Source organism: Klebsiella sp. BIGb0138 (assembly GCF_004342285.1).
In the GTDB taxonomy this organism is placed as follows: domain Bacteria; phylum Pseudomonadota; class Gammaproteobacteria; order Enterobacterales; family Enterobacteriaceae; genus Klebsiella.
On sequence record NZ_SMCV01000016.1, the window covers coordinates 1 to 54237 of the forward strand.

Consider the following 54237-nt stretch of genomic DNA (forward strand, 5'->3'; position numbering starts at 1 on the left):
CCCAGCGCAGCGGCTACGCCCTCAATCTGCCACGGAGCCAGACCGCCTTTGCGGTGATATTTCTCGACGACAGCTGCCCGGCGAACCAGAAAATCCTCACTCGGGATATTGCACTCCGGGAGCCCCAGATAGGTTTCCCATTCAGGCAACAACTGGATGGTCGTCTCCGGGCGCATCTCCTGCAGCAGCAAATCGGCGTTCACTTCAAGCCGGTTTAAACGTGGGCTGATGGCCTTTATAAGCGCTGTTAAATCCGCGTTTTCATCACGTGGCCATGCGCGGCCACGCGGCATATTTTGCTGCAGGGCATCCTGCCATTCCGTTACGCTGTGAGCCATGTGATATCCCCGATAGTGATGAGTTCGTTATTTTCACTGGTGATATCGGCGCTGATGTCCAGCGTGTAGTCGGTGACGCCTGTCGCTGTACCAATCGCCGTGCGCAGGCTTGACAGCAATAAGGTCGAGTTCGGTGACAGCGTCTGCTGTAACGCTATCAGGTTGGCTTCAGCAGCTTTCCGCGTTTCTGCAGTGTCAGGAACGAGATGGATCGAGGGGTTAACAGGCTTAAGCGTCAGCGTGATGATCCAGACCTCAATCCCGCCCGGTTTTCCGACAAAGTTACCTGTGGCTGGGTCCTGATGGCGGAACAGATATTCATTCATCTGTTCCCGGTCGCTCGCGGTTGGCGTGATATCGGGGCGGCTGTCATAGACCCATGCCAGCCCTACCGTGCTACCGCCGTGCCATGCGTCCCACGCCCATGCGCGTGAAACGCCTGGCATTTCTCGCGCCCAGATAACGTAATCATGAACTGCACCACCCACAGGCGGGTTACGCTTACGAAACAGCAAACGGTCAAGTAGCTCGTGAATAGGCTCGATATCCGTCCCGCCGGTTATGCCGCTGGCCGCTACCATTCCGACGCTTTCAACGCCCGGAATCGGTGACACAAGTGTCAGCTCACTCCCTGCATCGAGGTTGCCCGATGCGCCGACATCGTCAGCTTGTACAGTGACGGTCTGGATACTATTCACTGGCGCACCGGCTTTAATTACGTGATAACCCGCATCGTTACTGAACTGCATTTCCGTGTTCAGTGGGATTGGTCGGGAACCTTTAAAGGTCACAAGCCCGGTTGCATAGGTTGCCGCCTTACGAATAACACCTTCAGTATTAGCGGTATCAATGATGGTCTGATCGTCAGATTTCACTGAAGGGACAATCTGATCGGCAATCCATGACTGGTAATCGTAAACATCACGCACAGCGCTACTGAACGACGTATTTAATGCACGTTCAATCCCCATTGGTGGGAGCTTTTCATCAAGACCGATTTCAATATCTTGCTCACCGGTTTTAATTAACTGGCGCAACGTAGGTACATTAAATGGCATTCTCGACCGCCTCCCAGCGTTTTTTAATTTCTACGGTGAGTTGGGTTTTATCTGGCCGGGTCAGAATGATATTTAAAGCCAGCCAGCTCATTCGCGGAATAGTGGCAGTTACCTTTGCATTTCTGGCGTATCCATAACGCAATAAAGGCTGCATCGCCAACTGGGCGTAGTTCTCTGCCTTCATGCGGATTTCTTCGGTCAGTTTTTCACGGTCAATGAGCCAGAGTTTCGAACCCCACTCAAAATCGCTGAAGGAATTTCCGGGCCAGCCGCGACGGTCATCAGTACCATCGGGTATTTCATCACTGATATCGGCCCGCGCATCAGTGAAAAGGCAGATGTACACCAAAGAAACAAGGCCCTCGTCAAACGAAAGGCCATTGTGGTTAATCTCTATATCGCCGCCAGCGGGCAGGTGCCATTTTATTCTGATGGTCATAAGGGTTTAGTCGTATCTTCACCGTCGCCATCCTTATGAATATGGTCAAGGAAACTTTTTCCCTTAACCTGAATATCTTCACTAAAAGAAGTGGGGCCGGTGATATTTATCTGTTTACCGATAATGCCGACTTCTTCCGTACCAACGAGATTTACCTTTTTCCCTGTTATTTCAATCTCGCCATTCTTCTTAAGGCGAATAAAATGACCTTCCTGATGATATATACAAACATCCCCGGATTCACCATTTCGTGGGCGTGATGATTTATCCTCGACGGCAATGGCCACCAGTCCACCGCGCCGCCCACCTACGGCCACGACAATGGCCTCCGAACCGACTGGCGGGACGCTGGAAAAGCCGTAGTTCTGGAACCGCTCGACATCGTCATCGGTCTCGTCAGCGAGTGACTGTACCTGCAGATTTTGTCGCCCGAGGCTGTCCGTGACGATACGCACGACCGCGCGATCCACCATCAGGCGCAGACGACGCCCGAGAGAAGCGATAGAACGTGAAATATTCGCGTCTTTCAGTCCCATGTTGCCCCCACAGTGGTTTTCGATTTCGCTTTTTTGCTTTTCCCTTTCGCCTTCTGTGCGGGCATATCCAGTGATTCAGGCGGTACCAGTGAGAGTACCGTGATACGACCGCTGTCACCTTCCATGAACGAGACCGCTTTAATCAGCCAGGTAACATTCAGTTGCTGGATAGGGTCCACAATCGGGACCAGTAAATTTGGTTGCCATAGCGGACCAGTGGTGCCGTTCTCACGCCATCCCGCAACAGTGATTTCAGTGGTGGTGGCTTCGCCCATCATCCGGGTCTTGTACCATTCGCCACGGGCGCTGGCACCGCCGACCGTCAGGCTTTCTTCATTCACCAGAATCTTTGGACGATATCGGGTTATCTCCGGGTCGCTGACAACCGCCTGACGCCCGCCGACCATCTTCACCGGCTGGTCATCCCATGTTGACCCGCCTGCGCTGGCGGAACCCTTGATGATGTACTGGCTCGCACGTTCGCGCCAGCTGAAGCGACCACGGGCGGCCAGAATGTTATCGCCGAGGATGAGGGATACACTGGCTCGCTTACTTGAGGCGCGAGTGATAATTAGCCGTCCGAACGCATCGGACGTCACAAGAACGCCGCGCTGCTTGGCCAGACGGTCAAGGAGTTCAAAACCTGTTTCACCCTGTTCCAGAGTGATGCTGCCGAAAGCCTCACCGGTATCGGTCTCGTTGATAACCTCGATGCCGTAGGGCTTGCAGATAGTGGCGGCGAGCTGCTCCAGCTTCTGACCCTTCCACTGGCCAGACTTATCGACCACAGAGCTGTCCACCAGATCGCCGGTCTTGTCACGCCCCATCACACGCAGGGATACATTCTCCGCGTCATAACTGGGAATAAAGTCATCGATATAGCCGGTCATGACCCGATCCTTACTGATGGAAACTGTGCAGGACTGACCCGGTTTGATTGCCCGTGGCGCAGCTGCTGACCAGCGAGCGGTAATGGTCAGATCAAATTCACCGGCAACGGACTCCAGTGACCGGTTGATGGTCATGTCTGTCCATCCGGCCCAGACCTGACCCGATACGTTCAGGGATACTTCTTCAGTCATTGCCGATGATCTCAATTGTCTGTGAAGGGGTAATAAACGACGGGTAACGCAGGCGGTTACGTTTCACCAGTTCATCACGGTTTTCTGCATTGTCTGTCTCCCGGTAGGCCAGAAGCATCACAGGCACCGTCTGTATCGACGTGACACGGCGCATTTCAGGGAGTTGTACGCTACGGATGCGCACATCATTGACCACGGCAAAACGCAGCTCACGCAGGGAGCGCCACAGGTCACGCTGACCACTTTCGACGGCATCAACGGCCATTTCACCAAGTTGTTCCGCCAGTTGATCGCCTGTCGTTTGTGCATCCTGACTGGTTTCAAAGGTCGCAGTAGCCACAGTCTCAGCCTGCGCAACCAGCGTGGAGACGATCACCAGCCGCCTGAAGTCCTCGATATTAGTCTGCATGGCTTCGGTCGCTTCCGGCGTCGAGACGGGCATCACGCTGCTGGCAAAGCCGGTGGAAGCATTCACGCTGACGTTATCAGCCAGCGATTTCGTTGCGGCCTGTGCGGCGCGGTCACCTTCCCACTGGTCACGCAACTGTTCGTAAACACGCAGGGCAAACGGTGGCTCCGATACCAGGTCCTTCATATCGCTAATGAGGTCAACAACATCACGGATGATTTCCCCCGGCGCAGCTGCAGCAATACCGGTCAGGTCCTTAAACCGGTTGAGCCGGTCCATCCAGTCATTCAACGCATCGGGGAGTGTCGGCAGGTTGCTGATGAGGTTCTGCATATCATCGAGCAGGGTGTCAACCATGCTGCCTACGCCATCCAGTGCCTCGAAGTAATCGCCATTCTCCAGCGCGTCTTTCACCGTATCAGCGGCACTTAATGCGGTGGCGCTGGTATCTTCAGTGGCTGACGGGAACAGTTGTTCGCCTGCCTCGAATACCTCAAAAGAGATGTACGCCACGCCGCCTTCCTCAGTTGAAAGGCGATGAGTAACCCGGCCAGCCTGCACTTTCTGAACGCCGAACCACGGATGGACCAGCTCACCGGGTCCGGGAGTATTCAGCGCGGCCAGAAGACGGTTCATCTGTTCGATGTAGTCATCCCCCAGCAACACAGCGTTAATCTGCTCCTGCGTTAACACTGCGCCGTGGTCCTCAGTCCAGCCAACCTCTTTTTTGGGGTAAGCATGGGGAATGGCGCGACGTCCGCCAGTGCCTTCGACGTCACGGAAAAAGAACGGAACGCCCCGGAACGAAGCATCACGCAGGTCTTCCCATTTAGTGGTGGCCATCATTCCTGCTCCATGTTGCTGACGCCTGACTGGGCGCTCATCGTGATGCCCGGCGTGTTGACTTTGACGCTGGTCACTTGTACCCGGTCATCTTTAACAGAGACCTCGATACGACCTTTTAGCTCGGCGGCCTGCTGGAACGGATAGCCCGGCTGGTTTTGCGGCTGCAGCGAGGCCCACGGTGACGGATCCTGATATCCCGCTGGGGAGGTGGTCGGAGAAGTCAGCCAGTCTTTTACCTTTGTCCAAACAGATGGGGCTTTAGCGCGGTCTTGTGCCCATTTGACCATGCTAGCCTTGTCATCATCAGTCAAAGGGGGAGGCTCTGACAGAAAAGGGATTGTGGCGGCTAATGGACCAACCATCCATGATGACCCTAGAGCTGAGTAGGCGCGTCCAGAACCGCCGCGTCCGGGCTTTCTCCCACCTCCGGGACCACCAATATCTGGCCCCCCCATGCCTCCATTACCCATATTAACGACGTAGACGGGCATCACTCCTGAGCCAAACACGTCAGAAACACCTTTAGGGATACCTTTGGATTTGCCACCGCCGAACAGCTCCCACGCGCCTTTACCAATTTGAAACGCCTTGCGGGCGGCGATAACGCCCCCGACTGCGATGGCAATATTCTTGCCGGTCTCCAGCCAGTTCTGGACGGTTTTCTGGTCTACCGAGTTGATGGCGTCGGCCAGCTCCTGCACGGGCTCCGCAAGATTGCTGTTCGCAAATTTTTTCCAGGTGTTAGTCAGAGATGACATGGCCGAGGTGAAGTCTTTAGCAGCATAAGCGGCATCGTTCATAATGCCCTGGCCGTCAGCTACAACGCCGTTATAACGTTTAAGGTTCTCCGCGCCTTTACCGGACGTCACGCTACTCAGCAACAGGATACTGTCCTGATTGAAACCGGCACCCAGTAAGCGGGCGTTCTGTGTCTCTGCACCTTTGTTACCGGATTTTTTGGCAATCTCCTGCATCAGCGTAGGAAGGGATCGCATCGTCCCGTCTTTATCAAAAACATTGATACCGTTCTGGCGCAGCGTTTTGACAACTTTTGGGATTTGCAAATCTCGAATAAGGTTTTCAACTGCAGTTGAGGCTGTCGTCGTATCGCCGGTAGCATCGACGGCGCTCTCCAGCGCAACGCCGACGTCTTTCACGCCTCTGACGCCCGTTCCTCCGGCTGCGGCATACATTGAGAATGCTTTTACGCCGCGTTCGGCGATATCCTTCAGCTCAAATGCGCCTTCTTTACCGAGCTGATTCAGGGTATCCATTGCCTGCAGCGTCTGCTTTTCGTCGGTCAGGTTGAACTTTGTAAACTGAGAAAAGAGGCCACCAATGCTTTCACCTTCGGACCCCGAAGCCGCCAGCGAAGCGGCCATGATGTTACGGTTCTTAAAGCCGAAATCGATATCACCGGTGACGGTCCCGACTTTCTCAATGGCACTGACCACTTCGCTGTCGTCCACACGGAATTTGATCGCGGCATCCTGCATACCGCTGAACATCTCAGACATCTCTTTTTTGGTCTTCTCCGCAGCCAGCCCCATTCGGGTGATGCGGCGGTCTGTCGCGGCAAAGTCTCTCAACATAGCGCTGCCGGCAAAGCCGGCAATCAGGGTTGTGTAGCGGTTACCCAATGCATCAAGACCACGACCTGCCGCCGCCGTGGTGGCTTTAACCACGTTCATTGCCCGCTCATTACGGCGGGCAAATTCAGACATGTTGGCTCCATACTGGCGGGCCTTTGCGGTCAGGTTACCTGCCAGATTGATGAGTATTTCAGTGGTGAGGCGGTTTGACATTTTGCTTCCTCAACTGCTCTGTCAGGCGCAGCAGCTGCCGTATAGGCAACTGCTGCAGGTAGGGCAAATCAAAACGTTGGGACAAATTGACGAGAAGGTTACTGAACGCCGTCGCCAGCGGCGTCAGTTCGCCCCCGGTTTGCTGTCTCCGCGAGTAAGTCGTCCATCGCGCTGGCTTTGCTGGACAAGAGTTCAAGGTCTTCCGGGTGAAAGCTGTAAAGCTGTTTAAGCGACAACGGGCCGGGGATATCACCAACGCTTAAGATCTGTTTACGCAACAGCGCCAATCCCATCAGCACTTCGGAGCAATAGGCAACCGCCTTACCGTTGTCACCAATCACCACACGTTCTGCTTCAAGTTGCGCGTCGATAACGTCTTTCGAATTCAGCTCCCGGAAGGTGACGACGGAATGATGTGCTTCATCTTCGGTGCCTTTGCCGGTGATAAAGCCATGTTTCAGGGTTACGGTTAACTCAGCCATGATTTACACCTTCACCAGTTTGACGCCGATAAAGTTGGCACTGATGGTGCCTGCGTCTTCATCCAGCGTCGCCGGATTGTCGGTGGCCGCGCCAGTCATCATGTAGGTCAGGCCGTTGTCACCCTCAAACATCACCGTCACGTTTTCCCAGTTACTGATTTCGATGACGTCCATATCCTGTGCTGCCGCGATGGTCATCTGGATCGAGGGACCGGCCATCTTGCGGGAGTTACCCCAGACCTTGCCACCGCCCATATGCTGGGTTCGGGCATAGCCTCCCGGATTGAGGGTGGACTTACCCTCAGTTTTGATTTCGCGACCGTTGATACGAATGGCCGCCATACCCAGAATGCTCATAAACGCTCCTTAAAGTTTGAACTGGATGAGACCGGCCATCACACGCAGCTGATTGACCAGATTGGGATGACAGATAAAGTTCAGGCGATTTTTGTCAGCACCATCGAGATACACATCAAGCGTGTCCTTGTAGTCTTCAAAATCTTCCACAAGGCCTGCCGGTATCAGCTCGCTCAGGGCAATATCCAGCAGTTCGCCGCGTGCAATTTTCGGTGTCATTACCGGTTGACCCGGATCAAGCAGGTCAAGCACATCGTCCCCTGCCAGCTTGTGGCGTGGATAGCGGTTGCTGAAGCGGTTTTTAATGACGTAGCGGATACGTCCCAGCGTCGCCGGTGACTGCACATCGAGGTAAGACGTGTCTGGGTCGCCGAACTGGTTAACGCGGTACATGGTGATTTCACGCTCGATGCAGACATTTCCGCCAGCATCAACGTAATGGGTAGCGATACCATCCTTCAGCAGCAGGTTACGCTCGGGCATATCCCAGCGAATATCTTTGGCCGGGGCCAGAATCCCGGTCAGCACCAGCGTCTGCAGCGGACGTGCCGGATCATTCGCCAGATAATAGGACGCAATACCGCCATAGGATGCCGCCCACAGCCAGTACGGTTGCGGCGCAAGATTGGTCCCGATACAGGAGATGAGCCAGTCATTACGGGTTTCGCCAAAGGTGCCCGATTCAGCATGGGTTCCACGGAACGCGGTCCACAGCTGCGCCTCAATCATCTTGAGTGGCCCCCAGCGCTCCAGCAGTTCATCACGAATGGTGTTGAGGCTCTGCGTATCGTTGTACGGGAACACAATATCGGTGTACCAGTCATCGCCCAGCGCCGCCACGACAGCGGAAATATCCGGAGTGCCGGTGCCACCCGTAAAGCCGGTAATGGTGACCTTTACACCTGCCGGTGACTGCTCTCCGGGGTAGTAGTTGAGGCGGGCGTCCATCCCGTTACCCGTGGTTCCTGGCCAGTTCGCGGTCAGTGTGACCACACTGGTTGATGCTGCTTTCGGCGCGGCGGTCACCTGCGTCGCCGGTAGTTTATTCACGGCGGCAATAATGGCCGTGGCGATGGTGTCGGCAGTATCGTCGGCGGCAACGCCGACCTGTACTGAAACACCATTGACCAGCAGGGCCAGTGTCCCCGCATCGGTAGCAGGTCCGGTGATGGCCAGCTCAGCTTTTGCGGCGTTACCTGCAGCAATATCTGCCATTCCCATCGCCCACAGCTCGGTGTAGCTGTTGCCTTTGCGGAGGGTTTTCACCATCTCCGCCAGCATGGAACCTTTGCCATACAATTGTTCAGCTGTACCGTCACTGGTGATGCGGTTCGACGTCAGCGCTGCCGCTGTACCGGTCGCGTTTTGCTGACCGATCACAATGATTTTGCGAGACTGGGCCGGGGCGCTGTCCAGCGCCTGAGAGTTATCGATATCAATGATGACCAGCGGGACACGGAAATCATCAGGAATATTGCCTAGTGACATATCACTTCTCCTTTACGGCTGGGGTCTTTGCGGTTTCAACCGGGATGGTGGAAATGACCACGTCACCTTCAGCTTCCCTACGGTGCCACCACGAACTCATAGGGAGGTTCTCCCCGGCAGGTGAGAGGTGCTCCCCCGACGCTTTACGTACCTTCAGCCCCTCGCGGGCTGGCTTAATATGTTTTTTCATTGGTTTGCATCTCTTACGTTAATCGTGCCTTCAATGGACGTTTCACCGTCATTTACCTGCAGTGTTGCCCCCAGTCGCAGGAAGTCAGGGAGCGAAGCAAGGTCCACCTCATCATCCAGCCGGAATTCCTGTTCCCACGTTACCGCCCACATGGTCAGACCCAGCTCGTTAAGCCCACCGGAATAGATATTGTCAGCGCTGACGGAAGTGGCCAGACGCTCGGCTTTCATACCGTTGGGCGCACCGCGCTGAACAATGCGGCGAACCAGCTTCCCGACCAGCACCTCACAGCGGGTATCACGTGAGTACCCCCATGCATCGGTGGCCATGATGTAAGCCGCCCATGTGACATCGCCAGTCGTTCCGCCTGCCTGATAGCGAATGTTACGAACGCGAAGCGCCGCCAGACGGATACAACCATCGCGATCTGACAGATAGGTTTTTACCTCGGCAGGGGTACTGAACTGGCCAATATGGCGTTCGATCACACTGACGCTGTCGGGCTTATCGCCCAGTAAATCCGGCTTCAGCCATGCCACAATGTTCTCAGCAGCGGTGACCGTTGAGCCAATGGTCTGCAGCGGCGGACGTTCCTGATTACTCACGGGAGTACCTCTTTCCAGAAATCACCGATGACGTGCATCAGCTCTTCACTGTTTGCGTTGGACAGCCCGAGATACTCGCGCTGCGGGATATTCATCTGGCGCGTATGAGCGCCGACGGTTTGCCATACAGGATGCTTCAGCGCCCGGCCAAACGCCTGATGAATGAGACGCTGATGGGTACTGACTGACACGCTGCCGTCAAAGCCGTCCTGGTGAACGGCGCTGTAACTGAGCGGCGACCCCACACGAACGTGGCCGCGCTCGACGATGTACTGGATGCTGTCGAGCAGATCGCCGTTCCCCTGCAGCAGGCTCTGATTCCCGTGTCGGGTCTGGCGATAAGACTCTGACCATTCCTGCCAGCGCTCGCCCGCTGGAGAGGTTTTCTCATCGCTGATGCGGCGGCGGGTCTGCGACTCAACGATGGCCCCGATGCTTTCCAGCAGTTCCTGCTGCAGCGAACTGTCAAAGAGTTTCTCGATGGCCAGACGCATCTGCTGCAGTTTCTGCACGCCAGACACCTCGACTGAAATACCCATCACAGGACCCCTTTCAGGTTGTTGCGGGTAAACAGTCGTTTGTTGTCAGAGACGACAATCATCCTGCCGTTATCGGTCTCCGGGGCGGGGGTATCAGTCGGGAGGCCGAGGTCGCGGGTACCGTTCGCTATCTCTTTCAATGTCAGGATGGCGCTGTCATAGCGTTTCTGAATCAGGTCGGTGATCTGATTGTCACGCTCTGACAGCCAGTAAAGGGCAATAGATGTCGCTACCCGGTGAAGTGGACGTGGGACGGTCGTGATATTCAGTGGGAGCTGGTAGCGTTTCGCCAGAAACGAGTTAATCTCCGCGTCGGCATCCTCGATAGCCGTGAGGATTTTTGACTCATCCAACTGGTTAGTCGCTTTATCAATGGCCATATTCCAGACCAGTGACCCGTCAGTTGCCAGCAGGTCATCACGGGTAACGTAAAGGCCCATTTACTCTTCCTCCACCACCGGCTGCAGTACCGTGACTTTCAGGTTAGGCTCGGCTTTTAGGCGCGCGGCGGTTTCGTGGCTGACGAAACACTCCACGACCACATCACCGTCCAGCGCGTTCGCCTCGTTATCGCCTTCCGGATCATCGCTGACAAAAACATGGACCGGCTGGCGTGGCCAGAATCGACCACAGCGCCAGAAACCACGCTCAGCAATGGCGCGAACCTCCAGCACCTGAACATCATCAGTATTGGGCAACGCCTTAACGCTTATATTGAGCCCCGATGATTCCGCATCTGAAGACAGACCTTCTGGCATCAGCGAAGCATCAACTATGCCGGGTTTTACACTGACGGGGGACGTACCCACCGCAACGTAATGCCCTGGCAATGTGACTGACAGTTCAGGTCCCGGCGCGTGAGGTGCATCAACCGGTGCCACTTCCGGCGCTGGAACCTTGCCAGCGCGACCTTTAGTGCTTTGCTTACCCGTTGTTTTTTCTTTCGTTCCACTCACTGTTCCATCCTCGTTGAAGGTGGGTTACAGCAGGCTTAAAGCCCGCTGTAACGGTTTAAACGCAGACCGGTGATTACGGTGCCGGAGCGGCAGGTGTGGTGATGAATGGGCTGTTAAGGATTTCCACATCCTTGTAATAAATGTTGGAATCCCCACCATCGACCAACATCGCATCGATAATACGTTTTGCCGCAGCGCGGTTTTTACGTCCAACAACCAGCGTGGTTGGATTGATACCCAGCGGTTCGCCAGAATCACGCTTCATGCCCTGAAGAACCTCCACAGCCTTCTCGTAGTTGGCCACTGTGAGAGGTGCTCGGGAACCGCAGGCAGTCTGCCAGAAGCCAAATCCGACGGCGCAGCGACCATCAACACCAAACAGGAACTCGTTGTTTTTGAAAGTGTGCTCACTATCAAGATCGTCCAGTGCATGAAAATCGAACGGTCGGCGGTTTTGATAGAGGATCGGCTTAAGTACCTGTGACTCATCAATCAGGAACCACGGTTCGCCGGTCTCAGTACCATCACCCACGATGTTGCTGTAAGTGCCGCCCGCCATTGGGTGGTCGGTATCAAAGAAGTTCTGACCATCAAAGCACAGGGTGGTGAACCCGGCGACCAGCAACGGGAAGCTCAGTTTGTCCGGGAACTCAGAGACCTGTCGTCCGAAAGCTTTTGCCGTAATGCTGTACTGGCCAAGTTGATCGTCTTCGATATTTTCCCGTTTAACCCGGATGGAGTTTTCCCACGTCTTGTTCGGAATGGTGTAACCCTGCTGGGAAAGCAGCGCCAGTTGGCGGTCGCCAATCCACTCCTTTATCTCGGGCAGATCGGACAACCAGCCATACGTATTGGATGCGGCACTGCTCGGGACTTCAGTTGCAATGCGCAGGTATTGCGGGGTAATGCCCGCGAGCCCCTGAGTAAATGCAGCGCTCAGCGACGTGGAGAGCGCGTGCAGGATTTCTGCTGACGGTTGCGGCATTCTTATTGCTCCTGTTTCGGTTTAGCGGCCAGAAACTCTTCTTTGGTGACGCCCATGCTGCGGCACATCGCCAGTTCGGTTTCGGTCAGTTCGGTCTGGCCCTTGTTCTCTTTCCCTTTGGTCGGGTCTGCGTTGACCAGTACCGGGGCGGTTTTCATGAAGTCGGTAAACTGCTGACGGCCTTCTTCAGTACGGCACAGGGCCAGATACATATCGCGGTTCGCCGGGGCAACCTTTCCGGCAGTCACGGCACCATCAACCAGCTCGGTGGCGTTTTTGTCATCCAGTGCCTTAAGGCGGCTTTCTGCCGTCTCCGCCCGGTTCAGCGCCAGCTGATGAGTCTCCACCGGAATAAACTTCGTCAGGTCCGGGTTTTGTGCGCGGTTCAGCGCGACCGATTCGCTGTTCTTGATGGTCTGGATAGCTGACACGGCATCATCAATTGACGCAGTCGCAGTCAGTCCCAGCACCGTGGCAATCTGCACAGGTACAGTCATGGTGTTCTCCGAGTTAAGCGCGGGTAAATACAGGTTGGGTTTGTTGGTCAGGCCGACGCTGGACAGCAGCGTCACCTGACCTGTTGCGAGATAACGGAAAGCCGGGCTGTAATAGAGGTACTTCTTACCCCTGACCAGAGCCTCGCCGTCTGGTGTCCACTCCACATGTGCATCAATGCTGCCGTCAGCATTAACGCGCATGGAATCTATCCATGCGTAGGCCGGGGCTTCTTCGCCTTTCGGGCCAAGCAGCTCGGTAGAGTGTTCGATATCAATCGGTAATTTGGGATGACTGAATGAAGCGGCACTAACTGCTGCTGGGTTGTCGTTAATCCATGTCCGGCCATCCCGGCCAGTAAATGTGCCCGCCGGTATCATCGGCAACCATTCCGGCAACGGTGTGCTGGCATCCGTCAGGTCAGGAAGCTCAAAGCACAGGGCCAGAAATTCGAGTTGTGTTACAGGCTTTGGCATGGTGCTGTCCGTCGTAAAGGTAACTGACGGACAGTATGAGGAAGGCATAAAAAAAGCCGGATTTACCGGCTTCACTGTAAACGCAGCGGGAAACCCCGTTCAAACAGCGTTTAAAACCGCTGTGACGCGTTTAAGAAATTTTCAGAGAATCATCGTATCACAAATGTCGTTATTGTCCTCCTGAGCGTTTCAGACGGTTCTTTGGTTGGTTCACTGGCTACTGTCAAACAAGTCCTGCTTCACCTTCAGTTGACGTTCCAGTTCGGCCTGACGCCCGGTTCCCGGATTGTAATCCCAGCCGGGGTCAATCCCCTCAGGCACCATCTCTTCTTCACCGGTACGCTTATTGACCCACTTACGCCGTTTGATCGCCGGAGCCTCGGTGCGCACCGGTACGGTCTGGCGAACCACATGGCCGGTCGGTTGGCCACTGGCGTCGAGCTGCTGCACGTTACGGTTGACGCCATTCACTTTCAGCTGTTCATACTCATATTTGCTGACCTGGCGGAGTAGACATTTGCAGCCCCATCCGTTAGGGCAGAAATGAGTCAACCAGAACGGATCATCAACCGGCAAACAGAGGTCCGCCCACTTGAGGTGCTCGGCGCGATGCTCACGGGAAGGACCCAGTGTATAGAGAAGATAAGGCATTGCTCTTTTCGTTCGCTGAATACGTTCCCACTGACCCGCGCTGCGGGCCGTTCTCATGTTGGTATCGTAGATAGTACGCAGACGCCTGTCGCTGCCGAGCTGCACCAGTCTGGTTTCACTGGTGAGTGGGTCATCCATTAACTGCTGTCCCCACCATCCGCGCTTCACCAGTAAGGGCCTGATGACCTCGCGGAACTCAGCGAAAGACTGACCGCTGGCCATCGCGTCTTCGACCAGCGCCTTGACGTCGGAAAGCAGATCGAGCTGCGTCATTTTCGCCACGGTGAAACCGATGCTGTGCTCCTGCTTCCAGACATCCCGATAGTCAAAGCCCGGCGTCAGCTTTTTAGACTTCAGCCAGGACAGCGCCTCTTTTGGAATAATCGTTGTTTCAGCCATCGTGACTATCTCCCAGTACCCGCGCTTTAAAACTCAGCATCGCCAACTGCTGCACAAATTCGGCAGGCTCCAGCGTTTTCTGCAGGTCAGGCAGCCGCGCCAGAAACTCTTCATAGCTTGTCACTTCCTGCGCCAGCTGCAGCACCGGACTGGTGAACGCATCGCCGGTTTGTTCCCAGTCCTTCAGGGCATCATTGACCATCAGGTCAATCTCATCCTCCTGCGAACGGTTGAGCGCGATACGCTCGCGGTTCAGTGCCGGTGCCGGAGTGAACGCAGAAAAGCTGTTCGACGGCGCGAGAATGTTGGCGTCTTTTTCTGGTTCAGCCAGACCGAACTTGTCCCGGATTTCAGACTCCTGCACACGCAGCCCCCGGTCAATTAACGGAATCAGCGCATCAACAAACGATTTAAGGTCTTCCGGCTCGCTGATGGGTAGCTTAACCAGTGGATACCGTTCCTGCGGTCCGTAGTTGAACTGGATATAGGGACGGACCAGAAACTCATTGAGGGTGTTCTCCAGCTGTCGCGCATCCCATTTGGCGATATCCATACGGACCTTGTCATGCACATCAGCCTGCGCACGTGAGCTGCCATCATCCGTGGTCATCGTCTGGCCCAATACGGCCTTGCTGGTCTGGGCGTCACACCATTCCGCCATCTCCTTAAACAGTGCGCCACCGCCGTTGCGGCTGGCGGTTTCCTGCATTTCCAGTTGCATACTTTGCGGAATGGCGCAGCCTGCATCCGATGCAATGGAGGCGATAGCATCGACAAGCGTCTGGATCTGCTCAGTGGTGGCATTATTGCCGTACTTGCCAACGACGATCGGAATGCCGAACTTTTCCGCGAACGCCCACCAGTCACGCACGGTGAATGACTTCAACATGTACATCACGGCCACCAGACGAGCCAGACCATTACGCAGCGGTAAACCTGACTTCAGCCGGGGATAGTGCATCACATATTTCCCCGGCGTCAGGGGAATACCGTCTACCGGTTGCTCGTCGGTCAGCAGACGAAACTCTCGCAGCGTGTCGCTGTCGGGTTTCAGGAACCGCGGATCAACCCACTCATAATCGCGGGGTATCCAGCCATCACGGGTACTCCACAGGATTTCGCAGACCCCCACGCCTTTACCAAGGCCATCGAGCAGGTCAAATAACAGCTCAGGGATTTGCGGTTGTTCCATCAGGTTACGCACAGCATCAGCCAGCAATACATCATGCTCATCGTCACTTGCTGCCTCGACGCTGGGGAGGATACCTGCCACGGTGAGCTTGCGGGTACGCAGTACGCTGGCATAGTGCAGGTCCCGCTCTTCCATCTCTTCAGCAAGGATGAAGTAGTCCCGCGCGTTCCCTTCGGTCACATTACGCAGGACCCCGGCCAGTCTCGCCGGGGATAAGGTACTCGCCACGCTGATACCGGCAGAAGGGGATCTGACGCTGGCACGTTTTGCCCGTGCTTCGGCCTGAGCCATCTCGGATTCATTAACGGTGACGGTTTCATCGGTTGCCGGGTTAAGCAGGCTTCTGATCGCGCCGGTGAGTTTCTTCAGCATCAAAGCAGTCCTCGTTGATTCTTAAGGCCACGGGTGATGCGCAACTGCCGTTTACCGTCGCGGTTGCGCTGCTGTTGTGGGGTGTTGAGGCGATGCAACTCATAACGCTGACAGTCCTCTTTACTGGCCAGAAACGCCAGGAAGATGGCATAAGCGCTGTCGCCGTGTCGCTTGTGGCCATCGCTGCCGGTGTTTTCCCGGTCATCAATTCCCGGCACCCCTCGGAGGATCACAATCTGGCCAAGGTCGCTGATCACATCTTCATGCTGCGGTAGGACCAGCTCATCGTCTTCGAACGCTGACTTAAAGCGGGGCATGTTCTCGCGATAGTGCGCAACGGATGGCATTACCACCTCAACTTCATCGCCATACTTTTCCGCCGCCTGTTCCGCCAGATAGTTACCGTTGCCCCGGCCATCCAGTTTGATACCGTCGCGACGCGGGAGCTGGTCGCAGATAAAGAACAATGCCTGTTCCTGCTGTTTGTAAGGCACGTTCGCCAGTTCGACCAGAAACGGTACTGTACGGCTGGTGTCATCATTGACTGTCATCGGAGCGAACACGGTCAGGTGACCAGATCGCGCGAAGTCCTCACCGAGGCAGTGGCGGAGATTTTGCGGGAGCGTATTCAGCTCAGGCTGGACAATCTTCTCCAGCCACTCCTGCATTTCCCGTGCGCGTATTCCTTCGGGGGTGGCGTTGAATTCGGTCGTGCCGGTGAAGCGCAGAACGGGACCGGAACCACGCGCTGCCCGTTCGCGAATGGAACGGGCCAGATAGGTCCCGCCGCCGTTCTTCGGCTCGCAATAGTATTCCTCACGGGCGTCTTCTTCGGTCGCCGTATCACTGAGCAGGTTCGCCAGCCATTCATCCTCAGCATCAGGTGTCCACGGTTTTTTCGTGACCTGACAGATTCGACGATACAACCCCTCATTGATAGCCAGCTCGATATCAATGCGGTGAACGGAATAGCGTTTTTTTCCTGCCCGGCTGTCGGTAATGATGGTGTTGAACAGGTTCTCAATACCGTTATGCGTGGAGATCAAACGAACCTTTGAACCCCACATGGTCAGCGCCAGTGCGGCTTTTAGTACGGCTGCGAGGTCTTTCTGGAAAGCAGCCTCATCGATGATGACATTCCCCTGCATCCCGCGCAGGTTCGAGGGGTTAGAAGAGAGTGCTTTGATTTTGAAACCGCTGGCGAAGTTGATGACGTAAACCAGAATGTCCTTGTCTTCGTCTTCCAGTACCTCTTCGCCTATATCGGACGCGGCCCAGTCGTAAGCCTTCGCCCACATGGCGCAGGCGTCGATAAATTCACGCGCCATATCTTTGGTGGTGCCGACATAGAAAGTGTCACATCCACCGGCGCTGACTGACATTGAGCCGTTAAGTGCCGCCTCTGCCGCCTCTGCCCATGTCAGCCCTGTACGACGTGATTTTTCGGCAATCTTGAGCTGGGCCGGGTCGGCTATCCAGCGACGTTGGTAAGGAAGCAACACCTGATCCGCGTCGAACTCACCGGCAAGGATGGCGGACGCCGACTGGCTGCGCAGTAACTCCTGTTCCCGCGAGACCGTGACCATTACGCAATCCCCAGAATCTGGCGGCGAATATCAGCAGCCGTATCAGCAGACAGCCCGGCCTGTTTGGTAATTTTCTCCGCCTGCGCGGCGGCTTCTTCGGCGAATGCCTGGCGGATCTCTTTCTCACGATTGTGGCTGGCCATCGCGGCAGCTTCCAGACGCTGCGCGACCAGCGCCAGTTGGCCAAGGGCTTTCGGTTCGACAGTCTTCTCGCTTTCAGCCATCGACATGGAGGTTTCAAAGGCCAGCGTCTTCACGAACTCCATCAACAGTTTGCCGACGTCAGAGGTCGGGGCGGAGCCCAGCTTCGCCGCCCAAATCTCGGCCATCTCGCGGGAGGCGCGAATTTTTGCGCCGACCGTCTCCATGCGGCTGGCGTAACGGTTCAGACCGGTTCGGCTGAGTTTCATCTCTTCCGGCAGGTTGTGACCGTCGATGAGTTCGTTGATGGCTTCGCGGATCTCTTCCTGTGTATGGCGTTTTTCACGCAGCATCTGGTGCAACTGCTCGCGTACGCTATCCGGTAAGAGGTCGATTTTTGACGCACGGCCACGGGTCGGACGTTGTTCAGCTGTCACGCTCGCTCCTTAGCTATCCGGTCAGCAAAATTTTTACGGGTGGCCACAATGTCTTTCTGCAGCAGCTGCCAGACACGGCGGATCTCAGGCTCAGAATTCAGAAACATATTGAGGTAGCTGTCGGGCGCATCCCGGTTATAGGGCTTGCCGGTCTTCTCTTCGACAAACTTTGCCATAAGGTTCGCCTCGATATCAGCGCAGACGAACGCAGCGGCCAGTTGCCTGATGGTGCGCCGCGCGGCGGCGGGTAACGTTTTTTGTTTTGCCATCGTCATCCCCTCGCGCGGGGTTTTTTCACGCCCGGAACGGTGGCCAGACCGTTGGCCGCATCGTCACCACGCCCGGTGATACTGGCCACATAGCACCCGGAGACGTCGGTCAGATTAACCAGCCCTTGTTCCTTCAGCCATGCCAGATGGGTCCGAACGGCATCACGTGAAACCCGGTGACCATAGGTCTGCAGGCACGTCTGCAGAATCGACTCGTTGGCGCTGTCGCCACACTCGATAAGAGATCGCAGAATGACCAGGCGCTGGTCCTGGTCGAGAATGTCACGCATACTCACCCCTTATTTTTCCTTCAGTTCGTTTTCCAGAAGTAGATCGCTGATACGGGAAACCTGTCGAATTGATGGTGCCAGCTCCCGCAGTTCACCCCGTAAGTCACGCATTTCAAGCTGCAGCTGATGCAGGTCTTTCTGATTCGGCAAACCCGCGATGGTGTTCTCCAGTCCCTGCAGACGGGTACGCAGGAGATCAAGCTCCTCGCGTTTAACGTATGTCTTCGCCAGCAGGAGCTGGATAACGTTCACCCCGGACATAAACAACGCCCAGATAATGGCCCAGTTACCCTTAATGACTTCCCAGTCCATGCTTCCTCCTGTGTTCTCTGATTGACTGACAGGTGACACAGGTCGCCACTGAAGGCAGCGCCCGGAGTCGTTTAGCCGGAATCGCTCCACCGCAGTCGTTACAAAAACCGTAATTGTCCGGCAGTTCTTTAACGCGGTTTAAATGACTGTTTAAGACCCGTTCCCGCTCTTCGATTTCCAGATCGCTGGCGCGATCAAACGCTTTAGTCATTTACCCACCACGGCCTTGTGTTTGCTGGATTTGCTGTACCGGGCGAAGCCGTCCAGCGTCCTGAATCCCAGATAGCCCAACGCTGGAGTCGCGAGCATCAGCGCGATATCCCAGTCAGGCTCAGGCATAGAAAAGGCGTGGCCAAAGGCACTGGCGACCGCGCCAGCCTGCTGACCGAGAGACATGATCATCACGTAAGCAATGCTGCTGTAGAGCGAAAGGCGAGCCATCAGAGGGCGGGTCTGGCGGACATATTCATCCGTTGCGTTATCACCGTTGCGGATGGTTTCCTGTTGTTCATGTTGCGCCGCCTGCTGGTCAGCCATTTGCGCTTTGTCCCGTTCCATCTGGAGCTGCTGCAGCTGGACTCTGAGAGTTTCAATCTGGACAAACTGCTCAGGTGGCAACTGTGCCAGCTTCTGTTCCAGCACACGCTGCTGGTCTGCCGGGTTGATGGCACCATTGACGGTTTCGACAATGCTGGCGACGGATTCCGCCGCTTTAGCGGTATCGCTGCTGAACCATCCCCCTACAGTACGGACCAGTGAGGGACCAGCTTTGAGCAGCACTGAGGCGACAGTGGATAGCGTTATCGGATCCATTTAAACGGCTCCTTACGCGAGACCCAGAGGGAGAAAAGGAATCCTGTCAGAACCCCAACCGCGCCAAGAAGAATGATTAACGGCGACTTTGCCAGTACGGGAGCAATGACCAGAAGTAAGACACCCACCCCCCAGACAATCCAGGACAACACCGTGGCCCATTTGCTGATAGCTCGGGTGGGATGCAGTAAGCGATATGGCAAGTTCCCCATACCGATACTGGCACAGACAAGAGCGATGCCGGCAATAGATAACCACCAGACCACAAACGCCTGACGACCATTGAAGCTGCAGAAAAGCAGGGATAGCCCCACCAGAATGATCACCGTCCAGCCGGACTGAAATACCCGGAGTAAGGCCAGTTTCAGCCAGTCGGTATTCAACGATTTAAACATTATGTTTTTCCTTGTATCTCTGGCACTGCCAGACGATGTCTCTTATATCGACGGAGTCCCAGCCTTTGCGGTAATAGCTGGCATGAGTACCGTCGCAGCCTGTGTAGTCACGGGGAACGGGCGGAGGGCCACCGGCAACCCGATGAAGCACCTCCTGACGGAGACGATCACGCCGTCCCACACGTAAGGTCTCCTCCCAGCCTTTACCCATCTCAGTTGCGTGGCTCGGAAACCTGACCGCCGATGACCTCCTGACAGGCGTTCGCCAGTTCGTCGAGGCGGTTAAACCAGCCATTGAGGTATTTACCCTGTGCTGGATTGGCTTTGATGATGTCGGCGTAATAACGGGAACGGCGTAGGAAGCAGCGAGTAAGGAGCCATTCACCATCAGCCCCAATCACTGCTTTGGTGGTTTTCGGGCCGACGATGCCATCAGCGGTGACGCCGACAGCATCCTGCAGTAACTGGATTGCTTTTTTAGCACCATGCTGAACGGAAGAATCGAAGACAAAAAGTGAGATACCATCCGGCCAGTCGGTGCAGTAAGCCGGATACCAGTAATCACGGAAATAAATTTGCCCGGCCTGTTCTTCGGTGAGGTCTTTAATTCGGGTATCGGGTTTACCGTCGCCATCGACGTCGGTTTTACCATCGGCTATTCCGTCGCGTTTGTCGGAAATACCGTATTTTGTTTCGCCACCGTTATCGGTGGGGTCATTAACGTGACCACCTTCACGGGCGAGAACGAAAGAGAATGCGTGTAAAAACGCAGGGGAAAATGATGATGTTGTCATGCCTGTACCTTTCAGGGGAAAGTGAATCTGACTTTTCCCATTTTGTTGCAGGCATAAAAAAAGCCGGATTTACCGGCTTCATTGAAGAATAGAAATCAATCCCAAGTTACAAGTTTTGAAACCTTACAAGCTAGAGCGGGATATTTATCTATTGAAATAAAAGATGCTTCGACCCAGAAGTCTTTAATGGCTTCCCCTGTAGTTCTTTCAGCCGATTTTGCAGCACCATAAACAATGTCTGACACAGCATTATCAATGTCTTTACTCTTTTCACCCACAACCCCAAAGACTAAATTTTTGCATATGCCTTCCGAATGTAAAAACTCGTCTTTATTCTTTTTCCCACTATTGATGGATATAGAGGAAGCAAACTCTGGGTTAAGTGAGTAAATATCACCATCGACACGATAGCTCAGAAGCTTAACACCATCTGGAGATTCACCATTTTTCCATTTTCCCTTATCTGCAATCCCAAGCTTATCAAAATTTTTTAGCAATTCCTTTGATGAAGGCATCGCAGTGTCAGCCAGAGAGGTATTAGATACCAATGCAAAGATAATCAATCCCCATATATTTTTCATAGTCTCCCTCAAAATAGTGGTGGTTGGTGCTTTTGATGCTCTAACCGTCGCATTCGCTTGATAGCTTTATACACCGTTTTGTAGGTCACCTGGTAGCGCTCAACCAGTTCAGGGATGTTATTACCCTTAAAATCACGCCAGATGCGCATATCTCTGACAAGCTGCTCCAGAACCTGACCGCGAGGAAAGTAAACCTGCATCCCGCCAATTTTACTACTGATGGCGGCTACCAGTTCGATGGAATGACGCGGGTCATAACCCAGACGTTCCAGCTCGCGGCGTAATAGTGCATTTAGCTCAGACAGCAATGAGGGAAAGCGGGAGCTTTCCATCTCATCATCGATGTGCTCCAGAATGCTGTCGTCCTGTACATCACCAAAGAGATCATCACTCATTTTTTCCACCTTTTGGCCGCTTCAGCGTAGCCGCTGCAGATTGTGTCATAGTCCCGACTTTCATCACCGGTGACAGGGTTTTCCGGGAGACGTGCGTGATTGGCCAGCATGGCCTTTTTCATTTCCCTGATGTGCCATTGCTTAAGACTCTCAAGCAGGTTGTCTTCAGCTTCTGGTCGTAGCCATTCAAGACTGGAGACACCCGCACCACCATTGCGGATACGAGTCTGGCGTTGCACAAAACGATCAAGTGCAATATCGCTGTCGTCCTGGATGAAACCATCTTTGAACATCGTTTTCCATATTGCCCTGACCTTAAGGCTTGTCGCTGATGGTGCTGACATGCGGCGCTTCGAGCGTACAGTTGGCTTACTTTTAAATCCTTTGGTTTCCAGCGCCTTTATAACAGACTGAAGCTCGGCAATGGTCATATCACGACAACTGGCTTTACCGGGAACCACTGCCCCCAACAGGGAGCGATAGGTTTCATCATCAAGCGCGAGCTGATTTTTTGCGATATGGATAATCTGAATCGCATTTGCACGGTTCATACGCCATCTCCTGTTTGCTGGCGGTCGGCAAATTGCTGTTCGCGGATCATTTTTTGTGCCGCCTGCATTAACAGACTAACTGCCATTCGTACCCGTGCAGCTGCGTAACGATTGCTGGTCTTTGTGTCGCGATAGAGCGTGTCGGCCAGTTCCAATTGCTCGGAAACCTCTTCAAGCAGTCCCTGAACTGACGGACCGAACGGGCTAACCAGCTGTGATTCAACACCGATACCGACAACCTGAGCCAGTCGGGTCATTTTGCGATTTTTTTCATGGTCAATCATGGGACCCATTCCGTTATGACGCAGCTGTTCAATCATAATTTCGACGTCCGCGGCTTCTTCAGCCACTTTGGTGCTGTCGGTTTTCTTGTTCAGAAAACGCGAACAGGAAGCGGCGAGTTCACTGGCTTCTTCAGAAAGCACCAGCACCTGAGATTCAAATCCCCATTTAGATAAGGCCGCATCATAAATAGCAGTATTTTTGGTGTTCATAATATTTCCTTACTAAATTTCGGCGTGAGCAACCCCACGGCGCTGACGCCGAAAATTAAACAAAGTTAATTAATGAATATTCAGAGCTTGGCTAAATCCAGCGATATTTGCTTATATACACCATCTAACTGGCGTTCATATAAGCGTAAATATTGACTTGTCCCGGTCACCTGAATTGCATCCGCTACCGCATCCATAGCCTCATTCCATTTCGGGTCATCGATATTCAATTGACGCAACCCCAGTACCTGGTTGATATCAATCTTGCCCTGTTTATTCACGCGGAAGGCATGATCGACCAGCGCCATGATTTTTTCATCAGCACCACCAGACCATTCACTGATACAGGTATCTATCAGCTTTTTGGCGGCCTGAATGCGCTCGTCAAAGACGCGGTGCTCACCCACAGCGCGGACTAGTTTATAGCGGCCATCGAAGCTAACCAGCGTGACATTCCCCTTAGCCCCGCCGTATTCAACGCCATACTCAGCGGCAGACAGGTCAATAAAGTCGCCAATTTTTGACATTGATTCAATCTTAAACTCAGCCAGTGCCTGACGTTGCTGGCGGGCAGCAGAGACGATGCTCAGTACAACTTCATCACGTAACATATCCAGCGGTTTAATCTGTGACTCAGGGACATAATGACCCTGTGCATTTACACGATATCCCTCAGGGATGCTGTTTGCAGTATTCATAAAACCTCACTCAATTAATTAGCACCTGAAAACACGATATTTGAAACGGTCCGACTACTTAATTCCATTTTCTCAGCGATAACCGGAATGGTTAGCCCCTCTTTATAAAGCTCACGGCAAAGCCATGCGTCATGGTCACTGGCGGTCTGAACCTGAACTGATATCCCCCAGCGGTTCGCCTGCGCGCAAATGGCTGAACGGGTCCGGTTAATATGATTACCCATTTCCTGCGCAGTCATTTTCCCTGCATTTTCGCGGACAAACTGAATTTCTTTTCTTGTCCACATACGGCGACTTTCCATTATTACCTCCAGATAATCCGACAACCATTGAACGAAGCGACCCAGATTGATCGCGTCCCCGATTTATCACGCTCGACAATGCGAACCGCTTTTTCCAGAAGCTCAACCGGAGGACAGGACACTTCCAGTACAGGACGAGCCGGGGACTGCCGGAAATCGGTAACCAGACAGCCTTTTTTGTGTAAGAGCGCCTGTGTGGCCATCGCCTGCTGCACATGTGACGAAATCAGTTCAGGAAACATAGTTAGCCCCTCAGTAAGGTTGAAACATCGACGTCTAAATCCAGATCCCGGAATGCCTTCAGAATGTATGCCTCGTTCACCGTGTCACCGGCACCGTGTGCGGTCATTGCCGCCAGCCGCAGGGAGTGGCTGAGAATACGCAGCGCCCCCGGTTTCTGCGCTATCTGCTGCAGCAGTTCGCGCTCTTTCTCTCCGTGAATTTGCCAGGCATCAGCAATGGCGACCACATCCGCTTTTTTGGTCTTATTGATGGCCACGCGCTTGGCGATACGGGAGAACAGCCGGGCAAACTCGACGGTACGATTTCCCCCGGTCATGTTGGAATAGACACGATGGTTACCCATCAGCACCATACCAACGCGGGTGGCTTCCTGAAGCAGTCGCAGTTCTTCCAGCGTCTCAGCGCCCAGATGGTCAGCCTCATCGATAATGATGAGTCCCTGAGTACCATCAAGGCGACGGCGCAGCGAACGGGCCAGGGGACCTTTGCGGCGAGGTGCATCGTTCATCCCCAGTTCATAAGCCAGCTCGGTCAGACACTCCAGAACGCTGGCACAGGCAGGAGTGACCGTAATCATCCAGACGTTGTCATTACTACGGCGGTATTCACGCGCCGCTTCAGATTTACCCACTCCGGGGTTACCGCAGACCACGCCGATACACTCTGTGAGGTGCGCATAGCGGAACGCTGTCCAGATTTGTTTAACGGTCGGCGTCTCAATAAAGCGCGGGGGCGCCGGCAGCTCGGCGGCAGAGTGTTGTTTATCAATCCAGCGCTGCAGGGCTTTTTCCACACGGTTGTTATCACCAGTGTATTTGTTATTCATGAAGCCGCTGATCACGCTTGGCGAAAGTCCGGTTTCACGGCCAACCTGAGCAAAAGTAAAACGAGTACCATCTACGAGGTTGCGCAGAACCTCGCGAATATCAGTAATATTCACGTGAGACATAATTCTCTCCATTATTTGAATGTCATTTAATCGCTATTAAATAGCGTTTTTACGTTTATTTGATTCCAGAATATCCAGCGAGTTATTCAGAAACTCATCCTCGCTGTATTCAGCCTCTTCGACTTCCGCCAGCATCACCGGAGATGCGCTTCTGGTGGGGCGGTACACGTTACCGTGCAACCATTCCTGAGTCTCAGGCGCTGGTAGGGTATGAACGTTCTCAGCCTCAGCCAGGCGGACTTTTTCCTCTCCGCGCTGACGCATCCCTTTGATACGCTGCTGGCGCTGGTGATATTCGGCAGTAACCGGGAATGCCTGCTGCTTATTGCCATCCCAGATGGCCTCACAGATAAATGAACCATCGAGGCGACGAATAACGACTTTTGTTGCGTCATGAATATCGTAATTAACCAGCACTTTATTACCGTGCTCGTTATTCAGCTCAGCCGAGTAATACAGGTTGTTAAACAGACGAACCTCGCAACGATTCACGGTACGTTCAATCTGTGGCATGAACATTTCACGCAGTTCCAGATCTGACAGCCATTCTATTTCAGTGGCTTCTTTTTCTAGTTTGTAACGGCGGAATTGTGCTGGGGTGAAATGCTCACCATCGCCGCGCTGCGGCAATGAATCATGAGGGCGGTTGTTGTACCATTCCACACCCGCTTCAATATGTTCTATCAGTGATTCCCACGATGGGAGATCGCGCAGCGTCTGCTGCTGTCTTGCACTCAGTTCTTTGCCCTTATTGGCCGCGTTCGTCGCAGACTGTAACGCTTTAGTCATGCGGCGTACCGTGCTACGGTCTGCGCCGGTGCCGTAATAGGTCGCGAACTGGCGCGAAATACGCATGGCCAGCGAGCGGTTAAGGCGTTCAATGATGCCGCGCCCCTGTGGGTTCTCGGGGATACCCAGCCGGTGATCGATACCGAGGCGGGGTAAAATACCCGTCAACTCGGCATCGAATGTATTGTTGGTCTCACCGCCACCGTTATCGGAGTAATACAGGAACGGTTTTCCGTGATTTTTAATGCCGTGACGTAGCGCGTCAGCAACGGCAATCACGCTTTCAGACAACGCTAGACTCCATCCGACAATGAAGCGGCAGCTCCCGTCCATGATGAATGTGACTTCAGGTGAGAACGGGTTTCCGTGGTCGGGATGAGCCACTTTCATTTTCATGCCGTGACCGTCACCAATCCACACGTAATTAACCGGAAGTGATTCCCAGTCACGGCGGACAAAGCCCTCATACTGACGGAATTCGCTGCCGGTGATGCGGCCTTTCTGCTTAACAACAACAGGTAATTTATTCATGGCATAGCACACCTGATCGTAAGAAGGGATCGCCGCAGCCATCATGGTGTCATCCTGATAACGCTGGGCCCATTCAATTGCAAAGTCGTCATAAGCTTCCTGAATACCCCTGCCATCCGGGCGACGGTAAAAACTCAAAAATTCAGGCAACCATTTAATTTCTTCAGGCTTAACAATCTGACGCTTACCGGGAGCCAGCATAAGCAGGCGTTCTGCCGGTGAGCGGGTCTTATTAAAATCAGCGACCCAGCGTTTCAGCGATATCTCACTCAGCGAGCGAGAGGCCCCTTTTTTGGCGTTCGCGGTCGAAACTGCTTCCGCGAGACGCACAGGCAGCTCTCCAGTCTGGGCCTGACGCACGATTTCACGGATGGCTTTAGCCCGACTGTATCCCGGAAGTTCCCCGAGACGCATGACCTCCACGACCAGCGCCATACGCGCATCTGCGGTCTGACGTTGTGCAGCTGTGAGAGCATTCATTTTTTGCTCCATCAAAGCCGGGCACTTTCGATAAACCGCGATTTTGCTTTCCTCGGCACCTTTGGAGCTTGGTGTTACTGGTGTGGTTGCAGTAGCGACAGGCATCTCTTTTGGTGAACCGTTCATCAGTTCTTTAATCTGGCGAGCACGTAGCTCTTTCTGAGCAGTGTCAGGAAGGCAGTCAATGTGATATTCGAAAGCCTTTGTACCCTGACGCTTGCGCACAAGTGCTGGCGCATCAGCCGTCCGCTTGTTCATCATCCCGCGAATACCCTGTTGAGTGCCGGGCAAGCCGGGAAGGCCGACTAATTCATTCACAGTGACAAACATGATCACAAATCCTTGTTGTATCGGCTTGGCCAGATTGAAGAGGGTTCCAGATTGAGAGCACCCGCAATGATGCGCTCACCTTTAGGATATGAACGAGCCAGCGCATTTTTCAGCGTGTCGGGGCTTAACCCAGCGCTGGTGGAAAGGCTGCGCATTGTCACGCCGCGCTTGTGAAGCTCGGCGACAATGTCAATGCGATGCCAGTCACGCACTTCATTTCTTTCCATAGTTCGTTTACTCTTAAAAGTTATCCGCTGGAGTTATCCGGCGGGGTTATCCGTAGGAATAGTATTGATCCAAATAAGCATCACGTAAAGCAAATGTGAGTCTTTCTTTTGTCTTATTGTGATCACCAAAGCCGTATTTGAATCATTACCTTTATAATCAATACGTTAACTGGGAAAGAAAATGGCCACTGGAAAAGCAAATGAAATTGCTTTTGATGAAGACAGAAAAGAAAGCTTTATCAAGAGACTAAAATCGCTTGTAGGAAGCCGCAGCGTTCGGGCTGCTGCTAAGGATTGGGGGCTATCTTTCTCTACGCTAAACAATTACCTATCAAGAGGGACTGAACCCTCCTTTTCAGCTATGCAAGCAATCGCATCAAAAGAGCATGTGACACTGGATTGGCTAGCTTTTGGGGTTGATTCTAATTTGAATCACTCAGGGGGCGCTAACTCGTCTAATGCTGTTCATGCCGACCCCATCAAGAGTACATGGAACATGATTTTTGATACCCTCGGGCCAGAAGAACAGAAAGAAGTGCTAGATTATTGTTTGAAGGAAGGAGCTCGTAGCATGGTGGGTCTTATCGCCTCAATAGCAGAGGCAGACAGGACACTGATGGGCCTGAGTCTCGATGAGAAAGAACGCTTACTGAGACTAAATGAACAACTGAAAAAAGGGTCATCTGAGAGCGATCAGGGCATAGCCAAAACAGACCTTACTGAAACAACCAAGAAGGCCGGTTAAAGTTTGCTGTCGGTAAATGCTAAGGCTAGAATCATTAACCGGCTTGTTGTTTTTGAAGTGTGATAGAATTGGTTTTGAACACCGCCTTTTAACCATTGAAGGCTTACAAGTAACAGTATCAAAAGTTTTGCCGATCGGCTCAATTTCTATTTGACTGGTATCAAATGCCTAAACAAGGCGAAGCCAGTAATCCCGCGGATTCCCGTTTAATTCCTTCTCTTCCCGGTAATATCAAATGATTTCCCTCGTAACAAGGACGCGTTAATTAGCCGGGCGAAATCTGCCCGCGAACAGCAAAGATATAATCCCGATCTGGTCATCCTGGCTGACGTGTCGGCGCAGCCATCTTATATCAGCAAGCCGCTGATGGACCGCATTGATTATTTTCATGGGTTGAACAGGCCGAAAGCCTATTCACGATACCTGCGCGAAACGGTCAGGCCATGTCTGGAGCGCCTGATTCATGTTCGTGACAGCCAGATATCCGCGTCGTTTCGATTCATGGCGAGCCACAACGGGCTGGAGGGATTGCTGGTATTGCCGGAAATGAGCCAGGACCAGACGAAACGCCTTTCCACGCTGATTGCAGCGCATATGGATATTTGCCTGGACACCGCCTGCAGCGATCTGTTTGTTACCGATGACGTGAAACCGGAAGAAGTCCGCCTGGCATGGGAACGTGTCGCGGCGGAGGCCATGCGGCTGGATGTGATACCGCCAGCATTCGAACGGCTCCGCCGCAAGAAACACCGTCGCAAGCCGGTGCCTTACGATCTCATACCTGGTTCGCTGGCGCGTATGCGTTGCGCGGACTGGTGGTATCGGAAGATGTGGCAGATGCGCTGCGAGTGGCGGGAGGAACAACTGCGGGCAGTGTGCCTGGTCAACAAGAAAGCTTCGCCGTATGTCAGTTATGAGGCTGTGATCCATAAGCGCGAGCAGCGCCGCAAATCGCTGGAGTATTTCCGTTCGCATGAGTTGGTTAATGAACAGGGTGACGCGCTGGATATGGAGGACGTGGTAAACGCCAGCAGCAGCAACCCCGCGCACCGTCGTAACGAAATGATGGCCTGCATTAAAGGGCTGGAGCTTATCGCCGAAATGCGCGGCGACTGTGCCGTGTTTTACACCATCACTTGCCCGTCACGCTTCCACGCGACCCTGAACAATGGCAGGCCTAACCCGAAGTGGACGAACGCGACGGTCAGGCAGAGCAGCGATTACCTGGTTGATACGTTCGCCGCATTCCGTAAGGCCATGCATAAGAGCGGTATGCGCTGGTATGGCGTGCGCGTGGCGGAGCCACATCATGATGGCACGGTGCACTGGCACCTGCTGTGCTTCATGCGCAAGAAAGAACGTCGCGCTATCACTGCGTTGCTGCGTAAATTTGCTATCCGGGAGGACCGCGAGGAACTGGGAAACAATACCGGCCCGCGCTTTAAGTCTGAGCTGATCAACCCGCGCAAGGGGACGCCGACCAGCTACATCGCAAAATATATCAGTAAGAACATCGACGGCCGCGGGCTGGCTAACGAAATCAGCAAGGAAACCGGTAGATCACTGCGGGATAACGCTGAACACGTCAACGCCTGGGCGTCGCTTCACCGCGTCCAGCAATTCCGCTTTTTCGGTATACCGGGCCGCCAGGCTTATCGTGAGCTGCGATTGCTGGCAGGTCAGGCCGCGCGGCAGCAGGCCGATAAAAAAGCCAGTGCGCCGGTACTGGATAACCCGCGTCTGGATGCGGTCCTGGCTGCTGCTGACGCCGGGTGCTTTGCCACCTACATCATGAAACAGGGTGGCGTGCTGGTTCCCCGCAAACATCACCTGGTCCGCACGGCCTACGAGCTTAACGACGAGCCATCTACCTATGGCGATCACGGCATCCGTATTTATGGCATCTGGTCCCCGATTGTTGAGGGCCGGATTTGCACGCACGCGATGAAGTGGAAAATGGTTCGTAAAGCCGTTGACGTTCAGGAGGCGACAGCCGACCAGGGCGCTGCGCCCCTTGGACTCGTGGCAATAACTGTCCCCCCTGTGGAAAAAATGAACTATTTTGAACCAGATTCGACTGGTGAAGATGCGGCGGAACCCCTGCCGGACTTCCAGAACATGAGCAGGAAAGAGCGGCGCGAACTGACGGCGAGGCTACGGCAGGTAAAACCGAAGCGGCGGAAGGGTTACAAACAAGAAATTAACGATCAGCTGCGCCTGCAGCTGGAGGTTGAGCTGAAGTCCAGGGGCTTTGACGGAAGCGAGACCGAGATCGATCTGCTGCTGCGTGGTGGCAGTATCCCATCGGGTGCCGGGCTGCGGCTTTTTTACCGCAATCAGCGCCTGCAGGAAGATGATAAATGGCGGCAGTGGTACTGATTTCTCAATTTTAACATTTCTTGCTCTTAGCCGATCCAGTCGGACACATCTGATTGAATGCTAAAAAGTATTTTACAACGGAAAAAACGTAATATACTGTATATAAATACAGTATTTGTTTGTACAGTTGTACCGTATCCCGTAGTAAGGTCAGGAGGGGAAATGCAGGATTATCTTTTGGAGTCGCTGAAACTCCAGCGTATTGATTTTTTTATCAAGCTTGTAGCGGCTAGTGAGTGCAGCGATGAAGAAAAGCGGCTTGCTATTCAATGGGTTTCAGAGTTGACCGATGAATTAATGGCGAAAATACGTAACCATGAATATGGCCGGTCAATGGACGTTTCCAGTTAAGGGGAATCTCTATGCGTGTCGAAATAATGATTGATAAAGAACAGAAAATTAGCCCTGCGACACTGGTAGCCCTTGAAAATGAGCTTTACCGCAACCTGTGCCCTCTGTATCCCAAAACCACAATCCGCATTCGAAAAGGCAGCGCCAATGGCATCGAGTTAAGCGGGTTAAAACTGGATGAAGATAAAACGCGCGTAATGGAAATAATGCAGCAGGTCTGGGAGGACGACAGCTGGACGCATTAAGCGCATTAACCAAAACCCGGCAGGCGATAAAACTGGCTTTTAGCGCCTGCAGGGTTGAACAACGAGATCCGCGAGGCGTTAGCCATGGGTGGGAAGGACAGTAATTATCAGGTGGTTTATCGTGGTGAGCTTCTTCCGCATTATGTCCCTGGCGGCTGGGTCTTTTTTCAGCGTCCCAAGGAGTGCGGCGGGGGGGGGGTAGGCCGCACCTATGAGGACTGCTTCTGGCTTGAGCTGGAATTTCCCGTTTCGTTGTATGATGGTCTGGGCTTTTGATGGAAGTCATCAGGATAGAGCAGCGAAGCGATGAATTTGACGCGAATTACTCCCTCTTTGATTAAATGCATGGGCTCAGACTAGGATGGGTGATTCCGAGCCTGCAACGGAGAGTGTCGATTGGCATATGCGACTAAGGTTTTTGCGAATAGATAGTAGTGAATAAGTTGTTTTGCACCAGCCATTGCGAGGACGTGGAGCACTTCATCATCACCAAGTTAACAATCCTTTTGAAGTCAGCTTCAAGATCACTCCGAAAAATCGGTTCATGGTGAGCTATTCGATTACGCAGATTCCTAATATGCTCAAGTTCATCATGGATATGGATACGCTTAAGCTGTTTTGCCATTTTTTTATCCATATTAGGGAAAATGCGCTCAATGTGGTTATCCCAGATTCGCCCAAAGTGTCGGTTCGTGAACATTTGCTGCCAGAAATAAAAGCTTAATTCCGGAATAACTTGGCCCACCGTTTGTAAGCCTTCTCTCGCTGTTTCTAATTCCTGCCTTCTGCGAAAAGGTAAACTTTTAATGAATGTTGCATTCCATGCCCACCGTTGACCATAAATTTCTTCCAGAGCATCTGATACAGCATTGCGAATAACCACTTCGCAGATTTGTATAGACGCAAACAATGCTGCGGACACTTGGGCATTCCAGGCGTACAGTCTGAGTGCTGACATGTAATCATGCGCCATTGCAGCCTCGTAGGTAGACATGCGGGCGTGTGATAGTGCAAAACGAACGGATTCCATGTCCTCTTGAGTCATAATTGACATCCTACCCTCCAGGCGTATACAATCTTCCCTGAGAGCCACGGGCCTTGCGGGCGAAAGCCTCCTCCCGGGACACAAGAATACAGCAGTACTAAAGAAACCCGCTTAGCGGGTTTTTTTACGCCCATCATTTCTTTAATCCACCTTTGCGTGTTACCTGCTTGGTATCTTCTTTGGCTTTCAAAACTTCGGGCGCGAGTTCACGGAGCTTCTTAACCAATCCTGACAGATCGTATTCGTTACTGAGTTTTCCATTATCATCCGCAGAACGAACGATCCTGACGAGTAAACCAGCCTGCTCAAGTTCTGCCATATATCGTTGAATCTGGCGTGTACTTAGCCCTAATCTATCAGATAGCGCTTGCTTGCTTGGGTATGGCTTTCGGCCTGCCTCCCACCAAAAATCTGCCAGTTGCAACAGAACTGCGAGTTGGGAAGGGTTTAGACCTAAGCGTTGCTGGCAGCGTAGTAAAAGTGATGGGATTATGCAGAACCCGGCCTTCATCACTTCTTTTCCCCATTTTTCATCGGCTACCCGGCCAGACTTTGCTTTGGCTGGGCTGCTTGGAACTGTAGCTTGGTCGTTGCTTTCATTATCGCTTGTAACTATATTCATCTAAGTTCTCCGTGTTTTCAATAATCACACTTTATACCCTTATTGCAGTAAGTTATAGCATTCACCACTAGTTGCATATGTCTCTAGGGTAGGGGGTGAAAATGTCTCATAGCCTCCAGGCGGAAAAGTCTCCCTAATAAGGATAATCGGGAAATCAGGATAATCGGAAAGATACCAATGAGGATATACTGAGGGACTAGTCGCAGATGTCTACAGGGCAAGCTAAAAAATTTTTTCCCCCATTCCGTTACCAGAACATAATGAACGTGCATGCCTATGCCGCATGAATCCGCATGATCGTTACAGGATCGTTTTAGCTCCGGCCCGCCAGTATTGGCGGGCTTTTTCGTTTCTCATGCAGGTGCATGAAAACCACTACACAAAGCGGGCAGGCGTGGCGGGGATACGAGCGCGCGCTCATGGTTGAATTAGTGAATTTGTGGTATCAAAGGGCCAGGTTTTTAAGCCGTTGATGTTTGTAGTTAGGCATAAGTTTCACCTGTAGGAGGAGAGGCAGACATGGTGACGTTAGTGGACGACTGTCCAAGGTGTGGTTCACAGAAAATTACTTTTGATGTTAATGGATTGAACCGCACAAAGGTTTACACAAGCCTTGGTGGAGCAATTACATACGAGTATGAGATTTACTGCGTTTGCCGGGAATGTCGCCAAACGACTATGTTTGTGTGCTGGCCTTTGGAAAAAAATACAACTTTAGATGGTTACAATTGGGGGAGTGGGGGGTTTGGGCTAAGAGATGTTGTAGAAGTGGGCAGACCTATTTCACCTGCCGACATAGCCATAGAGGAACCACCAGAATTTTTGCCTGAGCGAATAAACAACGCATATGAGGAAGGAGCAAAATGTTTGGGAATCGGCTGCTATAACGCAGCGGCAACCATGTTTAGGTTGTGTCTTGATTACGCGACTAAAGGTCTTGTTCCTGACGGTGAACAAGGACCTGCACAGAAAATCAAGAGAAGCCTAGGGTTAAGAATGGAGTGGCTTTTTGACAACCACCTTTTACCTGAGTCTTTGAGGGAACTGGCTGAATGTGTCAAAGATGATGGAAATGATGGTGCTCATGAGGGGATTTTAGACAAAGATGCAGCCGAAGATTTAGAAGATTTTACCTACATTTTTTTAGAGCGACTTTATACAGAGCCTCAACGCCTTGTTGAAGCCAGAGCAAGGCGTGATAAAAGAAAAAGCAAGGAAGCCTGAGTTTATTCGGGGTCAAGGCTGTAAGGGGTGAATTTAATGACTTCTTCACCTAGCCATTTGTTCAGTTCTTGCAGCCGTTTCTGTAATGGTATTAGTTCATTGCGGACAAAGACCCGACTGGCTTTTTCTACATCACCAAAACCGCCAGTATTGTTGGGGATAATACCCATCATTTGTGGAGGGACACGGTGCGCCGCCATCATGTCATCCCGGCTCACGTTTTTGATATTCAGAAACTCATCCTTAGCCGCTACTTCTGACAGCGGGATGATCTGGATGCCGTCCTTTTTTCCGTTGGGCGAGTACATAAACAGGTTGCGGAAGTTGCCCGGTCCCTTGGCGCTTTTCATCGCATGGCGGATGTTGTTCACATCCTCCTGGTTCTGCGCCGCGTCGGTCATGTACATGATAAATCCTGCGTGGCTGCCGTTGAGATAATACTTACGGCGGAACAGCGTTGCGGACTCATTCAGCAGGGTTGACGGGATGGCAGAAAGATAACCGGGAAGCCCGTAGATTTCCTGGTTAATGTCAGGCTCCAGCAGGTGAAAAATGCTTCCTTGCGTAAATTCATAGGGCTGGGTGGTCATACCGTATTGCACGAACCAGTAAGTGTTGAGGTCTACCCCACGGCGGGTATATTTCGCCAGGGTCGGCTCCAGTGACAGCACGCCCCCGAGCCGGTTTGTGCGTTTTTCCAGGTAAGCGTTACCAAATACCAGGTAATCCTGCACAAAACGGGTAAAAGCCTGCTGGCTAAGCAGGCGGTGCGGGATGTAGGTACTACTGAGAATGTCACGCTTAACAGCGATCGGCGAGCTGTGATGCACGGCGGCGCGGTAGGTGCGGGACAATCCGTCAAAGCTTACCGGCGGTTCGTACCAGCGATCCATCTGTACGCATTCTACATAATCCAGAAGTTCGCGGCGGTCCAGTACAGGAATGGGATCGCCAAAGCTGAACGCCTGGGTAGATGCTGAATCATTGTTTTGTACGTCAGGCGGCATGACGTCCTGTACGGTGTTCTCAGTCATTAAAAAATCTCCACGATGTTACTGGTGTTTGCTGCCTCGCCCTGCAGCGGTTCGTTAAATAGTGCGTGCATCGTTGCCCAGGCCAAATCTGCGTGACTGGCTTCTTCGCTGCGGCTGGCTTCGTAGGTGGGGCGGTTTCCGCTGGCGGTAGTGGCCCGGCGGATAGCCATGAATGACTGCGCAATATCGGTATGACCGGCGTCAAACTCAATGCGGCGGTGGCTGATGATGTCGTATGCCTTGAGCACCAGGGCGTTTTTGACGTTGGGGTTATAGACGAACTCCCGGACGGCAGGGAAAAAGCCTTTGACGTTCTCATAGACGCCGTGACCGACTCCGGTGGAGTCAATGCCGATATAGGTCACGTTGTATTGCAGTGTGAGCTGGCGGATGGCTTCTGCCTGGGCGCGGAAGTCCATTCCCCGCCATTGATGGCGCTCCAGTATGCGGAACTTGCCGCCGGGAACAGCAGGCGGGGCAATCACGACGCATCCGGCGCTGTCACCGTTCTGCGTCCCTTTTGCAGGGTCATATCCGATCCACACCTCGCCCCAGCCAAACGGACGCAGAGCCAGTGCGTGAAAATCTTCCCAGACCTCCCAGCTGTCCACCATGCAGGCCTGCAGGTCGGAAAGCGGGAACACGGACGCGAGATCGTCAATAAACTCGCACATCAGCAGGTTCTGGTATTCGTCTGGGCTGTATTCCAGTCGCAGCTGGTCGAGGTCGAACAGGTTACAGCCGCCGCGCACGGCATCTTCCACCGTCACGATCTGCCGGAACTGACCGTCAGCACAAAGCAGGCCCGCTGCCAGTGCGGAATGGGTCAGGTCGATATCCACACGGTCCGATTTTGAGCGACCACGGTTATACAGTGCACCAGACCAGAAGGGATAGGCGCTGTGCGTCAGGCTGGACGGGGTGGAAAAATAGGTTTGTCGCCACTTTTTGTGCAGCGCCATACCGGAGGCGACTTTTCGCAGCTCCTGGAATTTCGGTATCCAGAAATATTCATCAAGGTACAGGTTGCCGTGGTAGCTCTGCGCTGTGCGGGCATTGGTCCCCAGAAAGTACAGCGTGGCCCCGTTAGGCAGGACCATCGGATCGCCTTTAAGCTCTACATCAACCTCTTTAGCGAACTCAATGATGTAGCCTTTAAAAACATGCGCCTGGGCTTTACTGGCGGACAGAAAAATCTGGTTGCGTCCGGTAATTAGCGCATCAATCAATGCTTCTCGGGCAAAGTAGAACGTCGCCCCGATCTGACGGGATTTAAGCACGTTGCGGATGCGGTGTTTGTTTCCAGCTTCCCACCAGTGGCGCTGATAGCCGAACATGCCAGCGCGGAAAATATCTTCCAGCTTTTCGATCTGTTCGTCGCTGAACAGGTTTTTTTCAGGGGGTTTACGGGGGCCGCGGTTGCGGTTTTCCACGTTCGGGTTTAAATCGGCCTCGTTGCCGCCGTTGTTAAATTTCCCGATACGGGCGTGGCGCTCGGACTGGCGCGCGAGCAGGTCAATCTCCTTAAAATCCTTCCCTTCTTTTTGCTCCTTCATGATCAGCTGGCAGTACCGTGCGGCGGTGGTGAGCTGCATCTGGTCCAGTGGGCCATAGCTGCCCCATTTGTCGCGCTTTTTCCAGCTGTGAACGGTTGCGGCTTTCTCGCCCAGCATTTCAGCAATGCGGGCTATGCGGTATCCCTGAAAATACAGCAGTAGTGCCTGCCGACGGGGATCGAGGTCTGCGGGGGTCATCGTTTCCATGGCACAAACATACGGGCTTGCCAGAAGCCTTTCCCCGGCTGGCTTTTGTGTGGTTTACCGCACAAGGTCCGCGCGTTGTTTCACCCCCTCCATCACAGCAACCATAAGGCCTCACAGAGTTATTTGATGGAGTCGCTCAAATGGCAGTTAAAGCAAAACGCTTCCGCATCGGCGTGGAAGGGGCAACAACAGACGGGCGCACCATTGAACGCGCCTGGCTGGAGCAGATGGCGGCAAGCTATAACCCGCAGGTCTATACCGCGCTGATTAATCTGGAACACATCAAGGGTTACACCCCGGACAGTCCATTCCGCCGTTTCGGGACCGTGGATAAGCTGGAGGCCGAAGAAATTACGGACGGCCCGCTGAAAGGCAAAATGGCCCTGTATGCGTGGATCACCCCGTCAGATGATCTGGTGGCGTATACCCGCAAGCTGCAAAAGCTGTTCACCTCGATGGAGGTCAATACCAGTTTTGCTGATACCGGCAAAGCGTACCTGGTTGGCCTCGCAGCGACTGACGACCCGGCAAGCCTGGGTACAGAAATGCTGCAGTTTAGCGCCAGCGCCAAAAGCAACCCGCTGGCCGGGCGTAAACAGAACCCGGAAAACCTCTTTACCGTCGCAGAAGAAACGCTGATCGAGTGGGAAGAGGTCCAGGGCGAAAAAGCCTCCCTCTTTGCCCGCGTTACCGCGATGTTTACCAAAAAAGAGCAGACCGATGATGCGCGTTTCTCAGATGTGCATCGTGCCGTTGAGCTGGTCGCCACCGAGCAGCAGAGCCTGAGCGAACGCACTGATCAATCCCTGTCCGCGCAGGATAAGCGCCTTGCTGTGCTGGAGGCTTCCCTGCAGGAGCAGCAGACCGCCTTTGCAGAACTAGAGCAGCAGCTGCAACAGGAAGACAGCCGCAAAGATTATCGCCAGCGCGCGCCGGGCGGTAACGCACCGGCAGGCACCCTGACCAATTGCTGATGGAGCATAAAACCCGATGAAAAAGAAAACCCGCTTTGCCTTTAACGCTTACCTGCAGCAGCTGGCGCGCCTGAACGGTGTGGAGATTGAAGAACTCTCCAGCAAGTTCACCGTGGAGCCGTCCGTGCAGCAGACGCTGGAAGACCAGATCCAGCAGTCCGCCGCATTCCTGACAATGATTAACATCATTGGGGTGACTGAGCAGTCAGGTCAGTTGCTGGGTCTGGGCGTCGGCAGCACCATTGCCGGGACCACTGACACGACCACGAAGGAGCGCGAACCAACCGATCCGACAGTCATGGTCGATGTTGAGTACAAGTGCGAGCAGACCAACTTTGATACGGTGCTGACCTACGCAAAACTCGACCTGTGGGCGAAGTTCCAGGATTTCCAGGTGCGCATCCGTAACGCCATCGTCAAGCGCCAGGCGCTGGACCGCATCATGATCGGGTTCAACGGTGTGAAGCGTGCCAAAACCTCAAATCGTGTCGATAACCCGCTGCTGCAGGACGTTAATAAAGGCTGGCTGCAGAAAGTCCGCGAAGATGCGGCAGATTGCGTGATGGGCAGCACCACGGCAGAAGATGGCACCAGCACCGCAGACCCGGTGAAGGTAGGCAAAGGCGGTAAATATGCCAACCTGGATGCGCTGGTGATGGATGCTGTCAATGAGCTGATTGACCCGATTTTCCAGGATGATGCTGATCTGGTCGTGATCTGTGGTCGTGAGCTGCTGTCTGACAAGTATTTCCCGCTGGTCAATAAGGAGCAGGAAAACAGCGAAAAACTGGCCGCTGATCTGATTATCAGCCAGAAACGCATGGGGGGCCTGCAGGCTGTCCGCGCCCCGTCATTCCCGGCTAATGCCGTGCTGATCACCCGTCTGGATAACCTGTCCATCTACTGGCAGGAAGATACCCGCCGCCGTTCGGTCATTGATAACCCGAAACGCGATCGCATCGAAAACTTCGAATCCGTCAACGAGGCGTATGTGGTGGAGGATTACCGCTGCGTGGCACTGGTGGAAAACATCACTATTGGCGATTTCAGCGCCGGAGAAGGGGAGTAACGCATGAGCCTGAGTCCCGCACGGCAGCACCGCCTGCGCGTTCAGGCTGAACAGGCCGCCCGTCAGGGCGGCAGTGTTCGCCATGCGTCGGGTTATGACCTGATGCTGCTGCAGCTGGCGGAGGACCGCCGCCGCCTCAAGGGGGTGCAGTCCACCGTGAAAAAGGCACAAATCAAGGTGGAGCTGTTACCCAAATATACCGCCTGGGCGGATGGCGTACTGGCAGCCGGTGGAGCGCAGCAGGATGACGTGCTGATGTTTCTGATGCTCTGGCGTATCGATGCCGGTGATTTTGCCGGTGGCCTGCAAATTGCCGCGCACGCACTTAAACATGGCTGGGTACTGCCGCAGGCGCTGGGCCGCCGCAACGTGCAGACCGTTGTTGCTGAAGAACTGGCAGACCAGGCGGAGGCCGCGCAGCGCATGAAAGCTGAATTCCCTGCCGACGTGCTGCTGCAGGCGCTTTCACTGACGGATGCGCTGGATATGCCGGACCAGTCCCGCGCCCGACTGCATAAAGCCATCGCCGCCGTGATCAGCGAATCCCGCCCCGCCGCAGCCCTGAACCACTACACGTTTGCGCTGCAGCTCGATCCCCGCTGCGGCGTGAAAAAAGACAAAGAGCGGCTGGAGCGCCATTTGCGTAACAGCCACTGACGGAACGTGCCCCGCGCACGGGCGGCACGGGATGGCGACAGGCAGCGCCTTATCAAAATCCCGTTCACCGCCCACCTTTTCAGGAGAAAACCCGCATGAAGTTTGTTGCGCCAGAACAGGTGCCAGAGCAGGCGGAGGTCATCAAAAACACCCCATTCTGGCCCGATGTGGATTTGTCGGAGTTTCGCAGCGTGATGCGAACGGATGGCACGGTGACGTCACCGCGTCTCGGGCAGCTTATCCGGTCTGCTATGTCGGAGGTCAACGCGGAGCTGTACGAATTCCGCAAGCGCCAGCAGTTGCTGGGGTTCCTGACCCTGGCAGACGTACCGGCGGAAGTGCTGGACGGCAAAAGCGAGCGCATCCACCACTACCATAACGCCGTGTATTGCTGGGCGCGTGCCCAGGTGAATGAACGTTACCAGGACTATGACGCCACGGCATCCGGCGTCAAACGGGGTGAAGAGCTGGCGGAGGCCAGCGGCGATCTGTGGCGTGATGCCCGCTGGGCGATTAGCCGGGTGCAGGATGCACCCCACTGTACGGTGGAGCTGATCTGATGAAAGTGCGTGCGTACCAGGGTGACACGGTGGATGCGCTTTGCTGGCGTCATTACGGGCGCACGCAGGGCGTCACAGAGCAGGTACTGCAGGCAAATCCGGGGCTGGCTGAGCATGGCCCTTTTTTACCTCACGGGCTGCAGGTGGAGCTGCCGGATATTGCGACCACTACCACGGTGCAGACCGTCCAGTTATGGGACTGAGTTATGACGCTTGAACGGATCAGCGCCTTTATTACGTATTGCATCGCTGTGCTGCTGGCGATGTTGGGCGATTTATCGCTTAAAGATGCTTCTACGGTGGGCGGTGTGCTGATTGGTCTGCTGATGCTGGCGATCAACTGGTACTACAAACACAAAACCTATCAGCTGCTACGCGGCGGGAAGATCACCCGGGGGGAATATGAATCCTTCAATCGTTAAGCGCTGCCTGGTGGGTGCAGTGCTGGCCATCGCTGCCACGCTGCCCAATTTCCAGCAGCTCCACACCTCAGTGGAAGGTCTGAAGCTGATTGCTGATTACGAGGGCTGCCGCCTGCAGCCGTACCAGTGTGACGCTGGCGTGTGGACCGATGGCATCGGTAACACGTCGGGCGTGGTGCCGGGGAAAACCATCACAGAGCGGCAGGCGGCGGGGAACTTCATCACCAATGTATTACGGGTAGAAACCGCGCTGGCGCGGTGTGTCCTGGTGAGCGTGCCGCAGTACGTTTATGACGCACTGGTGTCGCTGGCGTTCAACGTCGGCACAGGCAATGCCTGCAGCTCAACCATGGTGAAGTTTATCAATCAGAAGCGCTGGCGCGATGCCTGCTATCAGCTGCCGCGCTGGGTATATGTCAAAGGCATATTTAATCAGGGCCTGGAAAACCGCCGCGGGCGGGAGCTGGCCTGGTGCTTAAAAGGAGCGTAACGAAATGAGGAAGAAATTTATCAGTGGGTTGCTTTCGGCGCTGTACGCGGCGCTGATGATTTTAAGTCTCTTTGTCCCCAACGGCATGGCCTCGGCGCTGGTCACCGCATTGACCTGGGTAGCCTGTTTGCTGGTCTGGGTGGTGGTGCTGCTTTGCCTGGCCGGGTGGTATGCAGGCGGCACTCATCGGGAAGAGGCAAGGCAGGCGCTGACGCGCTTTTTCAGTACGCCAGGAAACCAGGTGATCAGATGGGCCAGGCGTTCACTGCTTGTGATTTTTCTCGCCTTTACGGGCCACGTTGTCACCCTGGCATTTTATCTGCTGACGCTGGTCGCGCTTAAGGTTCTGCGTGCGCAGGTTGTTGATGTGCAGCCGGTGACGGTATGACGCGCGCGCTGGCGGTAATTCTGGCACTCGTACTGGCGGCGCTGGGCTGGCAGTCATGGCGACTGAATGAGGCCAGCCACACCATCGATCAGCAAGGCAGGGACCTGAAAACGGCGGGCGATAAACTGGCAAAAACGAACAGCCAGCTGATCGCTTTGTCCATCCTGACCGAAACCAACAACCGGGAGCAGGCGCGGCTTTACGCGGCGGCAGAAAGCACAAACGCGCTGCTGCGGGGCCGCCAGCGCCGGATAGAGGAGCTAAAACGTGAAAACGAGGATTTGCGCCGCTGGGCTGGTACACCTTTGCCTCCTGACATTATCAGGATGCGCGAACGTCCGGCCCTCGCCGGAGGTGCAGCTTACCGTGAATGGTTGTCCCAGAGTGACGCAGTGCCGCCTGGAAAAGTCAGCGGCCAGCACTAACGGCGATTTACTGGCGGCACTGGATGAGGCAGAGGCGGCCTGGTCGATCTGTGCTGACAAGGTGGACGCGATAATTTCCTGCCAGGAGCGAAACAGTGAACAAACCTCAGTCCTTACGTCTCGCCCTGAATAAAGCCGTGGCGTATGTCCGGGACAACCCGGACAAGCTGCATTTATTCGTGGATAACGGATCGGTGGTGGCGACCGGCGCAGCGTCGTTGTCCTGGGAGTATCGCTATACCCTTAACGTGGTGGTCGTGGATTTCAGCGGTGATCAGGGATTACTGATGGCTCCCGTGCTGGCCTGGCTGATGAAGAATCAGCCCGATGCTATCCATAACCCGGAATTGCGCGAAAAGTTGTTTACGTTTGAGGTCGATATCTTGCGCAATGATATCTGCGATATCAGCCTGAACCTGCAGCTGACAGAGCGCGTGATCGTCAGTGCTGACGGTGACGTGTCCAGCGTCGAAGCGGTGCCGGAACCGGACGAACCGGAAGAAATGTGGGCGGTGCACCGTGGCTGAGCTGCAGGAAGTTGACGCCTGGTTAGATGCGCTGCTGGCTGGTCTGGAGCCTGCCGCGCGTAAGCGCATGATGCGGGAGCTGGCGCAGCAGCTGCGCCGCAGCCAGCAGAAAAATATCCGGATGCAGCGTAACCCGGACGGCACGGCATACGAACCACGACGGGTAACGGCACGCACGAAAACTGGCCGCATACGTCGGCAGATGTTTGCCAAACTCCGCACCGCAAAATACCTGAAAGCCGCAGCAACAGCTGACTCTGCTAGTGTGGAGTTTGAGGGCAGGGTGCAGCGTATTGCGCGGGTGCATCATTACGGCTTACGCGATCTTGTGAGCCGTAGAGGGCCGAAAACTAGATATGCTCAACGTAGACTACTTGGTCATAGTCTGGAGACGACTGATTTAGTAAATAGTGTGCTATTTGCATTTTTATCCAAATAACGTTCAAAGCTTCTTAACAGGATGATTGACAAGAGAAATGCTCTGATGGATGATTTAATGAACAAATGAATCTCCAGAGCTGATGAATGTGAACGAATTTATTCAAATACTTCAAGTGGTGTTAACATGGCCAACAGCTTTTATTTTGGCTTTATGTATATTGTATCGTCCAATAACTTTAGTCTTGAAAAGGATCGTTGATAGCAATACAGCTAAAGCAAAGTTAGGATTTGTTGAGTTGGAAATTGGTGAATTGGCAAGGAAAGGTAAGTTGGCAGTTGATAATTTTAATGAATTATCAATTACAATGGCTAAAACTAGGTTGCTTGAACTAGATGTCACGAAAGAAAATTTCGTTCACAGTTTCTCATCTCAACAGCAAGTGAAGCTCAATGCACTAATGATTGAGTTAGAAAGAAAAATATCACAGCTTGAAGAAGGCGGAAATGAAAATTTACCTGCTCAAAAATAAAATATTTATTTCTTTTTTGCCTCTTGTTCGAGTAGTCATAAAAGTCTACGTTGAAGATGAACAGATCTTATCTGATATTTTTCATAGGACTAGTGTGCAACGTAAGGAATTGGATTGTGGTTTGCCCCTTTTTAATGAGAGAGTTATGGGGAGGTCAACGGTTGAGCACTTACTTAATATGCTAGGTGGAAATATTAATGATAGCGTTTGGGAGTTGCTGAGCTATAACGATGGGCAGGTTGAAACTTACAATGCTATCACAGCAAGTCACTCATTAAAAGAACTGTTTTGTAGTTGCCCTAATTTAGCTTGGGCTATTATCATGAATAACTATTATGGCGTTGGATTTCATGTGGTGGAGTATTATGCGAGGATGAAAAGACGACAGCTCGCAGCTTCATTAATTGAATCCCCTCCTGAAGAGAGAGTTGTCAACCTCTTGAAAAAAACTGAGATGCTAAGTGGGCGAAAATATGAACTTGTAATGCTATCTAGATGCCTAAAAGAGTTGGAGATAGTAGAGTCTTATAAACACCGCGATAAAGTGACTATCCAAGAGCTATATTTGGCTTATCGCTATCGGATTCTGTCAGGGTCAAGATTATTAGCAAACCTTTGCTCTGAGAAAAAAGAATTTTTACGAGAGTACAAGGTAGGAATGTGCACTCTTAGTAAAATCGTTGAGGATAGTATTCGTATCGGTGAGAATATAGGCATTAAAGATTCTCTAAATATCATTGCCAATTGCCCTGATGGTGATTCAGTTAAATATTACCATGATAAATGGACGGTAAAGTTACGCGAAACTACAAAATTGCTACGTGATGATATTTTTCTTGATCGCCCTGCACTGATGGATTGCCCGGGTATAGTGTTTCTCTCGTCAATAAATAAATTAATTATCGAGGGTAGAGAAATGGAGCATTGCCTTGCATCTTATAAAGAAAAGGTAATGAATAAAGAAAGTTTTATTTACAAGGTTACTGCGATTACAGGAGAGAGAGTTACTCTCGAATTGGGGTTTTCTAAAGATAAGTATTTCATAAAACAAGCGAAAGGTTTTCGAAATGCTGAGCCATCTAACCCTCTGCGAGTGTTTTATAACACATGGCTTACTAACGAAAATGAAAGGCTTAAGCTAATAGCTGAAGAAGGCAGGCTCGCCCAGAATGTTTCAATGAGAGCCTAACTCATACATTGTATCTTAGATAGTACAAGCTACGTCCCTCCCTTAGAGTTGTGAGTTCAGACATTATTCATGCATGAACGCACAACTCACAGAAATAATGCGCCTTATCACCAATCTGATCCGCACCGGCATAGTGACCGAAGTGGACCGGGACGGCTGGCTGTGCCGGGTGAAAACAGGCGACCTCGAAACCAACTGGATTAACTGGCTGACCTACCGCGCCGGTAAATCCCGCACCTGGTGGTGTCCGTCGCCGGGGGAGCAGGTGGTGCTGTTCAGTCTGGGCGGCAATCTGGAAACAGCGTTTGCGCTTCCGGCCATCTACTCCGATGCGTGCCCGCCGCCGTCAGACTCTGAAAGCGCGGATGTGACCGCATACGAGGATGGCGGCTGGTTCGAATACGACCCGGCCACCGGGCGCTGGATTATCCGGGGTGTTAAAGCCGTGCTTATCGAATCCTCGCAGCTGGTTTCCTGCAAAACAGGGGAGTTTGTGATCGAGGCTGACACGACCCGTATTAACAGCAGCGTGATCCTGAATGGCGATGTGACCCATGGCGGCGGGGAAATGACCTCAAACGGCATTGTGGCCGATAAGCATAAACACCCTGGCGACAGTGGCGGGACGACGGGAGGCCCAATTTGACGCTCTATATCGGGATGAATCGCGAGACCGGCAAGGCCATTACGGAAACCGACCACCTGCGCCAGTCCGTGCGGGATATTTTGCTGACGCCGCAGGGCAGTCGCCTTGCCCGCCGGGAATACGGTTCCCTGCTGTCCGCGCTGATTGACCAGCCGCAAAACCCGGCGCTGCGACTGCAGATCATGGCGGCGGTGTACGTCGCGTTGCAGCGGTGGGAGCCGCGGCTACAGCTCGACACCATCACGATTAACAGCAGCAGCATGGATGGCGCAATGGTGATTGAGCTGGCAGGCCAGCGCAATGACGGCGTGCCGGTTTCCCTTTCCGTATCGACAGGAGCAGCCAATGGCAGTTATTGACCTTTCCCAGCTGCCGCCACCGCAAATCGTGGATGAGCCGGATTTTGAAACCCTGCTGACAGAGCGTAAGGCGGAATTTGTCGCGCTCTATCCGGCAGAAGAGCAGAAAGCCGTGGCCCGTACCTTAACGCTTGAGTCAGAGCCGATCGTAAAAACGCTGCAGGAAAACGTGTACCGGGAGCTGCTGCTGCGCCAGCGGATTAACGAGGCGGCACGGGCCGTCATGGTGGCTTATTCCGGCAGTGATGACCTGGATAATTTAGGCGCTAACAATAACGTGCAGCGGCGGGTGATCACCCCCGCAGACGATACCACCACGCCACCGACTGAGGCGGAAATGGAATCGGACGCGGATTATCGCCAGCGCATCCCGGCGGCCTTTGAGGGGATGAGCGTTGCCGGTCCCATCGGCGCGTATGAATATCACGCCCTTAGCTCGGATGGCCGGGTGGCCGATGCCTCGGCGTTCAGTCCGTCCCCGGCGGAAGTGGTGGTGACGGTACTGGCCCGCGACGGTGATGGCACCGCGCCGGATGATTTGCTGCAGGTGGTCGGGGATGCCCTGAATGATGAGACCGTGCGCCCTGTAGCGGACCGGGTGAGCGTTCGATCTGCTGAGGTTGTCAATTATTCGGTTGAGGCTGTTTTGTTTGTCTATCCAGGTCCGGCCGTAGAACCTATTCTCGCCGCTGCTAAGGCGCAGCTGGCGGCATATATCAGCGAGCAGCGTCGTTTGGGGCGTGACATTCGCTTGTCAGCGCTATACGCGGCCCTGCATGTGCCAGGCGTTCAGCGTGTCGAGCTGCAGCAGCCGCTGGCCGATGTTGTTCTGGACAGAACGCAGGCCGCATTTTGCCTCGGTTTTAACGTTGTGATCGGCGGATCTGATGAATAACAGCCTCCTGCCGCCGGGATCGTCCGCGCTGGAGCGCAGGCTGGCGCAAGCCTGTTCTGGAATCAGCGATTTAAACGTGCCGCTGCGCGATCTGTGGAACCCGTGGAAATGCCCGGCAAAGTTCCTGCCCTATCTGGCCTGGGCTTTTTCTGTGGACCGCTATGAGGAAACCTGGACGGAAAACGCAAAGCGGCAGGCTGTCAGTGATGCGTTCTGGATCCATCAGCGCAAGGGGACTGTGGCTGCAGTTAAGCGTGTGATCGAGGGGTTTGGTTACTCAATGGCCCTTGATGAGTGGTGGGAAGTTGCAGACCCGGCAGGGACATTCCGGCTTTCAGTTGATTTAAACGAAATTGGTATTACTGAGGCCATGCTCAAAGAGCTTGAGCGGCTGATTAATGAAACAAAACCCGTTAGTCGTCATCTTGCCAGGCTGGATGTTATTTCCAGAACGTCGGGGAACATATATATGGGGGCGGCATTATATACCGGGGATATTGTAACGATTTACCCGCCGGATTATCAGGCCGACGACAGCCTGCACTATAACGGCCTGGTGAGTTTTGACGGTAATTATTTATTTTCAGGTGAAGACGATGGCAATAATTAACGAAACGCCACAGTGGGAAGAGAATATCAATCTCATTGCCAGGGCGGATAAAGTGGAGGGCGGACGCGACGGGGTTGCAAACGCCCCCACCCGCCAGCTGGCAAACCGTACGGCATTCCTGAAAGACGAAACCGAAAAGCTGAAAGACGCCGATGAAAAGAACGTGAAAATCGCGGTGGATTTCCTGACGGGCGGCCAGCTTGATACGGTGCGCGATGAAATCGTCCACGGTAATTACCGGATGGTCTGGACCGGCGCGTTTCCTAAACTGGTTCCACCTGGCAGCACCCCGGAATCCACAGGGGGGATTGGTGGCGGCAGTTGGGCCTATACCTCCGATGCGCCGTTAAGGGACGATATAAGCGCCCCGGACGGGGCCGGTTCAGGTATCAGTATCTGGGATGCGAACTACAACAAATATAAAAAAATTTCGGTCGGAAAAACACTGGAGAATCTGTTTCGTCACGGGCAGGTGCTGGAGTGGTATTACGACAAATACGGCGACTGGAATGAAGCGCACCTGCAATCTCAGGTCAATGTTTACCGCCGGAACCTTTCCTCCCAGATTCAGGCCCCAAAAGGGAGAGTCATCCTTTCGGAACCATTATGGCACGGTCCTGCGTTGGGGGATTTAATTCACGAACGATTCCCGGAGCTGAATTTTTATAACCCCGAAACCGGGCGTTATGCCGGTGTGTGGGATTTTATTCTGGTCGGGGCATATTGCCGGTCGAGCGATATTACCGGTGTGGATACCAAAGGCACGCAGTTTATTTTACAGGTGGACGACCTGAATGATACCCGCTGGAAAGACTTTGGCATTATTCATGCGGCACCGAAAGAAATTGACCAGCGCAGGCGGACGGCGGCGGTTCTGAAAAACTGGCCCGGGAACGTACATCTGCGCAATTTTAACGTTGCAGGGCAAACCCGTAACGGCGAAATTGCGCCGTGGATGCATGGTATCTATTCCTATAAATCCGGCAAAAACCTGATTAGCGGTATTAACGTAGCGGGCGTCTGGGGCGGGGGCATTATCCTGGACTGGGCCTTTGAGCCTATCGTTGAAAACAGCCTCGCTATCGGCTGCGGCCGTATGGTTCGCCGTGATTATTATGCGCGTGGCCTGGTTGATGCTGACTACATGCTCTATGCGCCATTTCAGACGATGTTTTCACCGTCGGGCATTGTAGGCGATAACACTAACTTTGTGCGCGTAACAGACTGTCATTTTGAGGATAACCTGGTCGCCGCCGACGCCATCATAGGCGGCAGTGCGTCGCCGGTCTGGTTCACGCGCAAACACTATGAGTGTGCCACTACCCCGGCGTCATCGGCGGCTAACACGAAAAAAACGGCGCTGGCGGTCGGCGGGTATGGTGTCCGCTATCTGGGGCGTGACTCAGAAGACGATTTTGACGATACGGCGCCAACAGTCACACCTGGTGCCGGGCAGGGTAACGTCATATGGGAGGGCGGGGCCATGTATTCAAACACGTATGAATATCTGGCGCAGCTGGCGGGCTCAGGAACACTCACAATTAACAATAACCTGCAACCAAATACCAGTAACGTGCGGCTGCGCACCAGCGGTACGGGGGCGGCTTTACGTGGCGTTAACAGTAAATTTGGCAACATTTCACTCTCCGGCGGGAACTCAAACCCAAATCCGCTGGTTCTGGATTCCTGCGAAACCGGCGTTATCTCTATGTCCTACACGCACCCGGCACGTCTCAAAAACGTGCAGGCTGGCGGGCTGGTTGTGACGAATCCGTACGACACCGCTGATACGCCGTGGCTGATTGATGGTTCGTTTGGGTTTATCAATACGCCGGTCCTGCATAAAGTCCAGGGGACAGTGACGCTGACGTCCAAAACGATACCGTCAGCTTTCCGTGCGGCAAAAGGCCGGTTGCGCCTGGCGCATTATGCCTATTTCGCGGAGAAGCTGCTCGCACCGCTACAAACGTCTGTACACGAGACTTCGCTGGAGGTGACCGCCGGTCAGAACGCGGCGGCTCTGCTTCAGGAGGGCCGGTATCTCTATCCGCCAGAAGCAACAAAAGCGCTGACAGGGCTTCCTGTTGACGGGCGTTCAGTGCTGGATGTCGTCAACGAAACGCCAGCGGCGTATGTTGAGCAGGTTTGTACCGGCGTTAACGCGGGCAACCTGGCGAAATATAACCGCATTATTCCGTACAACGATGGTGTTTACGGGACGCCAACGGCCTGGGCGAAGCTGACAAACTGATATGAGGAAAAAACGATGAGTTTTACGTTAACGAAGGTGCTCCGCGTCAATCGTTCCTACCCGGATTTACTGCTGGAGGTCGCGGACGGTACGGAAGAGGTCAGCATTACCTACGAGGTGACCACGGTGGAGCTGAACGGGAATACAGGCAAGGCCGGATACACGGTCAGCGTGGGGGATGCCAGGCCAGGCATGACGCGGAGTTTTGATTTTACCTATAGCGGGAACGGGAACCCCACAGCGGAGGCGGAGTCCCGACTAAACGAGGCGGTCTCCCCGCTGGCAGTCATTACCGTATGAATCTGGCCCGGTAACAAAGAAAAAAGTAAAGGCAGGTAAGGCGTGGAAAATAAAAAATTCATCTCAATAATCACTGCCGCCGGGCTGGAAAAGTTCGCGGCGGCGGCGCTGTCCGGGGAGCCTGCCGGAATTTCTGTGATGGCGGTAGGGGATGGCGGAGGCGTCCTGCCTGCCCCCTCTCCTGAGCAGACCGCGCTCATCAGTGAGACATATCGTGCTCCCCTGAATCGCCTGGATATCAGCGACGATGCAGCCAACGTGATAGAGGCGGAAATGATTATACCGCCGCAGGCCGGTGGTTTTACGATGCGCGAGGCCGCGCTGTTTGATGATGAGGGCGTGTGCCTGGCCGTCGCCAGTATGCCGGAAACCTATAAACCGGTACTGAGCCAGGGGGCCGGGCGGTTCAGTGTCATCAGAATGCAGCTGGCCGTTGCCAGCACCGCCGATATACAGCTGATTAATGACCCCGGCGTGACACTGGCGACCATCGAAAATGTGATTAATGCCGGTAATGCGGCGAAAGACTATGCCGATGATGCGCTGAGCGACCATGAGCTGTCACGCAATCACCCGGACGCCACGACAGAACTGAAAGGATTTACGCGTCTCAGCAATGCCACCGATAGCGATAAGCAAGACCGCGCCGCCACGCCGCTGGCGGTAAAAGCCGCGATAACGCAGGCTATCCGTGCGGCCTGGGAGCTGGATAACCCGGTCGGGACAACGAGGTTTTTTAATCAGAACCTGAACCCCAATGAAAACTGGCCGTGGTCGCAGTGGGTTTATACCGGCGAAAATAAAACGATCCGCGTCGGCAAGGCTGACGGCTCGAACGTCGGTACGACAGGCGGCAGTGATACCGTCACGCTCCAGCGTACCAACCTGCCGAAAGTGCAGATCAGCGTTTCAGGGAAGACCAGCGAGCAGGAGGAGCAAAGGCTACAGACTGAAGACGGCGGCGAACATGATCATGATGGTGTCCCCAGCAGAGAGGACCCGTGGGAGATTGGCGGCGATATCAGCCAGCTTTTTAACCCGGCGCATACGGGTAAAACGGATAAGGCGCAGGCCCATAAACACGCGGTTGTGATACCGCCGCATCGCCACGACATCACCGGTAAAACTGACAATCTCGGTGATGGCCAGTCAATCAGCGTGGTCGAGGCTCACACTCTGCTGATGTGCTGGAGCCGCGTTGCCTGAATCGCCTGGTAAACCACTGACCAAATCAGCCCCTGAATGGGGCTTTTTTTCTGCCTGCGGTTGTATCAACCACGGTACAACGGGCATCAACGGCTTGCGGTGAATGATTTCCCTACCATGGGTGAACCCCTAAACAGGAGATTCATTCCATGGCGCAAGACTACCACCACGGCGTGCGCGTTGTAGAAGTTAACGACGGCACCCGCTCTATCACGACGGTGAGCACGGCGATCGTGGGCATGGTGTGCACCGGCGATGATGCCGATGCCTCCGTGTTCCCGCTCAATAAGCCGGTATTGCTTACCGATGTACTGACCGCCAGCGGCAAAGCGGGCGAGTCCGGCACGCTGGCCCGCTCACTGGACGCGATCGCAGACCAGGCAAAACCTGTCACCGTAGTGGTGCGCGTTGCCCAGGGCGAAACCGAAGCGGAAACCACCGCAAACATCATCGGCGGCGTGACCGCCGACGGCAAGAAAACCGGCATGAAGGCGCTGCTTTCGGCGCAGTCGCAGCTGGGCGTGAAGCCGCGCATTCTCGGCGTGCCGGGGCATGATACGCAGGCCGTATCCACTGAGCTGCTGAGCGTGGCGCAGAGCCTGCGGGCCTTTGCGTATATGTCAGCTTACGGCTGTAAAACCGTGGCAGAGGCGATCACCTACCGTGACAACTTCAGCCAGCGTGAAGGGATGGTGATTTGGCCTGACTTCATCAACTTTGACACGGTACTGCAGGCGGATGCGACAGCCTACGCCACCGCCCGTGCCCTTGGCCTGCGCGCCAAAATCGACGAGCAAACCGGCTGGCACAAAACCCTGTCTAACGTGGGCGTGAATGGCGTAACCGGCTTGTCTGCGGATGTGTTCTGGGATCTGCAGGACCCGGCAACCGATGCCGGACTGCTGAACCAGAATGACGTCACCACCTTGATCCGCAAGGATGGTTTCCGCTTCTGGGGTTCCCGCTGCCTGAGCGATGACCCGCTGTTCCAGTTTGAGAACTACACCCGCACCGCACAAGTGCTGGCTGACACTATGGCAGAAGGCCATATGTGGGCGGTGGACATGCCGCTTAACCCGTCGCTGGCCCGCGACATTATCGAAGGTATCCGCGCCAAAATGCGCAGCCTGGTGAATCAGGGCTACCTCATCGGCGGTGATTGCTGGATTGATGACAGCGTTAACGACAAAGACACCCTGAAGGCCGGGAAGCTCTGGATCGACTACGACTACACGCCAGTGCCGCCACTGGAAAACCTGATGCTGCGCCAGCGCATCACTGACCGTTACCTGGTGGATTTCACCACCCGCGTAAGCGCATAAGGGGGACCCATGGCCTTACCACGTAAGCTAAAACACCTGAACATCTTCAACGCCGGTAACAGCTGGATGGGCATTGCTGAATCCGTCACCCTGCCGAAATTTTCCCGCAAGCTTGAGAACTATCGCGGCGGCGGTATGCCCGGTTCAGTCGGTATCGATCTGGGGCTGGATGATGGCGCACTGGATACGGAAATGACCATCGGCGGTACTGAGGCGCTGCTGTTTAAACAGATGGGTAAAGCCACGGTTGACGGGGTGCAGATGCGCTTCACCGGCTCTATCCAGCGCGATGACACCGGCGAGGTGCAGGCCGTTGAGCTGGTTGTACGCGGACGCCACAAAGAGGTGGATTCAGGCGAGTGGAAAACCGGCGAGAGTAATACAACAAAAGTCAGCAGCGTTAACAGCTATGCGAAGCTGACGATTAACGGCGAAGTGCTCTATGAGGTCGATGTGATCAACATGATTGAAATTGTTGATGGCGTTGACCTGATGGAAGAGCACCGCAACGCCATCGGCCTTTAATGCAGCACTGGCGCGGACCACCTCGCCAGCCTCCCCATAACAGGAAAAGAGCATGAGTGAGAAAACAGAAGCAACGGTGAAGCTGGATAGTCCGATCACGCGCGGTGATACCACGATTACGGAAATTGTGCTGCGCAAGCCGCAATCAGGCGCACTGCGCGGTACACGACTGCAGGCGGTGATGGAGATGGACGTGGCCTCAATGATGACCGTGATCCCCCGTATCTCCACGCCGACGCTGACCCCGCAGGAAATGGCGGACCTCGACCCGGCAGACCTTGCCGCAATGTCGATCGAGGTGGTCCTTTTTTTGTTGCCGAAGTCGGCGTTTGCCGATTTGCCGACAGCCTGACGGTTGATGACCTGGTGGCGGATATCGCCACGATCTTTCACTGGCCGCCGTCCGTCACTGACGTTATGCCGCTCACGGAAGTGCTGGAGTGGCGGCACAGAGCGATAATGCGAAGCGGGGCCAGCGATGAGTGATAAAAACCTGCGTCTGCAGGTGGTTCTGAATGCGGTTGATAAACTCACCCGCCCGTTAAAAGTTGCGCAGGCTGGCTCTAAGGAGCTGGCCTCCGCCGTCCGGCAGACCCGCGAACAGCTTAAACGGCTGAACGATGCGGGGGGCCAGTTAAAATCCTTCGATCAGCTGTCACAGAGCCTGAGCCGGACCAGTAACGAACTGGACCAGGCGCGGCTGCGTGCGCAGATGATGACCCGCGAAATGTCAGCCCTTGAATCCCCCACGAAAAAGCAGACGGCGGCGCTTGAAACGCAATGGCGGGCCGTGTCACGTCTGGAGCAAAAGCAGGGGCAGGAAACGCGGCAGATGGCGGCAGCCAGGGCGGAGCTGTACCGCCTCGGCATCTCTGCGGGATGCGGTGCCCGTGAAACGGCACGCATTACCCGCGAAACGGATCGCTATAACAAGCAGCTGGCAGAGCAGGAGCGACGCCTGCGGGACGTGGGCGAGCGCCAGCGCAAGCTGAATGCGGTCAGGGCCAAAGCGGATAAGATGCGCGACGTGCGTAACAGCCTGGCAGGGAACGGGGCAGGCATGATGGCGGCAGGGGTGACAACGGGCGCAACGCTGCTGGCACCCATTCGCGCCTACTCGGAATCAGAGAACGCTGCTAACCAGCTGGCAGGCTCCATGATGGGGCCGGGCGGAAAGGTTGCGCCGGAGTTTGTGAAGCTAAACAAGCTGGCGATCGCCCTGGGCGATAAGTTACCGGGCACCACTGCAGACTTTCAGAACATGATGACCATGTTGCGCCGTCAGGGTATGTCTGCGCAGGTCATCCTGGGCGGTCTGGGTGAGTCGGCGGCTTACCTCGGCGTGCAGCTGCAGATGGCACCGACGGATGCCGCAGAGTTTGCTGCGAAACTGCAGGACGCCACGCAGACCACCGAAAAAGACATGATGAGTCTGATGGACGTGATCCAGCGGGGTTATTACGCGGGCGTTGACCCGGGGAACATGCTGCAGGGTTTTTCAAAAATCAGCAGTGCGATGGACATTATCAAGCAGCAAGGCCTGGATGCAGCAAAAACATTCGCGCCGCTGCTTGTTATGGCCGATCAGGCATCAATGGCGGGGGAATCTGCGGGAAACGCATATCGCAAGATTTTTCAGGCAACGCTGAACAATAAAAAGATTGATAAGGCAAATGATGCGCTTGCCGGGACAGGGATAAAGCTAAGTTTTCAGAACAACAAAGGCCAGTTTGCGGGGCTGGAAAACCTGTATAAGCAACTGGATAAGCTGAATAAAATCACCGACGATGGAAAAA

Annotated in this window: 73 protein-coding genes and 2 pseudogenes (1 of these 75 only partly in view); 32 read left to right on the plus strand and 43 right to left on the minus strand. The window is 54.0% G+C overall.

Annotated features, from left to right (window positions below; translation table 11 throughout):
- The 39 genes from EDF73_RS25075 to EDF73_RS25270 all read right to left on the minus strand — a co-directional run.
- The coding region (locus tag EDF73_RS25075; RefSeq protein ID WP_132731678.1) for a putative phage tail protein at positions 1-338 on the minus strand (338 nt) is incomplete at its 3' end.
- A complete protein-coding gene (locus EDF73_RS25080) occupies positions 323-1396 on the minus strand; it encodes a baseplate J/gp47 family protein (protein ID WP_132731679.1) in 1074 nt (357 codons plus the stop codon). The genes EDF73_RS25080 and EDF73_RS25075, both read right to left, overlap by 16 nt.
- Positions 1386-1835, minus strand: coding sequence for a phage GP46 family protein (locus EDF73_RS25085; RefSeq protein ID WP_132731680.1), 450 nt, complete (start codon positions 1833-1835; stop codon positions 1386-1388). The genes EDF73_RS25080 and EDF73_RS25085 overlap by 11 nt, the downstream gene beginning before the upstream one ends.
- Positions 1832-2371, minus strand: a complete 540-nt coding sequence (locus EDF73_RS25090) for a phage baseplate assembly protein V (RefSeq protein WP_132731681.1) — start codon at positions 2369-2371, stop codon at positions 1832-1834. The genes EDF73_RS25085 and EDF73_RS25090 overlap by 4 nt, the downstream gene beginning before the upstream one ends.
- A complete protein-coding gene (locus EDF73_RS25095; protein WP_132731682.1) occupies positions 2362-3453 on the minus strand; it encodes a phage baseplate assembly protein in 1092 nt (363 codons plus the stop codon). Before EDF73_RS25095 ends, EDF73_RS25090 begins: the two co-directional genes overlap by 10 nt.
- Positions 3446-4708, minus strand: a complete 1263-nt coding sequence (locus tag EDF73_RS25100) for a DNA circularization N-terminal domain-containing protein (RefSeq protein ID WP_243655261.1) — start codon at positions 4706-4708, stop codon at positions 3446-3448. The genes EDF73_RS25095 and EDF73_RS25100 overlap by 8 nt, the downstream gene beginning before the upstream one ends.
- Positions 4705-6513, minus strand: a complete 1809-nt coding sequence (locus EDF73_RS25105) for a phage tail tape measure protein (RefSeq protein ID WP_132731683.1) — start codon at positions 6511-6513, stop codon at positions 4705-4707. The genes EDF73_RS25100 and EDF73_RS25105 overlap by 4 nt, the downstream gene beginning before the upstream one ends.
- Before the next feature lie 98 nt (positions 6514-6611).
- Positions 6612-6995 carry a phage tail assembly protein gene (locus tag EDF73_RS25115; protein ID WP_132731684.1) on the minus strand — a complete coding sequence of 128 codons (384 nt, stop codon included), beginning with the start codon at positions 6993-6995 and terminating at the stop codon, positions 6612-6614.
- Positions 6996-6998: 3 nt separating this feature from the next.
- Complete coding sequence (locus EDF73_RS25120) at positions 6999-7352, minus strand: phage tail tube protein (RefSeq protein ID WP_040171831.1); 354 nt, start codon at positions 7350-7352, stop codon at positions 6999-7001.
- Between the two features lie 9 nt (positions 7353-7361).
- Positions 7362-8840 carry a phage tail sheath subtilisin-like domain-containing protein gene (locus EDF73_RS25125; RefSeq protein ID WP_132731685.1) on the minus strand — a complete coding sequence of 493 codons (1479 nt, stop codon included), beginning with the start codon at positions 8838-8840 and terminating at the stop codon, positions 7362-7364.
- A gap of 1 nt (position 8841) precedes the next feature.
- Positions 8842-9030, minus strand: coding sequence for a DUF2635 domain-containing protein (locus tag EDF73_RS25130; RefSeq protein ID WP_132731686.1), 189 nt, complete (start codon positions 9028-9030; stop codon positions 8842-8844).
- Positions 9027-9635, minus strand: coding sequence for a hypothetical protein (locus tag EDF73_RS25135; RefSeq protein ID WP_132731687.1), 609 nt, complete (start codon positions 9633-9635; stop codon positions 9027-9029). Before EDF73_RS25135 ends, EDF73_RS25130 begins: the two co-directional genes overlap by 4 nt.
- The gene (locus EDF73_RS25140; protein ID WP_132731688.1) at positions 9632-10174 is read right to left on the minus strand and encodes a phage virion morphogenesis protein; all 543 of its coding nucleotides are present in this window, start codon (positions 10172-10174) and stop codon (positions 9632-9634) included. The genes EDF73_RS25135 and EDF73_RS25140 overlap by 4 nt, the downstream gene beginning before the upstream one ends.
- Positions 10174-10614, minus strand: coding sequence for a DUF1320 domain-containing protein (locus EDF73_RS25145; RefSeq protein WP_132731689.1), 441 nt, complete (start codon positions 10612-10614; stop codon positions 10174-10176). Before EDF73_RS25145 ends, EDF73_RS25140 begins: the two co-directional genes overlap by 1 nt.
- Positions 10615-11130 (minus strand): hypothetical protein, encoded by a 516-nt coding sequence (locus EDF73_RS25150; protein ID WP_132731690.1) that lies wholly within the window; start codon positions 11128-11130, stop codon positions 10615-10617. It abuts the gene before it with no gap.
- Positions 11131-11203: 73 nt separating this feature from the next.
- Positions 11204-12115 carry a Mu-like prophage major head subunit gpT family protein gene (locus tag EDF73_RS25155; RefSeq protein WP_132731691.1) on the minus strand — a complete coding sequence of 304 codons (912 nt, stop codon included), beginning with the start codon at positions 12113-12115 and terminating at the stop codon, positions 11204-11206.
- Positions 12116-12117: 2 nt separating this feature from the next.
- Positions 12118-13086, minus strand: a complete 969-nt coding sequence (locus EDF73_RS25160) for a phage protease (RefSeq protein ID WP_132731692.1) — start codon at positions 13084-13086, stop codon at positions 12118-12120.
- 210 nt (positions 13087-13296) lie between these two features.
- Positions 13297-14136, minus strand: a complete 840-nt coding sequence (locus EDF73_RS25165) for a phage minor head protein (protein WP_132731693.1) — start codon at positions 14134-14136, stop codon at positions 13297-13299.
- Complete coding sequence (locus EDF73_RS25170; protein ID WP_132731694.1) at positions 14129-15700, minus strand: DUF935 domain-containing protein; 1572 nt, start codon at positions 15698-15700, stop codon at positions 14129-14131. Before EDF73_RS25170 ends, EDF73_RS25165 begins: the two co-directional genes overlap by 8 nt.
- Entirely contained in the window at positions 15700-17286 is a 1587-nt protein-coding gene (locus EDF73_RS25175) for a terminase family protein (protein ID WP_132731695.1), read from the minus strand. The genes EDF73_RS25170 and EDF73_RS25175 overlap by 1 nt, the downstream gene beginning before the upstream one ends.
- The gene (locus EDF73_RS25180) at positions 17286-17864 is read right to left on the minus strand and encodes a DUF3486 family protein (RefSeq protein WP_132731696.1); all 579 of its coding nucleotides are present in this window, start codon (positions 17862-17864) and stop codon (positions 17286-17288) included. The genes EDF73_RS25175 and EDF73_RS25180 overlap by 1 nt, the downstream gene beginning before the upstream one ends.
- The gene (locus EDF73_RS25185; RefSeq protein WP_132731697.1) at positions 17861-18133 is read right to left on the minus strand and encodes a hypothetical protein; all 273 of its coding nucleotides are present in this window, start codon (positions 18131-18133) and stop codon (positions 17861-17863) included. Before EDF73_RS25185 ends, EDF73_RS25180 begins: the two co-directional genes overlap by 4 nt.
- 2 nt (positions 18134-18135) lie before the next feature.
- On the minus strand, positions 18136-18423 hold the full coding sequence (locus tag EDF73_RS25190) for a hypothetical protein (RefSeq protein WP_040171860.1): 288 nt from the start codon (positions 18421-18423) through the stop codon (positions 18136-18138).
- 9 nt (positions 18424-18432) lie between these two features.
- Entirely contained in the window at positions 18433-18735 is a 303-nt protein-coding gene (locus EDF73_RS25195; RefSeq protein WP_040171863.1) for a DUF2730 domain-containing protein, read from the minus strand.
- Positions 18716-18946, minus strand: coding sequence for a TraR/DksA family transcriptional regulator (locus EDF73_RS25200; protein ID WP_132731698.1), 231 nt, complete (start codon positions 18944-18946; stop codon positions 18716-18718). The genes EDF73_RS25195 and EDF73_RS25200 overlap by 20 nt, the downstream gene beginning before the upstream one ends.
- On the minus strand, positions 18943-19548 hold the full coding sequence (locus tag EDF73_RS25205) for a hypothetical protein (RefSeq protein WP_132731699.1): 606 nt from the start codon (positions 19546-19548) through the stop codon (positions 18943-18945). The genes EDF73_RS25200 and EDF73_RS25205 overlap by 4 nt, the downstream gene beginning before the upstream one ends.
- Positions 19536-19943 (minus strand): hypothetical protein, encoded by a 408-nt coding sequence (locus EDF73_RS25210; protein WP_132731700.1) that lies wholly within the window; start codon positions 19941-19943, stop codon positions 19536-19538. The genes EDF73_RS25205 and EDF73_RS25210 overlap by 13 nt, the downstream gene beginning before the upstream one ends.
- Complete coding sequence (locus EDF73_RS27885; RefSeq protein ID WP_132731701.1) at positions 19936-20154, minus strand: hypothetical protein; 219 nt, start codon at positions 20152-20154, stop codon at positions 19936-19938. The genes EDF73_RS25210 and EDF73_RS27885 overlap by 8 nt, the downstream gene beginning before the upstream one ends.
- Before the next feature lies 1 nt (position 20155).
- On the minus strand, positions 20156-20737 hold the full coding sequence (locus EDF73_RS25220) for a glycosyl hydrolase 108 family protein (RefSeq protein ID WP_132731702.1): 582 nt from the start codon (positions 20735-20737) through the stop codon (positions 20156-20158).
- A 95-nt stretch (positions 20738-20832) separates the two neighbouring features.
- Positions 20833-21318, minus strand: coding sequence for a hypothetical protein (locus EDF73_RS25225; protein WP_132731703.1), 486 nt, complete (start codon positions 21316-21318; stop codon positions 20833-20835).
- Positions 21319-21326: 8 nt separating this feature from the next.
- Positions 21327-21713 carry a Mor transcription activator family protein gene (locus EDF73_RS25230; RefSeq protein ID WP_132731704.1) on the minus strand — a complete coding sequence of 129 codons (387 nt, stop codon included), beginning with the start codon at positions 21711-21713 and terminating at the stop codon, positions 21327-21329.
- Positions 21710-22264, minus strand: coding sequence for a regulatory protein GemA (locus EDF73_RS25235; protein ID WP_132731705.1), 555 nt, complete (start codon positions 22262-22264; stop codon positions 21710-21712). Before EDF73_RS25235 ends, EDF73_RS25230 begins: the two co-directional genes overlap by 4 nt.
- The gene (locus tag EDF73_RS25240; protein WP_132731706.1) at positions 22261-22758 is read right to left on the minus strand and encodes a hypothetical protein; all 498 of its coding nucleotides are present in this window, start codon (positions 22756-22758) and stop codon (positions 22261-22263) included. The genes EDF73_RS25235 and EDF73_RS25240 overlap by 4 nt, the downstream gene beginning before the upstream one ends.
- Positions 22759-22838: 80 nt before the next feature.
- Complete coding sequence (locus EDF73_RS25245; RefSeq protein WP_132731707.1) at positions 22839-23456, minus strand: DUF3164 family protein; 618 nt, start codon at positions 23454-23456, stop codon at positions 22839-22841.
- A 14-nt stretch (positions 23457-23470) separates the two neighbouring features.
- Entirely contained in the window at positions 23471-23758 is a 288-nt protein-coding gene (locus tag EDF73_RS25250; RefSeq protein ID WP_132731708.1) for a hypothetical protein, read from the minus strand.
- 2 nt (positions 23759-23760) lie between these two features.
- Positions 23761-24000, minus strand: a complete 240-nt coding sequence (locus EDF73_RS25255; RefSeq protein WP_132731709.1) for a hypothetical protein — start codon at positions 23998-24000, stop codon at positions 23761-23763.
- A 2-nt stretch (positions 24001-24002) separates the two neighbouring features.
- Positions 24003-24950 carry an AAA family ATPase gene (locus EDF73_RS25260; RefSeq protein WP_132731710.1) on the minus strand — a complete coding sequence of 316 codons (948 nt, stop codon included), beginning with the start codon at positions 24948-24950 and terminating at the stop codon, positions 24003-24005.
- A gap of 36 nt (positions 24951-24986) precedes the next feature.
- Complete coding sequence (locus EDF73_RS25265; protein ID WP_132731711.1) at positions 24987-27080, minus strand: Mu transposase C-terminal domain-containing protein; 2094 nt, start codon at positions 27078-27080, stop codon at positions 24987-24989.
- A gap of 2 nt (positions 27081-27082) precedes the next feature.
- On the minus strand, positions 27083-27307 hold the full coding sequence (locus EDF73_RS25270; protein ID WP_132731712.1) for a helix-turn-helix domain-containing protein: 225 nt from the start codon (positions 27305-27307) through the stop codon (positions 27083-27085).
- A gap of 181 nt (positions 27308-27488) precedes the next feature.
- Between EDF73_RS25270 and EDF73_RS25275 the strand changes: the two genes are divergently transcribed.
- The 5 genes and pseudogenes from EDF73_RS25275 (at position 27489) to EDF73_RS27890 (ending at position 31368) form a co-directional block, all read left to right on the plus strand.
- Positions 27489-28052, plus strand: a complete 564-nt coding sequence (locus EDF73_RS25275) for a hypothetical protein (RefSeq protein ID WP_132731713.1) — start codon at positions 27489-27491, stop codon at positions 28050-28052.
- A 252-nt stretch (positions 28053-28304) separates the two neighbouring features.
- Positions 28305-30431: pseudogene (locus EDF73_RS25280) on the plus strand (replication endonuclease); the annotation flags it as partial.
- A gap of 162 nt (positions 30432-30593) precedes the next feature.
- A complete protein-coding gene (locus EDF73_RS25285; protein ID WP_045387397.1) occupies positions 30594-30782 on the plus strand; it encodes a hypothetical protein in 189 nt (62 codons plus the stop codon).
- A gap of 11 nt (positions 30783-30793) precedes the next feature.
- Positions 30794-31027 (plus strand): DinI-like family protein, encoded by a 234-nt coding sequence (locus EDF73_RS25290; RefSeq protein WP_045387395.1) that lies wholly within the window; start codon positions 30794-30796, stop codon positions 31025-31027.
- 84 nt (positions 31028-31111) lie between these two features.
- Positions 31112-31368: pseudogene (locus EDF73_RS27890) on the plus strand (hypothetical protein).
- A 68-nt stretch (positions 31369-31436) separates the two neighbouring features.
- Here EDF73_RS27890 and EDF73_RS25300 read toward each other — a convergent pair.
- Positions 31437-32081: an Abi family protein gene (locus EDF73_RS25300; protein ID WP_200891391.1), complete on the minus strand. Its 645-nt coding sequence runs from the start codon at positions 32079-32081 to the stop codon at positions 31437-31439.
- Positions 32082-32205: 124 nt separating this feature from the next.
- The gene (locus tag EDF73_RS25305) at positions 32206-32694 is read right to left on the minus strand and encodes a helix-turn-helix domain-containing protein (protein ID WP_132731714.1); all 489 of its coding nucleotides are present in this window, start codon (positions 32692-32694) and stop codon (positions 32206-32208) included.
- A gap of 519 nt (positions 32695-33213) precedes the next feature.
- Here EDF73_RS25305 and EDF73_RS25310 point away from each other — a divergent pair.
- A complete protein-coding gene (locus EDF73_RS25310; RefSeq protein WP_132731715.1) occupies positions 33214-33918 on the plus strand; it encodes a DUF4145 domain-containing protein in 705 nt (234 codons plus the stop codon).
- A 2-nt stretch (positions 33919-33920) separates the two neighbouring features.
- Here the strand turns inward: EDF73_RS25310 and EDF73_RS25315 are convergent, their stop codons facing one another.
- Together EDF73_RS25315 and EDF73_RS25320 are read right to left on the minus strand one after the other, a co-directional pair.
- Positions 33921-34952, minus strand: a complete 1032-nt coding sequence (locus EDF73_RS25315; protein ID WP_132731716.1) for a phage portal protein — start codon at positions 34950-34952, stop codon at positions 33921-33923.
- Positions 34952-36715 carry a terminase ATPase subunit family protein gene (locus EDF73_RS25320; protein WP_132731717.1) on the minus strand — a complete coding sequence of 588 codons (1764 nt, stop codon included), beginning with the start codon at positions 36713-36715 and terminating at the stop codon, positions 34952-34954. Before EDF73_RS25320 ends, EDF73_RS25315 begins: the two co-directional genes overlap by 1 nt.
- Positions 36716-36855: 140 nt before the next feature.
- On the opposite strand from EDF73_RS25320, the gene EDF73_RS25325 reads away from it, so the two are divergent.
- The 26 genes from EDF73_RS25325 to EDF73_RS25450 all read left to right on the plus strand — a co-directional run.
- Entirely contained in the window at positions 36856-37689 is an 834-nt protein-coding gene (locus tag EDF73_RS25325) for a GPO family capsid scaffolding protein (RefSeq protein ID WP_132731718.1), read from the plus strand.
- A 16-nt stretch (positions 37690-37705) separates the two neighbouring features.
- Positions 37706-38758: a phage major capsid protein, P2 family gene (locus EDF73_RS25330; protein ID WP_132731719.1), complete on the plus strand. Its 1053-nt coding sequence runs from the start codon at positions 37706-37708 to the stop codon at positions 38756-38758.
- 3 nt (positions 38759-38761) lie between these two features.
- Positions 38762-39415, plus strand: a complete 654-nt coding sequence (gpM, locus tag EDF73_RS25335; protein WP_032736274.1) for a phage terminase small subunit — start codon at positions 38762-38764, stop codon at positions 39413-39415.
- Positions 39416-39510: 95 nt separating this feature from the next.
- A complete protein-coding gene (locus tag EDF73_RS25340) occupies positions 39511-39975 on the plus strand; it encodes a head completion/stabilization protein (protein WP_132731720.1) in 465 nt (154 codons plus the stop codon).
- Positions 39975-40178, plus strand: coding sequence for a tail protein X (locus EDF73_RS25345; RefSeq protein WP_004151001.1), 204 nt, complete (start codon positions 39975-39977; stop codon positions 40176-40178). Before EDF73_RS25340 ends, EDF73_RS25345 begins: the two co-directional genes overlap by 1 nt.
- Before the next feature lie 3 nt (positions 40179-40181).
- The gene (locus EDF73_RS25350; protein WP_049090061.1) at positions 40182-40397 is read left to right on the plus strand and encodes an HP1 family phage holin; all 216 of its coding nucleotides are present in this window, start codon (positions 40182-40184) and stop codon (positions 40395-40397) included.
- Complete coding sequence (locus tag EDF73_RS25355; RefSeq protein WP_064351634.1) at positions 40378-40887, plus strand: lysozyme; 510 nt, start codon at positions 40378-40380, stop codon at positions 40885-40887. The genes EDF73_RS25350 and EDF73_RS25355 overlap by 20 nt, the downstream gene beginning before the upstream one ends.
- A 4-nt stretch (positions 40888-40891) precedes the next feature.
- The gene (locus EDF73_RS25360; RefSeq protein WP_132731721.1) at positions 40892-41275 is read left to right on the plus strand and encodes a DNZ54_00345 family protein; all 384 of its coding nucleotides are present in this window, start codon (positions 40892-40894) and stop codon (positions 41273-41275) included.
- Entirely contained in the window at positions 41272-41700 is a 429-nt protein-coding gene (gene lysB, locus EDF73_RS25365) for an Rz-like lysis system protein LysB (protein WP_132731722.1), read from the plus strand. The genes EDF73_RS25360 and lysB overlap by 4 nt, the downstream gene beginning before the upstream one ends.
- Positions 41588-41833 carry an Rz1-like lysis system protein LysC gene (gene lysC / locus EDF73_RS27895; protein ID WP_243655262.1) on the plus strand — a complete coding sequence of 82 codons (246 nt, stop codon included), beginning with the start codon at positions 41588-41590 and terminating at the stop codon, positions 41831-41833. The genes lysB and lysC overlap by 113 nt, the downstream gene beginning before the upstream one ends.
- Positions 41796-42227 carry a phage tail protein gene (locus tag EDF73_RS25375; RefSeq protein ID WP_132731724.1) on the plus strand — a complete coding sequence of 144 codons (432 nt, stop codon included), beginning with the start codon at positions 41796-41798 and terminating at the stop codon, positions 42225-42227. The genes lysC and EDF73_RS25375 overlap by 38 nt, the downstream gene beginning before the upstream one ends.
- A complete protein-coding gene (locus EDF73_RS25380) occupies positions 42220-42666 on the plus strand; it encodes a phage virion morphogenesis protein (RefSeq protein WP_132731725.1) in 447 nt (148 codons plus the stop codon). The genes EDF73_RS25375 and EDF73_RS25380 overlap by 8 nt, the downstream gene beginning before the upstream one ends.
- 88 nt (positions 42667-42754) lie before the next feature.
- Positions 42755-43138 carry a hypothetical protein gene (locus EDF73_RS25385; RefSeq protein ID WP_132731726.1) on the plus strand — a complete coding sequence of 128 codons (384 nt, stop codon included), beginning with the start codon at positions 42755-42757 and terminating at the stop codon, positions 43136-43138.
- On the plus strand, positions 43113-44327 hold the full coding sequence (locus EDF73_RS25390) for a PcfJ domain-containing protein (RefSeq protein ID WP_132731727.1): 1215 nt from the start codon (positions 43113-43115) through the stop codon (positions 44325-44327). Before EDF73_RS25385 ends, EDF73_RS25390 begins: the two co-directional genes overlap by 26 nt.
- Before the next feature lie 73 nt (positions 44328-44400).
- On the plus strand, positions 44401-44973 hold the full coding sequence (locus EDF73_RS25395) for a phage baseplate assembly protein V (RefSeq protein ID WP_115698539.1): 573 nt from the start codon (positions 44401-44403) through the stop codon (positions 44971-44973).
- Entirely contained in the window at positions 44970-45332 is a 363-nt protein-coding gene (locus EDF73_RS25400; protein ID WP_032442451.1) for a GPW/gp25 family protein, read from the plus strand. Before EDF73_RS25395 ends, EDF73_RS25400 begins: the two co-directional genes overlap by 4 nt.
- Positions 45319-46227 (plus strand): baseplate J/gp47 family protein, encoded by a 909-nt coding sequence (locus tag EDF73_RS25405; RefSeq protein WP_132731728.1) that lies wholly within the window; start codon positions 45319-45321, stop codon positions 46225-46227. The genes EDF73_RS25400 and EDF73_RS25405 overlap by 14 nt, the downstream gene beginning before the upstream one ends.
- A complete protein-coding gene (locus EDF73_RS25410) occupies positions 46220-46837 on the plus strand; it encodes a phage tail protein I (RefSeq protein ID WP_132731729.1) in 618 nt (205 codons plus the stop codon). The genes EDF73_RS25405 and EDF73_RS25410 overlap by 8 nt, the downstream gene beginning before the upstream one ends.
- Complete coding sequence (locus tag EDF73_RS25415) at positions 46824-49088, plus strand: hypothetical protein (RefSeq protein ID WP_132731730.1); 2265 nt, start codon at positions 46824-46826, stop codon at positions 49086-49088. The genes EDF73_RS25410 and EDF73_RS25415 overlap by 14 nt, the downstream gene beginning before the upstream one ends.
- A 15-nt stretch (positions 49089-49103) precedes the next feature.
- Complete coding sequence (locus EDF73_RS25420; protein ID WP_132731731.1) at positions 49104-49388, plus strand: hypothetical protein; 285 nt, start codon at positions 49104-49106, stop codon at positions 49386-49388.
- A gap of 42 nt (positions 49389-49430) precedes the next feature.
- Entirely contained in the window at positions 49431-50594 is a 1164-nt protein-coding gene (locus EDF73_RS25425) for a phage tail protein (RefSeq protein ID WP_132731732.1), read from the plus strand.
- 149 nt (positions 50595-50743) lie between these two features.
- A complete protein-coding gene (locus tag EDF73_RS25430; protein ID WP_132731733.1) occupies positions 50744-51916 on the plus strand; it encodes a phage tail sheath protein in 1173 nt (390 codons plus the stop codon).
- A 9-nt stretch (positions 51917-51925) separates the two neighbouring features.
- Positions 51926-52441, plus strand: coding sequence for a phage major tail tube protein (locus tag EDF73_RS25435; protein WP_004150986.1), 516 nt, complete (start codon positions 51926-51928; stop codon positions 52439-52441).
- Positions 52442-52493: 52 nt separating this feature from the next.
- Complete coding sequence (locus EDF73_RS25440; protein ID WP_032736256.1) at positions 52494-52793, plus strand: phage tail assembly protein; 300 nt, start codon at positions 52494-52496, stop codon at positions 52791-52793.
- A 14-nt stretch (positions 52794-52807) separates the two neighbouring features.
- Positions 52808-52927, plus strand: a complete 120-nt coding sequence (locus tag EDF73_RS25445; protein ID WP_002896220.1) for a GpE family phage tail protein — start codon at positions 52808-52810, stop codon at positions 52925-52927.
- Positions 52920-54237, plus strand: the 5' portion of a protein-coding gene (locus tag EDF73_RS25450) for a phage tail tape measure protein (protein ID WP_132731734.1). Its footprint extends 1313 nt past the window's final position; 1318 of the gene's 2631 nt are visible here — the first part of the coding sequence; the start codon lies at positions 52920-52922; the stop codon falls past the right edge of the window. Before EDF73_RS25445 ends, EDF73_RS25450 begins: the two co-directional genes overlap by 8 nt.

Coding starts and splice junctions, on each gene's coding strand:
- EDF73_RS25080 (WP_132731679.1), bottom strand. CDS start 1,396: ATGCCATTTAATGTACCTACGTTGCGCCAGTTAATTAAAACCGGTGAG.
- EDF73_RS25085 (WP_132731680.1), bottom strand. CDS start 1,835: ATGACCATCAGAATAAAATGGCACCTGCCCGCTGGCGGCGATATAGAG.
- EDF73_RS25090 (WP_132731681.1), bottom strand. CDS start 2,371: ATGGGACTGAAAGACGCGAATATTTCACGTTCTATCGCTTCTCTCGGG.
- EDF73_RS25095 (WP_132731682.1), bottom strand. CDS start 3,453: ATGACTGAAGAAGTATCCCTGAACGTATCGGGTCAGGTCTGGGCCGGA.
- EDF73_RS25100 (WP_243655261.1), bottom strand. CDS start 4,708: ATGATGGCCACCACTAAATGGGAAGACCTGCGTGATGCTTCGTTCCGG.
- EDF73_RS25105 (WP_132731683.1), bottom strand. CDS start 6,513: ATGTCAAACCGCCTCACCACTGAAATACTCATCAATCTGGCAGGTAAC.
- EDF73_RS25115 (WP_132731684.1), bottom strand. CDS start 6,995: ATGGCTGAGTTAACCGTAACCCTGAAACATGGCTTTATCACCGGCAAA.
- EDF73_RS25120 (WP_040171831.1), bottom strand. CDS start 7,352: ATGAGCATTCTGGGTATGGCGGCCATTCGTATCAACGGTCGCGAAATC.
- EDF73_RS25125 (WP_132731685.1), bottom strand. CDS start 8,840: ATGTCACTAGGCAATATTCCTGATGATTTCCGTGTCCCGCTGGTCATC.
- EDF73_RS25130 (WP_132731686.1), bottom strand. CDS start 9,030: ATGAAAAAACATATTAAGCCAGCCCGCGAGGGGCTGAAGGTACGTAAA.
- EDF73_RS25140 (WP_132731688.1), bottom strand. CDS start 10,174: ATGGGTATTTCAGTCGAGGTGTCTGGCGTGCAGAAACTGCAGCAGATG.
- EDF73_RS25145 (WP_132731689.1), bottom strand. CDS start 10,614: ATGGGCCTTTACGTTACCCGTGATGACCTGCTGGCAACTGACGGGTCA.
- EDF73_RS25155 (WP_132731691.1), bottom strand. CDS start 12,115: ATGCCGCAACCGTCAGCAGAAATCCTGCACGCGCTCTCCACGTCGCTG.
- EDF73_RS25160 (WP_132731692.1), bottom strand. CDS start 13,086: ATGCCAAAGCCTGTAACACAACTCGAATTTCTGGCCCTGTGCTTTGAG.
- EDF73_RS25165 (WP_132731693.1), bottom strand. CDS start 14,136: ATGGCTGAAACAACGATTATTCCAAAAGAGGCGCTGTCCTGGCTGAAG.
- EDF73_RS25170 (WP_132731694.1), bottom strand. CDS start 15,700: ATGCTGAAGAAACTCACCGGCGCGATCAGAAGCCTGCTTAACCCGGCA.
- EDF73_RS25175 (WP_132731695.1), bottom strand. CDS start 17,286: ATGGTCACGGTCTCGCGGGAACAGGAGTTACTGCGCAGCCAGTCGGCG.
- EDF73_RS25185 (WP_132731697.1), bottom strand. CDS start 18,133: ATGGCAAAACAAAAAACGTTACCCGCCGCCGCGCGGCGCACCATCAGG.
- EDF73_RS25190 (WP_040171860.1), bottom strand. CDS start 18,423: ATGCGTGACATTCTCGACCAGGACCAGCGCCTGGTCATTCTGCGATCT.
- EDF73_RS25195 (WP_040171863.1), bottom strand. CDS start 18,735: ATGGACTGGGAAGTCATTAAGGGTAACTGGGCCATTATCTGGGCGTTG.
- EDF73_RS25200 (WP_132731698.1), bottom strand. CDS start 18,946: ATGACTAAAGCGTTTGATCGCGCCAGCGATCTGGAAATCGAAGAGCGG.
- EDF73_RS25205 (WP_132731699.1), bottom strand. CDS start 19,548: ATGGATCCGATAACGCTATCCACTGTCGCCTCAGTGCTGCTCAAAGCT.
- EDF73_RS25210 (WP_132731700.1), bottom strand. CDS start 19,943: ATGTTTAAATCGTTGAATACCGACTGGCTGAAACTGGCCTTACTCCGG.
- EDF73_RS27885 (WP_132731701.1), bottom strand. CDS start 20,154: ATGGGTAAAGGCTGGGAGGAGACCTTACGTGTGGGACGGCGTGATCGT.
- EDF73_RS25220 (WP_132731702.1), bottom strand. CDS start 20,737: ATGACAACATCATCATTTTCCCCTGCGTTTTTACACGCATTCTCTTTC.
- EDF73_RS25225 (WP_132731703.1), bottom strand. CDS start 21,318: ATGAAAAATATATGGGGATTGATTATCTTTGCATTGGTATCTAATACC.
- EDF73_RS25230 (WP_132731704.1), bottom strand. CDS start 21,713: ATGAGTGATGATCTCTTTGGTGATGTACAGGACGACAGCATTCTGGAG.
- EDF73_RS25235 (WP_132731705.1), bottom strand. CDS start 22,264: ATGAACCGTGCAAATGCGATTCAGATTATCCATATCGCAAAAAATCAG.
- EDF73_RS25240 (WP_132731706.1), bottom strand. CDS start 22,758: ATGAACACCAAAAATACTGCTATTTATGATGCGGCCTTATCTAAATGG.
- EDF73_RS25245 (WP_132731707.1), bottom strand. CDS start 23,456: ATGAATACTGCAAACAGCATCCCTGAGGGATATCGTGTAAATGCACAG.
- EDF73_RS25250 (WP_132731708.1), bottom strand. CDS start 23,758: ATGGAAAGTCGCCGTATGTGGACAAGAAAAGAAATTCAGTTTGTCCGC.
- EDF73_RS25255 (WP_132731709.1), bottom strand. CDS start 24,000: ATGTTTCCTGAACTGATTTCGTCACATGTGCAGCAGGCGATGGCCACA.
- EDF73_RS25260 (WP_132731710.1), bottom strand. CDS start 24,950: ATGTCTCACGTGAATATTACTGATATTCGCGAGGTTCTGCGCAACCTC.
- EDF73_RS25265 (WP_132731711.1), bottom strand. CDS start 27,080: ATGTTTGTCACTGTGAATGAATTAGTCGGCCTTCCCGGCTTGCCCGGC.
- EDF73_RS25270 (WP_132731712.1), bottom strand. CDS start 27,307: ATGGAAAGAAATGAAGTGCGTGACTGGCATCGCATTGACATTGTCGCC.
- EDF73_RS25275 (WP_132731713.1), top strand. CDS start 27,489: ATGGCCACTGGAAAAGCAAATGAAATTGCTTTTGATGAAGACAGAAAA.
- EDF73_RS25285 (WP_045387397.1), top strand. CDS start 30,594: ATGCAGGATTATCTTTTGGAGTCGCTGAAACTCCAGCGTATTGATTTT.
- EDF73_RS25290 (WP_045387395.1), top strand. CDS start 30,794: ATGCGTGTCGAAATAATGATTGATAAAGAACAGAAAATTAGCCCTGCG.
- EDF73_RS25300 (WP_200891391.1), bottom strand. CDS start 32,081: ATGTCAATTATGACTCAAGAGGACATGGAATCCGTTCGTTTTGCACTA.
- EDF73_RS25305 (WP_132731714.1), bottom strand. CDS start 32,694: ATGAATATAGTTACAAGCGATAATGAAAGCAACGACCAAGCTACAGTT.
- EDF73_RS25310 (WP_132731715.1), top strand. CDS start 33,214: ATGGTGACGTTAGTGGACGACTGTCCAAGGTGTGGTTCACAGAAAATT.
- EDF73_RS25315 (WP_132731716.1), bottom strand. CDS start 34,952: ATGACTGAGAACACCGTACAGGACGTCATGCCGCCTGACGTACAAAAC.
- EDF73_RS25320 (WP_132731717.1), bottom strand. CDS start 36,715: ATGGAAACGATGACCCCCGCAGACCTCGATCCCCGTCGGCAGGCACTA.
- EDF73_RS25325 (WP_132731718.1), top strand. CDS start 36,856: ATGGCAGTTAAAGCAAAACGCTTCCGCATCGGCGTGGAAGGGGCAACA.
- EDF73_RS25330 (WP_132731719.1), top strand. CDS start 37,706: ATGAAAAAGAAAACCCGCTTTGCCTTTAACGCTTACCTGCAGCAGCTG.
- gpM (WP_032736274.1), top strand. CDS start 38,762: ATGAGCCTGAGTCCCGCACGGCAGCACCGCCTGCGCGTTCAGGCTGAA.
- EDF73_RS25340 (WP_132731720.1), top strand. CDS start 39,511: ATGAAGTTTGTTGCGCCAGAACAGGTGCCAGAGCAGGCGGAGGTCATC.
- EDF73_RS25345 (WP_004151001.1), top strand. CDS start 39,975: ATGAAAGTGCGTGCGTACCAGGGTGACACGGTGGATGCGCTTTGCTGG.
- EDF73_RS25350 (WP_049090061.1), top strand. CDS start 40,182: ATGACGCTTGAACGGATCAGCGCCTTTATTACGTATTGCATCGCTGTG.
- EDF73_RS25355 (WP_064351634.1), top strand. CDS start 40,378: ATGAATCCTTCAATCGTTAAGCGCTGCCTGGTGGGTGCAGTGCTGGCC.
- EDF73_RS25360 (WP_132731721.1), top strand. CDS start 40,892: ATGAGGAAGAAATTTATCAGTGGGTTGCTTTCGGCGCTGTACGCGGCG.
- lysB (WP_132731722.1), top strand. CDS start 41,272: ATGACGCGCGCGCTGGCGGTAATTCTGGCACTCGTACTGGCGGCGCTG.
- EDF73_RS25390 (WP_132731727.1), top strand. CDS start 43,113: ATGAAAATTTACCTGCTCAAAAATAAAATATTTATTTCTTTTTTGCCT.
- EDF73_RS25395 (WP_115698539.1), top strand. CDS start 44,401: ATGAACGCACAACTCACAGAAATAATGCGCCTTATCACCAATCTGATC.
- EDF73_RS25405 (WP_132731728.1), top strand. CDS start 45,319: ATGGCAGTTATTGACCTTTCCCAGCTGCCGCCACCGCAAATCGTGGAT.
- EDF73_RS25410 (WP_132731729.1), top strand. CDS start 46,220: ATGAATAACAGCCTCCTGCCGCCGGGATCGTCCGCGCTGGAGCGCAGG.
- EDF73_RS25415 (WP_132731730.1), top strand. CDS start 46,824: ATGGCAATAATTAACGAAACGCCACAGTGGGAAGAGAATATCAATCTC.
- EDF73_RS25420 (WP_132731731.1), top strand. CDS start 49,104: ATGAGTTTTACGTTAACGAAGGTGCTCCGCGTCAATCGTTCCTACCCG.
- EDF73_RS25430 (WP_132731733.1), top strand. CDS start 50,744: ATGGCGCAAGACTACCACCACGGCGTGCGCGTTGTAGAAGTTAACGAC.
- EDF73_RS25435 (WP_004150986.1), top strand. CDS start 51,926: ATGGCCTTACCACGTAAGCTAAAACACCTGAACATCTTCAACGCCGGT.
- EDF73_RS25440 (WP_032736256.1), top strand. CDS start 52,494: ATGAGTGAGAAAACAGAAGCAACGGTGAAGCTGGATAGTCCGATCACG.